Origin of the sequence: Paenibacillus sp. FSL R10-2736 (assembly GCF_038000245.1) — a bacterium.
GTDB classification, from domain to species: Bacteria; Bacillota; Bacilli; order Paenibacillales; family Paenibacillaceae; genus Paenibacillus_AQ; species Paenibacillus_AQ phytohabitans.
The window spans coordinates 4,265,656-4,322,623 of sequence record NZ_JBBOBN010000001.1 but is presented as its reverse complement, the minus strand read 5'-3'; the positions used below and the strand labels follow the sequence as shown (position 1 = coordinate 4,322,623).

At 51.3% G+C, this 56,968-nt stretch carries 57 protein-coding genes (1 of these 57 cut by a window edge); 40 read left to right on the top strand and 17 right to left on the bottom strand.

Annotated elements, in window-relative coordinates; translation table 11 throughout:
• Nucleotides 1–184 precede the first annotated feature (184 nt).
• From NSQ73_RS18855 to NSQ73_RS18845, 3 genes are all read left to right on the top strand, one after another.
• Nucleotides 185–4,114, top strand: coding sequence for a galactose-binding domain-containing protein (locus NSQ73_RS18855; RefSeq protein ID WP_340987647.1), 3,930 nt, complete (start codon nucleotides 185–187; stop codon nucleotides 4,112–4,114).
• Nucleotides 4,115–5,056: 942 nt separating this feature from the next.
• Nucleotides 5,057–5,980 (top strand): cysteine synthase A, encoded by a 924-nt coding sequence (gene cysK, locus NSQ73_RS18850; protein WP_042136199.1) that lies wholly within the window; start codon nucleotides 5,057–5,059, stop codon nucleotides 5,978–5,980.
• A 19-nt stretch (nucleotides 5,981–5,999) separates the two neighbouring features.
• Nucleotides 6,000–7,022: a hypothetical protein gene (locus tag NSQ73_RS18845; RefSeq protein WP_340987646.1), complete on the top strand. Its 1,023-nt coding sequence runs from the start codon at nucleotides 6,000–6,002 to the stop codon at nucleotides 7,020–7,022.
• A 39-nt stretch (nucleotides 7,023–7,061) separates the two neighbouring features.
• Here NSQ73_RS18845 and NSQ73_RS18840 read toward each other — a convergent pair whose 3' ends face one another.
• The 4 genes from NSQ73_RS18840 to NSQ73_RS18825 form a co-directional block, all read right to left on the bottom strand.
• A complete protein-coding gene (locus NSQ73_RS18840; RefSeq protein ID WP_052421819.1) occupies nucleotides 7,062–7,670 on the bottom strand; it encodes a VanZ family protein in 609 nt (202 codons plus the stop codon).
• Nucleotides 7,671–7,717: 47 nt separating this feature from the next.
• Nucleotides 7,718–8,575, bottom strand: coding sequence for a D-Ala-D-Ala carboxypeptidase VanY (locus NSQ73_RS18835; RefSeq protein ID WP_042136200.1), 858 nt, complete (start codon nucleotides 8,573–8,575; stop codon nucleotides 7,718–7,720).
• Nucleotides 8,576–8,708: 133 nt separating this feature from the next.
• Entirely contained in the window at nucleotides 8,709–9,806 is a 1,098-nt protein-coding gene (locus tag NSQ73_RS18830; RefSeq protein ID WP_042136201.1) for a sensor histidine kinase, read from the bottom strand.
• Nucleotides 9,799–10,494: a response regulator transcription factor gene (locus tag NSQ73_RS18825; protein WP_340946503.1), complete on the bottom strand. Its 696-nt coding sequence runs from the start codon at nucleotides 10,492–10,494 to the stop codon at nucleotides 9,799–9,801. Before NSQ73_RS18825 ends, NSQ73_RS18830 begins: the two co-directional genes overlap by 8 nt.
• Before the next feature lie 308 nt (nucleotides 10,495–10,802).
• Between NSQ73_RS18825 and NSQ73_RS18820 the strand changes: the two genes are divergently transcribed.
• The 3 genes from NSQ73_RS18820 to NSQ73_RS18810 are packed head-to-tail and all read left to right on the top strand — an operon-like array spanning nucleotide 10,803 to nucleotide 12,943.
• Nucleotides 10,803–11,606, top strand: coding sequence for a sensor histidine kinase (locus NSQ73_RS18820; protein ID WP_340987645.1), 804 nt, complete (start codon nucleotides 10,803–10,805; stop codon nucleotides 11,604–11,606).
• Nucleotides 11,575–12,240, top strand: coding sequence for a response regulator (locus NSQ73_RS18815; protein ID WP_039297122.1), 666 nt, complete (start codon nucleotides 11,575–11,577; stop codon nucleotides 12,238–12,240). Before NSQ73_RS18820 ends, NSQ73_RS18815 begins: the two co-directional genes overlap by 32 nt.
• 49 nt (nucleotides 12,241–12,289) lie before the next feature.
• Entirely contained in the window at nucleotides 12,290–12,943 is a 654-nt protein-coding gene (locus NSQ73_RS18810; protein ID WP_340987643.1) for a YcnI family copper-binding membrane protein, read from the top strand.
• A gap of 679 nt (nucleotides 12,944–13,622) precedes the next feature.
• Here the strand turns inward: NSQ73_RS18810 and NSQ73_RS18805 are convergent.
• Together NSQ73_RS18805 and NSQ73_RS18800 are read right to left on the bottom strand one after the other, a co-directional pair.
• Nucleotides 13,623–14,255 (bottom strand): serine hydrolase domain-containing protein, encoded by a 633-nt coding sequence (locus NSQ73_RS18805; protein WP_340989323.1) that lies wholly within the window; start codon nucleotides 14,253–14,255, stop codon nucleotides 13,623–13,625.
• A 37-nt stretch (nucleotides 14,256–14,292) separates the two neighbouring features.
• Nucleotides 14,293–14,484 (bottom strand): hypothetical protein, encoded by a 192-nt coding sequence (locus NSQ73_RS18800; protein ID WP_340987642.1) that lies wholly within the window; start codon nucleotides 14,482–14,484, stop codon nucleotides 14,293–14,295.
• 151 nt (nucleotides 14,485–14,635) lie between these two features.
• On the opposite strand from NSQ73_RS18800, the gene NSQ73_RS18795 reads away from it, so the two are divergent.
• From NSQ73_RS18795 to NSQ73_RS18770, 6 genes are all read left to right on the top strand, one after another.
• Nucleotides 14,636–15,220: a hypothetical protein gene (locus NSQ73_RS18795; RefSeq protein ID WP_340987641.1), complete on the top strand. Its 585-nt coding sequence runs from the start codon at nucleotides 14,636–14,638 to the stop codon at nucleotides 15,218–15,220.
• Nucleotides 15,221–15,464: 244 nt separating this feature from the next.
• On the top strand, nucleotides 15,465–15,716 hold the full coding sequence (locus NSQ73_RS18790) for a CPCC family cysteine-rich protein (protein ID WP_340987640.1): 252 nt from the start codon (nucleotides 15,465–15,467) through the stop codon (nucleotides 15,714–15,716).
• 61 nt (nucleotides 15,717–15,777) lie between these two features.
• Nucleotides 15,778–16,155, top strand: coding sequence for a hypothetical protein (locus tag NSQ73_RS18785; protein WP_340987639.1), 378 nt, complete (start codon nucleotides 15,778–15,780; stop codon nucleotides 16,153–16,155).
• A gap of 196 nt (nucleotides 16,156–16,351) precedes the next feature.
• Entirely contained in the window at nucleotides 16,352–16,762 is a 411-nt protein-coding gene (locus NSQ73_RS18780) for a DUF4279 domain-containing protein (RefSeq protein WP_340989320.1), read from the top strand.
• Nucleotides 16,755–17,087: a hypothetical protein gene (locus tag NSQ73_RS18775; RefSeq protein ID WP_340987638.1), complete on the top strand. Its 333-nt coding sequence runs from the start codon at nucleotides 16,755–16,757 to the stop codon at nucleotides 17,085–17,087. Before NSQ73_RS18780 ends, NSQ73_RS18775 begins: the two co-directional genes overlap by 8 nt.
• A 161-nt stretch (nucleotides 17,088–17,248) precedes the next feature.
• Nucleotides 17,249–17,707, top strand: coding sequence for a contact-dependent growth inhibition system immunity protein (locus tag NSQ73_RS18770; protein WP_340987637.1), 459 nt, complete (start codon nucleotides 17,249–17,251; stop codon nucleotides 17,705–17,707).
• A 714-nt stretch (nucleotides 17,708–18,421) separates the two neighbouring features.
• Here the strand turns inward: NSQ73_RS18770 and NSQ73_RS18765 are convergent.
• The 3 genes from NSQ73_RS18765 to NSQ73_RS18755 are packed head-to-tail and all read right to left on the bottom strand — an operon-like array spanning nucleotide 18,422 to nucleotide 21,959.
• Nucleotides 18,422–20,458: a CotH kinase family protein gene (locus tag NSQ73_RS18765; RefSeq protein ID WP_340987636.1), complete on the bottom strand. Its 2,037-nt coding sequence runs from the start codon at nucleotides 20,456–20,458 to the stop codon at nucleotides 18,422–18,424.
• Between the two features lie 54 nt (nucleotides 20,459–20,512).
• Nucleotides 20,513–21,244, bottom strand: a complete 732-nt coding sequence (locus tag NSQ73_RS18760) for a DUF4956 domain-containing protein (protein ID WP_340987635.1) — start codon at nucleotides 21,242–21,244, stop codon at nucleotides 20,513–20,515.
• A gap of 1 nt (nucleotide 21,245) precedes the next feature.
• Nucleotides 21,246–21,959 (bottom strand): polyphosphate polymerase domain-containing protein, encoded by a 714-nt coding sequence (locus NSQ73_RS18755; protein ID WP_340987634.1) that lies wholly within the window; start codon nucleotides 21,957–21,959, stop codon nucleotides 21,246–21,248.
• 272 nt (nucleotides 21,960–22,231) lie between these two features.
• On the opposite strand from NSQ73_RS18755, the gene NSQ73_RS18750 reads away from it, so the two are divergent.
• Both NSQ73_RS18750 and NSQ73_RS18745 read left to right on the top strand, forming a co-directional pair.
• Nucleotides 22,232–23,488 carry a purple acid phosphatase family protein gene (locus tag NSQ73_RS18750; RefSeq protein WP_340987633.1) on the top strand — a complete coding sequence of 419 codons (1,257 nt, stop codon included), beginning with the start codon at nucleotides 22,232–22,234 and terminating at the stop codon, nucleotides 23,486–23,488.
• 192 nt (nucleotides 23,489–23,680) lie between these two features.
• Nucleotides 23,681–27,058 (top strand): X2-like carbohydrate binding domain-containing protein, encoded by a 3,378-nt coding sequence (locus NSQ73_RS18745; protein ID WP_445669678.1) that lies wholly within the window; start codon nucleotides 23,681–23,683, stop codon nucleotides 27,056–27,058.
• Nucleotides 27,059–27,183: 125 nt separating this feature from the next.
• Here the strand turns inward: NSQ73_RS18745 and NSQ73_RS18740 are convergent, their stop codons facing one another.
• A complete protein-coding gene (locus NSQ73_RS18740; protein WP_340987632.1) occupies nucleotides 27,184–27,924 on the bottom strand; it encodes an SDR family NAD(P)-dependent oxidoreductase in 741 nt (246 codons plus the stop codon).
• Between the two features lie 401 nt (nucleotides 27,925–28,325).
• Here NSQ73_RS18740 and NSQ73_RS18735 point away from each other — a divergent pair, with 401 nt between their 5' ends.
• From NSQ73_RS18735 to NSQ73_RS18720, 4 genes are all read left to right on the top strand, one after another.
• On the top strand, nucleotides 28,326–29,222 hold the full coding sequence (locus NSQ73_RS18735) for a LysR family transcriptional regulator (protein ID WP_340987631.1): 897 nt from the start codon (nucleotides 28,326–28,328) through the stop codon (nucleotides 29,220–29,222).
• A 194-nt stretch (nucleotides 29,223–29,416) separates the two neighbouring features.
• Nucleotides 29,417–30,010 carry a sigma-70 family RNA polymerase sigma factor gene (locus NSQ73_RS18730; protein WP_340987630.1) on the top strand — a complete coding sequence of 198 codons (594 nt, stop codon included), beginning with the start codon at nucleotides 29,417–29,419 and terminating at the stop codon, nucleotides 30,008–30,010.
• Complete coding sequence (locus tag NSQ73_RS18725; protein WP_340987629.1) at nucleotides 29,989–30,966, top strand: hypothetical protein; 978 nt, start codon at nucleotides 29,989–29,991, stop codon at nucleotides 30,964–30,966. The genes NSQ73_RS18730 and NSQ73_RS18725 overlap by 22 nt, the downstream gene beginning before the upstream one ends.
• Nucleotides 30,967–31,958: 992 nt before the next feature.
• Entirely contained in the window at nucleotides 31,959–32,612 is a 654-nt protein-coding gene (locus NSQ73_RS18720) for a hypothetical protein (RefSeq protein WP_340987628.1), read from the top strand.
• 117 nt (nucleotides 32,613–32,729) lie between these two features.
• Here the strand turns inward: NSQ73_RS18720 and NSQ73_RS18715 are convergent, their stop codons facing one another.
• Nucleotides 32,730–33,347: a nitroreductase family protein gene (locus tag NSQ73_RS18715; RefSeq protein WP_171716522.1), complete on the bottom strand. Its 618-nt coding sequence runs from the start codon at nucleotides 33,345–33,347 to the stop codon at nucleotides 32,730–32,732.
• A 325-nt stretch (nucleotides 33,348–33,672) separates the two neighbouring features.
• On the opposite strand from NSQ73_RS18715, the gene NSQ73_RS18710 reads away from it, so the two are divergent.
• From NSQ73_RS18710 to NSQ73_RS18620, 19 genes are all read left to right on the top strand, one after another.
• Nucleotides 33,673–34,110 (top strand): DUF1641 domain-containing protein, encoded by a 438-nt coding sequence (locus NSQ73_RS18710; RefSeq protein ID WP_042136226.1) that lies wholly within the window; start codon nucleotides 33,673–33,675, stop codon nucleotides 34,108–34,110.
• Nucleotides 34,111–34,150: 40 nt separating this feature from the next.
• Nucleotides 34,151–35,329 carry an NAD(P)/FAD-dependent oxidoreductase gene (locus tag NSQ73_RS18705; RefSeq protein WP_340987626.1) on the top strand — a complete coding sequence of 393 codons (1,179 nt, stop codon included), beginning with the start codon at nucleotides 34,151–34,153 and terminating at the stop codon, nucleotides 35,327–35,329.
• Nucleotides 35,330–35,544: 215 nt separating this feature from the next.
• Complete coding sequence (locus NSQ73_RS18700) at nucleotides 35,545–36,336, top strand: alpha/beta fold hydrolase (RefSeq protein ID WP_340987625.1); 792 nt, start codon at nucleotides 35,545–35,547, stop codon at nucleotides 36,334–36,336.
• Between the two features lie 227 nt (nucleotides 36,337–36,563).
• The gene (locus NSQ73_RS18695) at nucleotides 36,564–37,193 is read left to right on the top strand and encodes an SGNH/GDSL hydrolase family protein (protein WP_340987624.1); all 630 of its coding nucleotides are present in this window, start codon (nucleotides 36,564–36,566) and stop codon (nucleotides 37,191–37,193) included.
• Nucleotides 37,194–37,382: 189 nt separating this feature from the next.
• Nucleotides 37,383–38,423 carry a hypothetical protein gene (locus tag NSQ73_RS18690; protein ID WP_340987623.1) on the top strand — a complete coding sequence of 347 codons (1,041 nt, stop codon included), beginning with the start codon at nucleotides 37,383–37,385 and terminating at the stop codon, nucleotides 38,421–38,423.
• 5 nt (nucleotides 38,424–38,428) lie between these two features.
• Nucleotides 38,429–39,175, top strand: coding sequence for a type I methionyl aminopeptidase (gene map, locus NSQ73_RS18685; protein WP_039297084.1), 747 nt, complete (start codon nucleotides 38,429–38,431; stop codon nucleotides 39,173–39,175).
• A 94-nt stretch (nucleotides 39,176–39,269) separates the two neighbouring features.
• A complete protein-coding gene (locus NSQ73_RS18680) occupies nucleotides 39,270–39,590 on the top strand; it encodes a carboxymuconolactone decarboxylase family protein (protein ID WP_340987622.1) in 321 nt (106 codons plus the stop codon).
• A 37-nt stretch (nucleotides 39,591–39,627) separates the two neighbouring features.
• On the top strand, nucleotides 39,628–40,218 hold the full coding sequence (locus NSQ73_RS18675; RefSeq protein ID WP_340987621.1) for a DJ-1/PfpI family protein: 591 nt from the start codon (nucleotides 39,628–39,630) through the stop codon (nucleotides 40,216–40,218).
• 218 nt (nucleotides 40,219–40,436) lie between these two features.
• Nucleotides 40,437–40,859, top strand: coding sequence for an Rrf2 family transcriptional regulator (locus NSQ73_RS18670; protein WP_171716517.1), 423 nt, complete (start codon nucleotides 40,437–40,439; stop codon nucleotides 40,857–40,859).
• A 19-nt stretch (nucleotides 40,860–40,878) separates the two neighbouring features.
• A complete protein-coding gene (locus tag NSQ73_RS18665; RefSeq protein ID WP_340987620.1) occupies nucleotides 40,879–41,175 on the top strand; it encodes a hypothetical protein in 297 nt (98 codons plus the stop codon).
• 385 nt (nucleotides 41,176–41,560) lie between these two features.
• Nucleotides 41,561–41,740 (top strand): hypothetical protein, encoded by a 180-nt coding sequence (locus NSQ73_RS18660; RefSeq protein ID WP_042136244.1) that lies wholly within the window; start codon nucleotides 41,561–41,563, stop codon nucleotides 41,738–41,740.
• A 44-nt stretch (nucleotides 41,741–41,784) separates the two neighbouring features.
• Complete coding sequence (locus NSQ73_RS18655; RefSeq protein ID WP_340987619.1) at nucleotides 41,785–42,333, top strand: GNAT family N-acetyltransferase; 549 nt, start codon at nucleotides 41,785–41,787, stop codon at nucleotides 42,331–42,333.
• Nucleotides 42,334–42,362: 29 nt separating this feature from the next.
• Entirely contained in the window at nucleotides 42,363–42,734 is a 372-nt protein-coding gene (locus NSQ73_RS18650; protein ID WP_171716514.1) for a hypothetical protein, read from the top strand.
• Nucleotides 42,735–42,757: 23 nt separating this feature from the next.
• The gene (locus tag NSQ73_RS18645; RefSeq protein WP_340987618.1) at nucleotides 42,758–43,432 is read left to right on the top strand and encodes a DUF4085 family protein; all 675 of its coding nucleotides are present in this window, start codon (nucleotides 42,758–42,760) and stop codon (nucleotides 43,430–43,432) included.
• A 478-nt stretch (nucleotides 43,433–43,910) separates the two neighbouring features.
• Nucleotides 43,911–44,777: a VOC family protein gene (locus NSQ73_RS18640; protein ID WP_340987617.1), complete on the top strand. Its 867-nt coding sequence runs from the start codon at nucleotides 43,911–43,913 to the stop codon at nucleotides 44,775–44,777.
• Between the two features lie 75 nt (nucleotides 44,778–44,852).
• Nucleotides 44,853–45,728 (top strand): beta-1,6-N-acetylglucosaminyltransferase, encoded by an 876-nt coding sequence (locus NSQ73_RS18635; protein ID WP_171716511.1) that lies wholly within the window; start codon nucleotides 44,853–44,855, stop codon nucleotides 45,726–45,728.
• A 29-nt stretch (nucleotides 45,729–45,757) separates the two neighbouring features.
• The gene (locus NSQ73_RS18630) at nucleotides 45,758–46,393 is read left to right on the top strand and encodes an NAD(P)-dependent oxidoreductase (protein ID WP_340987615.1); all 636 of its coding nucleotides are present in this window, start codon (nucleotides 45,758–45,760) and stop codon (nucleotides 46,391–46,393) included.
• A gap of 171 nt (nucleotides 46,394–46,564) precedes the next feature.
• Nucleotides 46,565–48,589 (top strand): Na+/H+ antiporter, encoded by a 2,025-nt coding sequence (locus NSQ73_RS18625; RefSeq protein ID WP_171716509.1) that lies wholly within the window; start codon nucleotides 46,565–46,567, stop codon nucleotides 48,587–48,589.
• A 5-nt stretch (nucleotides 48,590–48,594) separates the two neighbouring features.
• The gene (locus NSQ73_RS18620; protein WP_340987614.1) at nucleotides 48,595–49,107 is read left to right on the top strand and encodes a GNAT family N-acetyltransferase; all 513 of its coding nucleotides are present in this window, start codon (nucleotides 48,595–48,597) and stop codon (nucleotides 49,105–49,107) included.
• A 365-nt stretch (nucleotides 49,108–49,472) separates the two neighbouring features.
• Here the strand turns inward: NSQ73_RS18620 and NSQ73_RS18615 are convergent, their stop codons facing one another.
• From NSQ73_RS18615 to NSQ73_RS18600, 4 genes are all read right to left on the bottom strand, one after another.
• Complete coding sequence (locus NSQ73_RS18615) at nucleotides 49,473–49,901, bottom strand: threonine/serine exporter family protein (protein WP_042136260.1); 429 nt, start codon at nucleotides 49,899–49,901, stop codon at nucleotides 49,473–49,475.
• Between the two features lie 26 nt (nucleotides 49,902–49,927).
• Nucleotides 49,928–50,695: a threonine/serine exporter family protein gene (locus NSQ73_RS18610; protein ID WP_042235553.1), complete on the bottom strand. Its 768-nt coding sequence runs from the start codon at nucleotides 50,693–50,695 to the stop codon at nucleotides 49,928–49,930.
• A gap of 195 nt (nucleotides 50,696–50,890) precedes the next feature.
• Nucleotides 50,891–51,472, bottom strand: coding sequence for a YitT family protein (locus tag NSQ73_RS18605; protein ID WP_039297036.1), 582 nt, complete (start codon nucleotides 51,470–51,472; stop codon nucleotides 50,891–50,893).
• A 108-nt stretch (nucleotides 51,473–51,580) separates the two neighbouring features.
• Complete coding sequence (locus NSQ73_RS18600; RefSeq protein ID WP_340987612.1) at nucleotides 51,581–52,099, bottom strand: DUF3231 family protein; 519 nt, start codon at nucleotides 52,097–52,099, stop codon at nucleotides 51,581–51,583.
• A 110-nt stretch (nucleotides 52,100–52,209) separates the two neighbouring features.
• Between NSQ73_RS18600 and NSQ73_RS18595 the strand changes: the two genes are divergently transcribed.
• Nucleotides 52,210–52,428 carry a hypothetical protein gene (locus tag NSQ73_RS18595; protein ID WP_042136267.1) on the top strand — a complete coding sequence of 73 codons (219 nt, stop codon included), beginning with the start codon at nucleotides 52,210–52,212 and terminating at the stop codon, nucleotides 52,426–52,428.
• A 39-nt stretch (nucleotides 52,429–52,467) separates the two neighbouring features.
• Here NSQ73_RS18595 and NSQ73_RS18590 read toward each other — a convergent pair whose 3' ends face one another.
• Nucleotides 52,468–53,340 carry a helix-turn-helix transcriptional regulator gene (locus NSQ73_RS18590; protein ID WP_340987610.1) on the bottom strand — a complete coding sequence of 291 codons (873 nt, stop codon included), beginning with the start codon at nucleotides 53,338–53,340 and terminating at the stop codon, nucleotides 52,468–52,470.
• 147 nt (nucleotides 53,341–53,487) lie between these two features.
• Here NSQ73_RS18590 and NSQ73_RS18585 point away from each other — a divergent pair, with 147 nt between their 5' ends.
• Together NSQ73_RS18585 and NSQ73_RS18580 are read left to right on the top strand one after the other, a co-directional pair.
• Nucleotides 53,488–55,473 carry a glycoside hydrolase family 127 protein gene (locus NSQ73_RS18585; RefSeq protein ID WP_340987608.1) on the top strand — a complete coding sequence of 662 codons (1,986 nt, stop codon included), beginning with the start codon at nucleotides 53,488–53,490 and terminating at the stop codon, nucleotides 55,471–55,473.
• A gap of 74 nt (nucleotides 55,474–55,547) precedes the next feature.
• A complete protein-coding gene (locus NSQ73_RS18580) occupies nucleotides 55,548–56,054 on the top strand; it encodes a hypothetical protein (RefSeq protein ID WP_340987606.1) in 507 nt (168 codons plus the stop codon).
• A 110-nt stretch (nucleotides 56,055–56,164) separates the two neighbouring features.
• Here the strand turns inward: NSQ73_RS18580 and NSQ73_RS18575 are convergent, their stop codons facing one another.
• Nucleotides 56,165–56,968: the final stretch of a GH36-type glycosyl hydrolase domain-containing protein gene (locus tag NSQ73_RS18575; protein ID WP_340987604.1), read on the bottom strand. 1,632 nt of this gene lie beyond the right edge of the window; only the last 804 of its 2,436 coding nucleotides appear in the window; its start codon lies beyond the right edge, outside the window; its stop codon occupies nucleotides 56,165–56,167.

Sequence of the window (56,968 nt, the reverse complement as noted above, 5' to 3'; positions counted from 1 at the left end):
GGTCCGGTCCGTTTCACTTGCGCTGGCGGAGAGTGCTGATCTGGCTGATTGCAACATAATCTTCAGGACTGCAGGAAGGCAGGGGGAATTAAGGAGGCGAGGAGTATAAGGATAAGGGGAAGGGGCATTTTTGAAAGCGCATACTTTAAGGCTGCATCATAAAATTATAGGAGGTGGTTGGCAGATGATTACCAGACACAAGGCTTCTGTGAAAAGGACATTCCTGCTGTACAGTCTGATTCTTGCGCTATGTGTGGGCCAGTTGGCGTTATTCCCGGCAGTGGGGGCAGCGGCAGGCAATCTGGCTCAAGGCAAGACGATTACCGCTAGCTCGGTCGGTGATGTGTATGTGGCAGCGAACGCCAATGACAGCAACCAGGGGACGTATTGGGAGAGTGCCAGCAATGCTTTTCCGCAATGGATCAAGGTCGATCTAGGCTCCAGCAGCAGTGTCAATCAGGTTGTACTCAAGCTGCCGTCAGCCTGGGAAGCAAGAACACAGACATTGTCCGTTCAAGGCAGTACGGATGATGCTTCTTACAGCAACCTGGCTGCATCAGCTGCCTACAGCTTCAATCCTTCCAGCGGCTCTAACACAGTCACTGTTAATTTCACTGCTGCAACAGCCCGTTATATTAAAATAACCTTCACGGCCAACACCGGCTGGCCTGCTGCGCAGTTATCCGAACTCGAGGTGTTCGGAACTGCGGTTTCTGCACCGGGAACTTATGAAGCGGAAGCTGCCGCCTTGTCCGGCGGGGCCAAAACCAACACAGATCACACCGGCTATACCGGGTCGGCGTTTGTTGATGGTTATCTTGCCCAAGGAGCAGCGACAACGTTCACCGTTTCGGCTGCATCTGCTGGCAATTACAGCGCAGCGCTGCGGTATGCCAATGCCTCCGGCAGCATCAGGACGCTGAGTGTCTACGTGAACGGTACCAAGATCAAGCAGACCTCACTTGCTAACCTGGCCAACTGGGATACCTGGTCCACACATGCAGAAATCCTGGCGTTAAATGCCGGAAATAACACGATTGCCTACAAATACGATGCGTCCGACTCCGGAAACGTGAATCTGGATCAGCTGGTCCTGACCGTCTCAACGGCACCGACGGCTACAGCAACCCCCGTTCCGACGGTGGCACCAACGGTAGCGCCGACAGCCACACCAGTGCCAACGGCAACAGTAGCACCAACGGCTTCTCCTACTGTAGCCCCGACGGCCACACCAACCCCAACGCCTGCTCCAACCCCAACTGTCACACCATCACCTTCGCCAACTGCCTCGCCGACGGCCTCCCCAAGCGCGGGTCCTGGCTCGAACCTGGCAATCGGCAAAGCGGTTAATGCCTCATCTTCAGTCTTTACGTTTGTCCCCGCCAATGCCAATGACGGAGATGTGACTACGTACTGGGAAGGAGCGGGCGGAAGCTACCCGAACACACTGACTGTGAACCTTGGCGCGAACGCCAATGTGACCTCGGTAGTTGTGAAGCTCAATCCGTCTGCGGCCTGGTCTACCCGTACCCAAACCATTCAGGTACTGGGTCATAATCAGTCTACAGGAACCTTCACGAGTCTGGTGCCAGCCACGGTGTATACCTTTAACCCGGCCAGCGGCAACTCCGTGACCATTCCAGTCACAGCAACGGCCAGCGAGCTGCAGTTGAAATTCACCACGAACTCCGGTTCAAGCGCCGGACAGGTAGCTGAATTTCAGATCATCGGCACACCGGCTGCGAATCCGGATCTGACGGTAACGGCAATGTCCTGGAGCCCTTCCGCTCCGGTAGAGACCGATGTCATCACGCTGAATGCTACCGTCAAGAATACCGGGTCTGCTTCAGCGGCAGCAACAAACGTCAGCTTCTATCTGGGTACCACGCTTGCCGGGGCAGCACCAGTCGGGGCTCTGGCCGCAGGAGCTTCGGCGACAGTGTCGCTGAACATCGGCGCCAAAGATGCCGCAACCTATGCCTTAAGTGCAAAGGTCGACGAGAGCAACACCGTCATTGAGCTGAATGAAGGGAATAACAGCTATTCGAATCCCGCATCGCTTACCGTAAATCCGGTATCCAGCTCGGATCTGACTGCTTCTCCGGTCAGCTGGTCGCCGGGGAATCCGGCTGGCGGGAATACCGTGAGCTTCTCAGTCGCTATTAAGAATCAGGGAACGGCAGCCTCGGCAAGTGGTGCACATAACATCACATTGACTTTGACTGATGCGACCACCGGTGCGGTAATCAAAACGCTGACCGGTACTTATAACGGTGTCATTGCCAGCGGCAGCACTACAGCTCCGGTTACTCTTGGAACCTGGACCGCAGTGAACGGTAAATATAATGTAAAAACAGAAATTGCCGCAGACGCTAATGAACTGGCAGTGAAACGGGCCAACAACATCCAGAATCAGTCGCTGTACATTGGACGCGGGGCCAATATGCCTTACGATATGTATGAAGCGGAGGACGGGGTTGTCGGGGGCGGAGCAGTCAAGCTGAATCCGAACCGCAATATCGGCGATCTTGCAGGTGAAGCCTCGGGCAGAAGAGCAGTTACACTGAACACAACGGGCAGCTATGTTGAATTCACTACCAAAGCCAGCACCAACACGCTCGTTACCCGGTTCTCAATTCCGGACTCGGCAAGCGGTGACGGAACAACCGCTACACTTAATATCTATGTGAACGGCGTATTCAACAAAGCCATCACGCTGAACTCCAAATACGCCTGGCTGTATGGCTCAGAGATCAGCCCGGGCAATTCCCCAAGCGCCGGTTCGCCGCGCCACATCTATGATGAAGCGAATATTATGTTCGACAGCACCATTCCGGCGGGCAGCACAATCAGACTTCAGAAGGACGCAGCCAACACTTCACAGTATGCGATTGACTTCGTCAGCATGGAGCAGGTAGCGCCGATCGCTAATCCGGACCCGGCCAAATATACGGTTCCGCTCGGCTTCACGCACCAGGACGTGCAGAATGCGATTGATAAGGTCCGTATGGATACAACCGGCAACCTTACCGGTGTATATCTTCCAGCCGGATCGTATGAAACCTCGAACAAGTTCCAGGTCTACGGCAAAGCGATTAAAATTGTCGGAGCCGGACCCTGGTATACGCGGTTCTATGCGCCGGTTAACCAGTCCAATACGGATGTTGGCTTCAGGGCTACCGATTCAGCGAATGGATCAACCTTCTCAGGGTTTGCCTATTTCGGCAACTATACCTCACGGATTGACGGTCCCGGCAAAGTGTTCGACTTCTCCAATGTAGCGAACATTACGATCGACAACATCTGGACCGAACATCAGGTATGTATGTACTGGGGTGCGAATACCGACTACATGGTGATCCGAAACTCCCGTATCCGCAACACCTTCGCCGACGGCATTAATATGACCAACGGCAGCACGAACAACCTCGTGTCCAACAATGAAGCCCGGGCGACCGGAGATGACAGCTTCGCGCTGTTCTCGGCAATCGATTCCGGCGGCTCGGACATGAAGGACAATGTATACGAGAACCTGACCTCAATCCTGACCTGGCGTGCAGCCGGTGTAGCCGTCTACGGCGGTTATGCCAACACCTTCCGCAACATCTATATTGCGGATACACTCTGCTATTCGGGGATTACGATCAGCTCACTGGACTTCGGCTATGCGATGAACGGCTTCGGCGCATCGCCAACGACGAATTTCCAGAATATTTCGGTCGTCCGAGCCGGCGGACATTTCTGGGGTTCACAGACCTTCCCGGCCATCTGGGTATTCTCCGCCTCCAAGGTGTTCCAGGGCATCCGCGTCAGCGATGTGGATATCATTGATCCGACCTATCACGGGATTATGTTCCAGACCAACTATGTCGGCAATTCACCGCAATTCCCTGTAGCGGACACGATTTTTACAAATGTTACGATTTCCGGCGCGCAGAAGAGCGGCGATGCCTTCGACGCCAAATCCGGAGTCGGCATCTGGGCCAACGAATCGGCAGAAGCCGGCCAAGGCCCGGCGGTAGGCAACGTTGTCTTCAACAACTTGAAGATCCTGAACACTGTAACGCCTATTAAAAATACCACGTCAACGTTTACGATTACGGTGAATCCGTAGGGCTGAAATTGTATAGCTGATTATTGTATGGCTGAATATTGCTCAGCTGCATTATGCTAAGTTGCATGATATTCAGCGTGCTGCAAAAAACCGCCTCCCGTGTGTCCGGGGGGCGGTTTTTCCCGTTGAAACGGATAACTGTCCTCCTGTGGACAGCATAACCTGTTCATCTTGGAACCGGGTCTAAGACTGTTTGTACAAACAGCCACCTAACTGCGGAAATCCTGCAGGTTATACAACATTTCAGGCTCAAGCTCGCCTAACTGCGGAAATCCTGCATATTTTACAACATTTCAGGCTCTGTCCCGCCTAAAAGCCGGAAATATTGTATGATATACAACAATTAAGGGGTTATATTGCTTATCACAGGGAAATTATTGTATTTTGTACAACAATCCGTAATTTGGCTCGCTCATCTGCTGAAAATCCTGCATAAAGTACAACAATTCCGGTTGTGTCCCACATTACCGGTGTTATCCCTGCTAGTTAGTCCTGTGTCCGCGCTAATCCTTACTATTCTCGCAGCCCTTGCAGCCCCCGCCGCCACACATTCCGCAATCCACCCCCGCCGCCACGCACCCCCGCCGCCACACCTTCCGCAATCCACCCCGACCGCCATGCACCCCCGTCGCCACACCTTCCGCAATCCCCCCACCGCCACCCCCCCCCCGCCGCCACCCCCCCCCGCATCCCCCTGCCGCCACGTACTACACATCCCCCCACAGATCGCCGTTCAGCACTAAGTACACTTATACAAGCCCTCTGACTCCACTATTCAAGCGGGCATAGGCGGTTCAGTATTCTGTCCGTGGATATTAGCAGGGTTTCTGGCTTAAGAGTAGCCCCTCTGAAGCCGCCAAATCGACAAGTGCCACCCGGTAGCGATACAATGGATGTTACATCGTGCATGAAGATTAAGACAGGAATAGGGGAGGTATATATATGACTAAGCTGGTAGTCAATAATATTACAGAGCTGATCGGCGGTACGCCGGTTGTACGCTTGAACCGCATTACCGGGCCGGAGGATGCGGAGCTGTACGTGAAGCTGGAAATGTTCAATCCCAGCGGCAGCGTTAAGGACCGGGCTGCATATAATCTGATCCTGCAGGCGGAGCTGGACGGGCGCCTGCAGCCCGGCGGGACGATCATCGAGCCGACGAGCGGCAATACCGGCATCGGCCTGGCGATGAATGCGGCGGCGAAAGGGTATAAGGCAATCCTGATCATGCCGGATAATATGACGAAGGAACGGATCAATATCCTGAAGGCCTACGGAGCGGAGGTTGTGCTGACACCGGCGGCAGAGCGGATGCCTGGCGCTATTGCCAAGGCAGTAGAGCTGGGCAAAGAGATTGCCGGGAGCTTCATTCCGCAGCAGTTCGAGAATCAGGCGAATCCGGACATTCACCGCATTACCACCGCTCCGGAAATTCTGGAGCAGATGGAAGGCCGGCTGGACGTATTCGTAGCTACGTCCGGAACAGGCGGCACGATTACCGGCACAGGAGAAGCGCTGCGTGAGCAGCTGCCGGAGCTCCGTGTGGTTGTCGTGGAGCCGCAAGGGTCACCGGTGCTCTCCGGCGGCAAACCCGGACCGCATAAGCTGGTGGGCACCAGCCCCGGATTCGTGCCGGCGATTCTAAATACCGGCATCTATAATGAGATTGTGCAGGTATCCGATGAAGATGCACTGGATATGGTAAGGAGGTTGGCCAGTACCGAAGGGATCCTGATTGGTCCTTCCGGCGGAGCCGCAGTATGGACAGCCTTGCAGGAAGCCCGGCGCCTTGGCCGCGGCAAGCGGGTGCTGTGCATTGCTCCCGATACTGGTGAACGCTATCTTAGTATGGGTATATTCGAATAACTCCACTGGAGGGGACCCTATGAATCGCGTGAAGAGAAGTTCCCGGCACCGGTTGAAAGCAGCCGGATTGATTATTCTTACGGCAGCAGTAGTCTTCGCCTTGTCCGGGTGTTCAAGGACAGACGGTAATGACAATGCAGGCGGTGCAGAATCTCCGGCCATGCCATCACCTGTGGCGCAGAGTCCGTCGCCTGTCCCGCAGCAGACCGCTGTCCCGCAAACGGCGGACCCTACAGCAGCCGCCGAGGGTACCGAGTCGCCTGCCCTGGCGGCATTCCTCGATCCCGCCAAGCTGCAGCCTGTCTTCGGCTTCGCCGACGAGACCGGGAGTCATATTCTTGTGACCTCGCAGGAAGAGGGAAGCGGGGAGCAGATGGAATCCCTGAATACCGCTATCGGCAACGGAGGCCAGGTACTGGCCGTGAAGTTCGGGAAGCGGCAAGCGGGGAGTGAGAACAGCAATGGACGGGAGCTGGCGAATAATTTCGCTAATCTGGCCGGATTTGTCTACACGGTAGAGAGTGGCGCAGCGAAACCGGATGAAACCTATTATCTGGCTGATTCCGCCCTCTTCCCGCCGGCTGCCTTGCTGGAGCTTCAACCGGCTGACCCGGCTGCTCCGCAGCTTGCCGCCGGAGATCCCGTGCGCAAGAGCATTGCTGCCGTTAAGCACCGGGAGATTCAGTCCGCCTGGAAGCTGGCTGATCTGGCCCTGAATAGGGAGCTGTATCTGGTCCAGTTCATAAGGGAGGATAAGGATATGCTGTTCAGTCTTGTCCTGAATGAAGACGGTAAGCTCAGCTTCATGGATTATCCTGCGGTTATTGAGAACGATGAATATTCGGTCTGGCGTGTCGATGACGGCGGGGAGATGCGGCCGGAGATGTTCTCGTTATTGTTTGCTGCACAGTCGGCAGACGGATTACTGCTTGGCCTGAACTGGTGGGGAGCGGAGGGCGTGAACTCCTTTTTCCTGCTGCAGCAAAGCAATGCCCTCAAAGAACTGGAGATCCAGTACGGCCGGTACACTTCTCCGATATAAGGCGGGATATAAATCCTTAGCGATGACAAAGGCTCCCCGTCACCTTTTGGTGACAGAGGAGCCTTTGCCGGTTATAACAGGAGGATTAGACTTCGTATCATAGATGATCCTTCTATTATCCGCTGGTGCGGGGTCGTCCTTATTGGCGGCACCGCTTTTTCCGCTTGGATTAAATGCCTTGATCACAGGCCGGAACAGGATATACCCCAGCAGCCCGCCGAAGGTATTCAGAATGAGATCGTCCACATCAAAGGTTCCGATGTAGAATACCGCCTGCGAACATTCAAGCACTGCACTTAACGCCAAAGAACGCAGCAGGACACCAGTGAAAGAGCCGCCGCCTTTCCCGTTCGGGGACAGTAGCACAAGGAATACGCCATAAGGGATAAACAAGGCGATATTTCCCGCGAAATTAACCAGGGTAGTAGCTGTCAGATGATGATACGTATTGGACAGGGTGGCCAGCGGAACGAAGTTTCCTGTATGCAGGCTGCCGGCAATGTTATCCGGGCTCTTCTGCAGCTGCTGCCAGAGAAAGCTGAAGTTAATCGAACCAAACTTGAATAAGATGATTTTGAATAGTACATAGATGTATACGGCGAAAAGTGCCTGCAACCCGTATATTCTCAGTTTGTATGCCGGATTCATTCCGCATCACCGCCTTCTCTAGGTTATATTGTTATATGGCCTGGCTGTTATGGATATACCGTCATAATAACGCCGTCGATATTATTGCCTGAGAACTCCACATGCCGGCCTTCAGGGGTAGGAACCGGAGTATTTCCAGAGACCGCTATATAGGAAATCTGATATTCTGTATCGTTAACGGTAGCGGTAATCGTCTCCTGCTGCTTCAGATAATCCAGGTATTCTTCCAGGGTGAAATGCTTATCCCTCATAATGATGCTGTGCGGCAGGCCGACATAGCGGAAATGCCAAGGCTCATACTGGATGCCGGTAATATCCGTCTTATCTTCAGGATAGCGCAGGATAAATCCGTAATCCCAGGCGTTGTCACGAAGCCATTGCCCTTCCGGAGCCTGGCTCATCGCCATCTGCGAGGAGCCGATATCAAGTGACAAGCCCAGATTATGCTCGCTATGGCCGGGTGGAAGGGCATATTCGGCTCCCTTCTCCTCATAGAGCTGCTTCTGCTCTGAGTTGTTCCGGTATCCGCTGCTGATCAGGAAATTCTGGACACCCTGCCCGGCAGCAGCTCCTATCATAATCGAGAATTGCTCCGCTACCTGCTCGGAGAGCATCGTCTTGTTGTCCAACAGACCATAGCCCTCGGTCAGCTCCTGATGCTCAGACAGATTCACAATATCTTTACTGACTCCCGCTTTATGTACAGGGTATTCTTTGTTGACGAGCAGCAGATTGCCCTGATGAACCCTGCTTTTAGGGATAACCGTCAGATTCTTGGAGCCGTGGTCCGTAAGGACTTGAACGATTGGGATGTCCTGTCCGGGGACAACAGCTTCTCTGCCTTGGTACAGCCCTTCATACCCAAGCAGACCGGCAAGAACAACCCAAAAAACCCACTTCTTCATTTCATCTTCCTCCTTGGACTCTATGTCCATAAGAATAGGGGAGTGAATTTAAAAAGAAGTGGGGTAAAGATAAAGTTTTTCTTAAATATAAAAGCGCAAAGGCATTTCTGCGTAAAATAATAGAATTTAATCTCTACTTGAGCAGACCCGGCAGCCGCACCTCAAAGAGAGTGCGGATCGTGTCACTCTGGACAGAGATCGTGCCGTGGTGCTGCTCGACGATATTTTTGGCAATGAACAGGCCCAGTCCGGTACTGCCTTCCTGATGTGTCCGTGCCCGGTCGCCGGTATAGAACATATCGAAGAGAAAAGGCAGCTCATCTTCGGGGATGCTATCCCCATAGTTGATCACCTGGACAAGCGCATTCTCCCCCTCCGGGTTGCAGCGGATATCGACATACTGGCCGTCTTTGCCATAACGCACGGCATTGGTCAGCAGGTTCTCGAACACCCGGGCCAGCAGCTCGCCGTCCCCGGATATTCTCATCTGCGGAGCCAGCGCAAGGCGGGCAGTCAGCCCGTTGTTCTCCAGCACAGGATATAGCTCTTCGTTCAGCTGGACGAGCAGCTCGCTTAGATCAAGCGGAAGCTTCTGGACGGTCAGCATGCCGTAATTCATCCGGGTAATCTCAAACAGCTCATCAATCAGCTTCTCAAGCCGCTGCGATTTGGTGTAGGCAATCGTTGTGTAATGCTTAACCTGATCGGCGCTTAACTGCCCGTCCTTCAGCACCAGATCCAGATAACCCAGCACGGAGGTCAGCGGTGTCCGCAGATCATGGGCCAGATTGAGCACTAGCTTGTCCTTGCTGTTCTCGGCGAAATCCCCGCGTTCTACCGCCTGCTGCAGCTTATCCTTGGCCAGATTCAAATCGGCGGCAATATCCTCGAATTCATCGCTGGAAGTGATGCTGATGCGGCTTTTGAAATCCCCGTTCGCCAGAAGGCGGATATGGTGGGAGATCTCTTTGAAATAACGGGCATACGGCTTGGTGAACAGGAAGAAGAACAGCAGAGCCAGCGGGATGAAAAAGATCAGGAAGAAATTGAGGTCGCCGAAATTGGCGATCATCCAGCGGAAGCGGGCCAGCGGGTCCTCCAGCTTAACCTGTGAGGTATAGTACATCTGCAGACCTTTATAGAGGGCAAAAGTAATGGCGCCGGAGCAGATCATGCTCAGAACGAGCAGGGAGATCATTTTGAAGCGGAAGCTGCGGAACAGATTAGCCATTGAATGTGTACCCTACCCCCCAGATCGTTTTGATCCACATATTTTTGGTCTGTTCTTCGCCAAGCTTCTTCCGCAGGGTGCGGATATGAACCATGACAGTGTTTCCGCCTTCATAATAAGCTTCGCCCCAGACCTGCCGGAAGAGATGCTCTGCACTGAACACCTTCTTGGGGTAGCTGGCCAGCAGATAGAGGATATCGAACTCCTTCGGCGTCAGCTCAACCGATTGTCCATACAGCGTGACCGACCGGCGGTCCGGATCGATGATCAGACCTCCCGTTTCCAGCACTGCCTTGTGCTCCGTAACCGGCTGATTCAGCTGTGTGGACCGGCGAAGCTGCGCATTCACTCTGGCGACCAGCTCCATAGGGTTGAACGGCTTGGTCATATAATCGTCGGCGCCGATTACAAGCCCGGTGATTTTATCCAGATCCGAAGTCTTCGCGCTCAAAAAAATAATCGGCAGCCCGTGCTTCTCCCGGATTTGCCGGGTCACCTCATACCCGTCCATGCCGGGCATCATAATATCCAATACGGCCAGATCAATATGCTGAGATTGGACCGCCTGCACAGCCGCTGTGCCGCTTGTAACCTTGATGGGGTGATAGCCCTCTTTTTCCAGATGCAGTCCGATCAGCTCAGCAATTTCCGCATCGTCATCGGCGATAAGAATCGTAATACGTTTCATTTCAATGTCTCTCCTGTATAGTCAGCATGAAAGAATACTTGATTGTGCTTTGTTCCTAGTGTACCCTATCGGATATGGTTTCGCGACCTGCTATTATTGTAAGTATGGAGTCCGGACGAGATAAGATTATTTTTAAAATACTTATATTTGTAACATTTATTGCCGGGCATAGCCCGAAAGAGTCATGCCGGGGAAGTCGCGGTAATGATAAAGTTATTTTCAGTATTAGGGAGGCGACAGCGACGTATACCCGAATTAAAGTGCTCATCCTGCTCATCCCAACGCTTATGGTCGGCATCTGGGAGTTTGTGCGGCATCAGTTCCTGATGCAGTACATCTCCATGGACATGGGAAACTACTTAACTCCGGTGCTTGTCTTTCTGTTCAGTATTATTCTGCTGCTGCCGCTCTTCCGGATGCTTGAACGGAGCCAGCGGGAGCTGGAACGGGAGCGGGCGGCAACTACGGCGATGGAAGCGCGTGAGCTGCTGGCCAAGGAGCTGCATGACGGGATGGCACAGTCGCTGTTTCTGCTCTCCGTGCGGATTGACCGCCTGGAACAGAACCGCAAAGACGGTGAGATCAGTGCAGAGAGCGTAGACCAGATCAAGAAAACAGTTCACGAAGTCAACCGTTATGTGCGTCAGGCCATTGCCAATCTGAAGGTGCCGGTCAGCGGCAAAGAAAGCTTCTCCCTGGAGAGGTCCATTCAAGAGCAGCTTGCCGGAATAGCCGGGGAAGTGATGATTGAGGTGTCGCTGGACTGGCATCTGGACGAGCAGGCGCTAACGTCAGCCGAACAGGCTGAGCTGTTGTCCTGCATCCGCGAAGCCATTATTAACGTGCGCAAGCATACGCGCGCAGGTAAGGTGTCCGTCTCCGGACAAGGCGATAGGCTGAATTGGAACGTGGCTGTTACCGATAACGGTGCCGGATTTGTGCATGCCGATCCTTTTGCGGTGAGCGGGAGCTATGGTCTGCAGATTATGAGAGAACGGGCACGCAGCATGGGCTGGAAGCTTAACTTACAATCCGGTTCTGCCGGAACAGTGGTAGAGATTGCGAAAGGGGGGACGCCGGATGGAACGCTGCCGGGTGCTGATCGTAGATGACCATGCGCATGCGCGTGAAGCCATGAGTGAAATCGTGGCGCTGGATGAACGGTTCGAAGTGATCGGCGCTGTTGCGAGCGGGGCAGAGGCGATCGTCTGGACCGGACAATGGATGCCGGACCTGATTCTGATTGACATCGAGATGCCAGGAATGGACGGCCTGGAGACTACGCGGCGCATTAAGCTGGAGTACCCGTATGTCAAGATCGTCATCGTCACCGTATCGGATGAGATCTCCTATCTGTTCGAAGCGCTCAAGCAGGGGGCGCAGGGGTATCTCCTGAAGAACCTGGCTCCGTCGACCTGGATTGAGTATTTGCTGGCGATTGTAAGTGAGGAGGTTCCGCTAAGCAGGGAGCTGGCTTTTCAGATTCTGAAAGAGTTCGCCGTGACCTCCGTCAAGGAGGAGCGGGAGGCATTAACGGCGCGGGAGAAGGAAATACTGGGCTGTGTATCTTCCGGGTCAACGAATAAGGAGATTGCGGCCACCCTCGGGATCTCTGAGCACACCGTCAAGAACCACCTCAAGAACATTCTCCAGAAGCTCCAGCTTCAGAACCGCACGCAGCTCACCCGGTATGCCATGGAGCAGGGACTGGCTTCGCGGGAGCGGGATTTTCCGGGGAAAAGATAGAGCCTGCAGAAGGATGATTAGCCTACATAAGAGAGAAGGGGAGATCGAATTGAACAGACTTTTCCGTAAAATAGCAGCCCTGGCCGTACCAGCGGCCGCAGCACTATTGGTATTCGCAGCCGTAGCTAGTGCACATGTAACCGTCAGCCCTACACAATCGAGTGCGGGTGCCTGGGAGACTTACACGCTCAAAGTACCATCTGAGAAAGATATTGCTACGGTGCAGATCGATCTGCGCATCCCGGCAGGAGCTGCATTCAAGCAATATGAGGCTTCTCCCGGCTGGGACGTAACGGTGGATGGCGACAAGGTCAGCTGGACCGCGAACGGAGACGGCATTCAGGCCGGACAGTTCCAGCGCTTCTACTTCACCGTCCAGAACCCGGCCGCCGCTGGCGACATCGCCTGGAATGCCTACCAGCATTATGCCGACGGCAGCGTGGTCCAGTGGTCCGGCGAAGAAGGCTCGGAATCCCCGCATTCCATCACGGCGATCGCCGAAGCTTCCGGCGGAGGCACCCATTCCCACGGCTCCATGGACATGGCGGATAACGGCACCATGACCATGGACGAGCATGAAGCGATTATGGAGGAAGAGGGTAATAGCTCCAGCGTGTCACCGATGCTGTACATTGCGCTCGGCATCTCGCTGCTGTCCTTCCTGCTGGCGGCGATTGCTTTGCTGCGGGGGAAGAAGGAGTAGGGCTGGAACCAGGGTACTGCCTGGAGCTCAGGCAAGTGAATTGAAGCAGGTATTTGTACGAGGAATATAGTAAGCATATCTGTTAGACTAGCCCAATTGGCTGTTCTGGCGAATAGGAACCCCCGTGCTTGAGGTGAGTATCACCCTCTGGCGCGGGGTTCTTTGTGGTTTGAGGGAATGCTGGAATGAGGGGATGTGTAGTATGCTGGGATGCTAGGGATGTGGGAATGCGTGGGATGCTGGGATGTGGGGTGTCAGGATGTGCTGATGTGCTTATGCGATGATCGGTAGCACTCCCGCTGACTGGTGCCCAGCGCTTTTGTAAACTAACTTTATCTATGGATGCTCACGCACGCCGGTTGGGAACAACAGTTGGAAAAACAACACTTAATTCCGGGAAATTCCCTAACATACCGGGCGTAGTTGGAAAAACAACACTTAATTTTGCGGGATCAGGCAATTACCCGGTGTAGGGGCAGAATTAAGTGACATAAATCCAACTGTTCTTGCTGAAGCTCCAGAGCCGGGAGCAATAAGTGTTATAAATCCATCTGTTATCCGGGTGCGGCGGTTCTACGAGCGAAGCGGCTGCTAAATGACAGGTCACGTGAGAATAATCTTTACGGATAAGTTACTGAAACCTATTCCGGGTGTGTTCCACGAATTTCCACATGCAGCCTTACAGCTTATCCACTAACGTATCCCAGGCCAGCTCAATGATCGCAGTCATATTATCCCGTTCATCGGAAACATAGGTAACTACTGCGTTCTTATCCGGAATGACGATAACATATTGCCCGTACAATCCGTCGAGCCGGTATGAGTTAGGATAGGAGTTCATCCACAGCTGATATCCGTAACCCTGGTGATAATCTGCGGTTGCGAAGTCTGGAGTGAAATCATCTGTCTTTATCTGGACGGAAGTTGCTTGTTCCACATAACCGGATGGAATGAGCTGTTGTCCGTTCCACGCGCCTTTATTCAGGAGCAGCTGTCCGAATCTGGATAAATGCTCTGCGGTTAAGTGTAATCCCGAGAACCCTTGGGGGAATCCCAATGGACATCTGTTCCACTTCGGCTTGGGAATATCAAGCGGGTGGAATATTTTCTCATACAGATAGTCGTCCAGGTTAGTTCCGGTAGCGCTGCTAATGATTCTGGAGAGCATATAGGTGGCTGAATTATCATAGGTGAAATAAGTCCCAGGCTCAAAGACAACCGGCTCCTCAAAAAACAGCTCAGCAATATCCCACTTCTGTCCGCTTCTCCAATCCGCTTTATTCACCGGACATTCCGCATGCCCGGCTCCCATACACAGCAAATCATGGATCGTGATCCTTTTCAGAAATTTAGTATTGAACGGCAATCCCCACAGCCATGGAAGTAAAGGTTTTGCTTGCAGAATATAATAAGTGAGGCTGTTCTTTCTCGAAATCATGCCTGGCCATCAGCTCACCGTTCTGTCTGACCACAACATTCAAAACATGCAGATTCTGCTTGTTCACCAATGCTACCAATTCGTCTAATAGTACAGTGTTCATTGATTCGCCTCCGTAAGCCACAAAGTTAAGTGTATTTGGAATTTGCTTAGTCTTACTATAGCTGGATATGTATTATACTGTAAGTGATATTGGTATGAGTGTTATAACTAACAAGACCCGATGTATTGTGGACGCTTGCGGAGGTAGATATATGGCTGCGAACTTCAATGTAATAACTTTTACCAAAAGCATAATTGATTTAAGTTGGCTATTCGAAGCCGTTCAAGAAAGAGGGTATAACGCTAATATTAATCAGATTGAATCTATCGGAAATTGGGAGTTCAACGACTTAATAAACCACCCGCATGATGTTGAGATAGCAGAAGTTCTAGAGCTTCTTGAGATGGGCAGAATTATCTTAATATTTGGTGAAGTCCAATCCATTAAGATTGTGATGAGGTTAAGTAAGACCGGAACCACCTATGAAACAGGACTGTCTCTAGATACCAAATACATAGATTACTTAGACAGCGATACGCTTAACGATGTTACTCGTCCTATCTATGATGAAATTTCGAACCTATTGTTATCTTCTGAAATGGTGAATAATTTACTTGTTTCTGCATTAGGCGTCGAGGTGGTTGTGGACTACGATGAGGATTTTTATAAAATGCATCTTGATAGTCATAATGTGGTGAGATGGGTTCTTGGAACCGAAGAGGGTGTAGGTGAGCGTGATCTTATGGGTTACACGCGGGTAGCTGCTGGTATTTGGGATAGAATTATTCTAGCATGACCACAAGTGATGAAGAAGTTATATGGCGGGGAGAAATCAAATGTCAGTATACTTTATGAACAATATTTTTCAGGAAAATGATATTAATAGATATTCTATTTAAATTCCCTTTAAAAGATGAGTTCTTATACTTTGAGTTCGGTTATTCTTATAATGACGAATTTACCTGCGAAGACATAAATTCATTCCATTACATACATAAGATTATTATGCTTGATGCTGTAAAAATGAGGAGAAAAGTCTAATGAAAAGACTAAAATGTCCTTGTTGTGGTTATTTCACAGTCGAAAGTGATGACGAGGTAATTGTTAATATTTGTGATGTGTGTTTTTGGCAGTATGATTTTGTTGCTCACAATTATCCCGATCGTAAAATAGGCGCGAACCATGTTTCATTAAATCAAGCAAGGGAGAACTATACACAGATTGGTGCATGTAAAGAAGGGTTTGAAAATATGGTTAGGAAGCCCTTATTAATTGAAAATAATATTAGTTAAAGAGCTTATCGAATGAAAGATAATGCAAGCATCTGCTGAATATTTAAGTAGGAGGTTCATTGTGAAAATAGTTAATATCACATTTCCAACTTATCTTTCAAGTATAGAAAACATAGAAAACGACAATATTGATGTCTTCGTAGAGCTAGAGGATGGCGTTACATACACGATGGTTGTGGCTACACCCCGAAATTATTATTGGTATATGGACAAGGAAGGGCTTGATTATATGCCACCGTCTCCCCCAGATATTATTGTAAGAAGCCTAACGGAAGATAATATCCGGCAAGCTATTGAGGCCTTTGCAGAGGATGATGCTTATTGGATGAAACTTTATTTTCTATCAGGTAAAAGAACAGGTGCTTTTGACATGGATAGAATGAATAAGATGTTAGCAGAAATTAAGGGAATAAATGATGAGATTTTAAATGCTGAATAAGGCGAGGTGAAATGAATTGTCTGTTTATTTTTTAGAAAACATTTTTCAGGGTAGTAGTGATGATATGGACAATTTGTTAGAGTAAGTTTTTAGTACAGTTTATCCGGAATCAATGGGTCTTTAAGAACCAATAAAATGATCTCTATAGAGATTATGAGAAATTATCGGATTTTAAAAGGAGTTCCTTATTTTGAAGATGAACGGTAGTTGTTCTTTCATAATACGTAATGAAGCTTTAGATTTTGATTACATTACTAGAAGGTTAGCAATTAGACCAACCTCAATCCTGAAAAAGGGACAGGATATCAGAAAAGGAGCAGTGACTCAGGCTCCCTTTGATATTTGGCGATATGATGTAATAATATCTGAAGAATTTGAACCGGACGAAGCACTACAGCTTTTACTGAATGATTTAACTCCTAACTTTAAAGAAATTAATGAGTTAACAGGTCTTTATAAAGATGTTGGAATTGATTGTTACTTGAGATCGGATTATGGCCAAATGGGCTTGCAGCTTACGACTGAAATGATAAAGGAAATATCGATTTTAGGATTAGGAGTTAATATACATATTCTTTCCTTTGGTGGGGTTGAAGAGGATGACTAGTACAAATAGTATTAGGGTGTTTTATTTGGAGGATACGGAACTTGCAGAATTTGAGGCTTATAACAAAGGTTATCGAAATGATGTTTATGTTAAGATATCGAACGATTTATTTAATATAAAGGTTTATGATATCGTGCGTCTTAAACAGGATTTTGAATTGGAGTCAGAGAGTTCCGGGTATTACTTAGTCGAACCTAACTTGATTATAGTAAAGGAAGTAACTAAAGAAGCCATAGATTTTGTTGTGAAGAAGTTATATGAGCAGAAGTATTTTGAGTCTATTAAGACTGTTGATGGTGATAAGCTTATAGAATATTTTCAATAATGAAACACTCAGGTTATTCCTGCTTGTGGTTTCTTTTTAACACCCCAACCCGTAACCCTAGGAGGTACCTCTACTCTCTTACACAAACTTCTGACACAACCAAATTCTTAATTGAAGTAAAGAAAATAAGAGATTCGGTTAATCTATAGGAGAGTGATATTATGAATGGAAACTTAGGTGAATTAACGATTGATGATATATCAAAATTAGAAGGCCATACTAAGGTTTTTGAGGTTGATGAAGATGTACCACTTTCTGTTTGGTATAATAGTACTCGGAAGATAATGCTAAAGGACTTAAATCATGGAGACGTAGCAAAATTAATAAGACAAACAATGCATCTTGAATACGTTATTCCAGAAGCATTAAATAGGTTAAGAATAAACCCTCTTGCTGGTTATTTGGGAGATGGAGAAATTATGGAAGCAATTGCCCAAGTTAACGAGGAAGAATGGGATAAAAATTTTATTGTTAAAAGTATGGTTAGTTCTTTTATTGAGGATTTCTTGTATTTAATAAAGACTAATAAATTGAACTTTCCAGAAGATAAAGAGATATATTCCGATCAAGAAAGAGAAGAATACTATCAATTATTATTAAGAATAAAGAAAGCACTTTAAAAATCTAGATACTAATTTCAAAAACTATTCACGTTACTATGCTCACAGAAACAGACATTCCCTTGTTCTTTGAACGATTTTTGAAATGTCTGATAAGAACAATGGGACTGCGACTTATTGGAACACCTATACTGGACTGGGTTATGAACAACCAAAAGCGAAATGGAAACGATTACAGTAGAAAGTGGTAAACAGTCTCAAAAGAAAATGACTAATGGTGTAGGGGGATTGTATCTAGATATACAGGTAGCTGAAGATACATCGAATGAGTTGATTGGACGAATAAACTTAAGTACGGTGCAGAACGGAACGGTGATGCTAAGGGTTGATTACTATAATGTTCAGGCAATTTAATCAGTGGAGAGACTCGTGCAGAAATAGGTACAGAACTTATGGACAACTATCGGAGGAGTAATGAAAACTCCAAAGGGAACGAATAGTTGGGGCTGTACAGCGAGAGTTCATTTCCACATGGTCTCTTCATCTGAGTAGATAAGATCACTCTTAAAAAGAGTTGAGATGGGTTTGGTATTAGCAGGAATGAATACTAATTAAATAGACGATTCCAAATTATTATTCCCGATTTGCAATGTGTTTCAAGTACTTTCGATGTAAAGACAATAAAAGCATAGTTATGAGTGTTAAATAAAAAACTGGCCCGGGTGCTAATAATCCGGGCCAGTTTATGTGTGTAATGCAATATATTATGAAGGGTTATAAACGCTTCCGCTTATAGAAAGTAACGAATGCTGCGGCCAGCAAAAGCAATACAATAGCTACGCCGGTAGTAACAGCTTCGCTGGTACTACCTTGCTGCTGCGGTGTATTGCCTTGGCCGCCGAAGTCGCCGCCCATACCGCCACCGCCGAAACCACCGCCGCCGCCTATACCGCCGGCGAAGCCTATACCACCGCCACCCGGGCCGTAGCCGCCCTCGGGGAAGCTCGGACCGCCCATAGCGCCCGGCTCACCGCCGGGAACGCCTTGGCCGGTCTGCCCACCTTGCGCCGCTTGACCTTGCGGCGCACCGCCATTGCCGCCTTGCGGCTGCTGCCCGGCGGCCGCACTGGCACTGCCCTGCGCCGCTGCGCCCGCCTGCTCTTGCGCCGCGCCGCCAGCCGCTGCGCCTGCCTGCCCTTGCGCGGCTTCACCGGCCGCCGCGCCCGCCTGCCCTTGCGCGGCGCTACCAGCCGCCGCGCCCGCCTGCCCTTGCGCCGCGTCACCAGCCGCCGCGCCCGCCTGCCCTTGCGCCGCGCCATCGGCCGCCGCGCCTGCCAGCCCTTGCGCCGCGCCACCCGCCGCCGCACCGGCACCGCCCTGCGCGGCTTCGCCAGCCGTCGCGCCCGCCTGCCCTTGCGCCGCGCCACCCGCTGCGTCATCACCCTGTGCCGCCTGCCCGCCAGGCGCAGCACCAAACCCGCCGCCGCGCCCGCCGCCAGCGCCGCCCATCCCGCCACCACTGCCGTTGCCGTCATTGGTAGCGGGAATCGTGCCGTCGAGCTGCTGCGTGACGGTGCCCGCCATGGTCGACATGAAGGTCTTCACGGACTCGAGGCCGCTCTCATACTGCTCAAAGGTATAGAAGGCAGAAGGGTCGGCCTTCACATAGCTTGCGATCATGGTGTCCATCTCGCTGATCCGGGCCTGGAAGGTCTCATCCTTCAGGTAGCCGCTCAGCATGCTGCGGACGATCTCGTGATATTTCGCTAAGTAAGTCTCATTCGCCAGCAGCTTCGCTACCAGCGGGCGTTCGGCGAGTGTGCCCTGGGTGGGCTCGTCAATCAGCACATCCGAGCCGCCCATGCCGCCGAAGGCCATGTTGTAATCCCACGGCAGGATGGAGAAGATGCCGTCGTCTTCATACAGGTAGTAATTCTGCTTATTGCTGCCGAGATAACTGTCCATATTGCCGGTCACGGCGTTCAGGGCAATATAGCCGAGAGCGTCATCGACATCGATGTATTTTTCATAGTCGGTGCCGTTGTTCAGCTCATCCAGCATATCGACGAGAATGTCATCGTTTGATTTCTTCGATTTCATCTCAAGGCCAGTGTAGAGTGAAGCGTCATCTCCGAGCCAGGTCAGATCGCTGCCCTGTCCGGTCATCTGGCCTTTATAGAGTGCGCCGTAGGCGTTGCCGAAATGGCGTTCCAGATAGGCATCACCGATCTGCTCTACTGCCAGATAGAAGCCCTTAAGCTCCCCGTTGACATAGATATTGACGAACGAGTATTTTGGCACGGGCAGTCCCATGCTCTCCGCGAGCTCATAGGTCAGGAATTCCCGCATGTATGAGGCGTCGCTGTAGTTGTTGTTGAGATTGATTTTGGTAATCCCGAACAGGTTCTGATTCACATACTCGTCAAAAGACAGCTTGAAGCTGTACCGGTCCGAATCGCTCATCTGCACCACACTGCGCAGACTTAAGTTTCCTTTGGTCCGCACCCCGACATTATCCATTTGGATGCCGTTATATTCGACGGAGGCGGTTTTGTATTCCTCGGCGCTGGCATTGTCCAGCATATCCTGGAAATCATCCGGCTCCAGCGTGATTTTGACATCTACAACCTTGTCCTTCGGAAAAACCTCTGTATCGAGACTCTGTTCCTCGCTTGATACCGCCTTGTTCTGCGTGTCCGTCATAGTGCCGCTGTTATCCGCAGAAGGATTTGAAATCTGACAACCAGCTATAGCGGTAACCAGCAGCAGGCAACTAAGAATGAGCAGAATCTGCTTACCTCGTGCTATCATCTTGGGCACCGCCTTTCATGAATATAGATCTACCAGCCTGCAGCAGGCCCGTGATCATGAGACATAGTCGCCGCTATAGCTGATCAGCAGGGCATTCTTGACACCGGTAAGGCCGGAGACCGTGTTCACGAATCCGCCTTCCTTGTCGTCTAGCCGCAGCTCAAGCGTAAGCTCAATGTTGCCGGCCGTTACCGTTTTTTGCTTCATATTATACCGTTTCACCGATTTGTTCAGATGGCTGTGAATTTCGCGCTCACTGTCGTCGCCGTCGCAGTTAATCACCAGCAGGTACGGAGTTTCGATAGAAGAACGTTTTATGAACAGGAACAGGATCAGGCCGATGATGATGGAGCCGATAATAGCCAGTGTGAAGAACCCGGCGCCCGTTACGATTCCGGCAACAGCTGCCCAGAACAGGAAGATCAGGTCGGTTGGATCTTTGATAGGCGTTCTGAAACGGACGATAGACAGCGCACCGACCATACCGAGTGACAGCACGAGGTTCGAGTTGATCGCGATAATGACGGTTGCCGTGATCATCGTCATGCCCATCAGGGAGACGTTGAAGCTTTTGGAGTAGAGGACACCGCTGAAGACCCGTTTGTACAGAATGTAAATGAAGAATCCGATCAGAAAAGCCACACCGAGCGTAATCAGTATTTTGGAAATGCGGATGTCGGAAACGAAGTTGTCGGTCACCGAGCTTTTGATCATATCGGAAAAGGTAGTTGCGGTGTCGTTCGCTCCCTGTGCTGCGGCTGCAGCCAGACTTGCTGTGATGCTCATATCAATAATCCTCCCAAGTGTTGGTTTTTAGAAATTTCCGGCAAATGACGTATTTAGAAGCGGACTGCCGGTTCAGGCCTTCAAGCTGCAAGGCAATCCGGATATAATCGGGCAGGTATTCATCGAATTTGACCTCGAAAATAATTAAGCTCCCGTCAAGCGCCCGGACCGGCTGCAGCTCCTTGCTGAATATATCCACCGCATGCAGTCCCGTACGAAGCTCTTTGTCAAAAGTAATCCGCACGTTGCCGTTATGGCATACATAAGGCTCGCGGACATAATCGACGATCACCTTCGGGCGCAGCAGGTTATGCCGCATCTGATTGTAGAGCTCCATAAACAGCGGCTTATCCGGTACATTCAGCACCTCATAGTTGCCGGTCATAATCTCATCGTACATGTCCCGCGTCAGCGGTTCTTTGATTTTGGCGATATAATCGTCCATCTTGATTTTTTTCTCAAAATGAATGACATCATCCTGCACATTGTAGATCCGTATGCGGTATTTGGCACGTTCACGCAGGCCACCGAGCTTATCGGACAACGCTGTATTGTTCATATCATCGAAATACAGGCTGCGGATATGGTAATCCCCGCTCTCGTCAGCATTCTGGTCTGTATCCATTAGGCTCTGGAGCCGCTGCCGGATGATAAGATATTGATGATAGCTAATGAAGAATTTCAGCTCGTGCCGGAATTGCAGCCTCTTGTTCATCTCACACCTCATTTCTCTCTCTAAGTTCTTGCGTGATCTGGCCGCTGACCCTATTCTAAGGGACCGACCTTATGATTTTCTTAAATTGAACTGAACGTCAGCTGAATGTTTTTACACTGCGTTTACAAATGTCACGAAATGTAAGGTTATTCCGGGGACGGGGATTTGACTTCCTGATGCCACTGGGGCTACCCTAGAATACAGAAACAGAACGGATCGAGCGGCGGGCTCAGAGAGATTGCAAGAATTGAAGCTGCAGGCGGAGGGAGCACATGAAAGACTTGAAAACATTCATTATCATCGGAATTATAGTCGTTGTGTTGATCATACTGGCGCTTGGCGTGGAGCGGCTCAAATCGGAGCGGGCCGCAGGGGGAGGATCTGAATTCTCGGGTGTACTCTACGATTTGGTCAGTACGTTTAAGGGTGATGCGGCCACCAGCCGCGCCTTTACCTGGTACACCGGGGACCCCGGAGCAGACGGCTGGCTTGAGGCAGTGAAAGGCGGGGCGGCTGATTTTACCGGAGATGGGGTCATTAGGGTTCAGGCAGCCAATACTGTGATCAAGACGGATCAGGGTACAGCAGGCGTGCACAAAGCCGAGATTACCGGACTGGAGCCGGGAACACGCTTTACTTACCGGGTTGGCAGCGGGGAGGAACAGGAGTGGAGCCTTGCGTATGAGTTCAGCACTGCGGAAGCGGACAGCGGTCAGGTGACCTTTATCAATGTTACGGACTCCCAGGGAGTAACAGATGCGGATTTCGCAATCTGGGGCAACACCCTGGAACAGGCATTCAAGACCTTCCCGGCAGCAGAGTTTATTGTGCATAATGGTGATTTTACTGAAGATCCGGAGGATAGTGCGGCATGGAACAGCTTTTTTGGCTATGTTCAGAACAGGGTGGCCAGTGTGCCCCTCATGCCTGTGACCGGTAACCATGACGAGATTGATGAAGAGGCGGAGCTGTTTACCTCACATTTCAATCTGCCGGATAACGGGGCCAAGGGTTCGATCGCCGGCACTTCCTATTCCTTCGATTACGGCCCGGTTCATGTGACTGTGCTGAATACAGAGAGTAATCTGAAGAAGCAGGCTGAATGGCTGAAGAAGGACCTTGCAGGTACGGATAAGCCGTGGACAATTGTAGCGATGCACCGTCCGGCGTATGGCGGGAACATGTACAGTAAGGTGGAGGACTGGACGGGGATTTTTGACAAATACAAGGTGGATCTTGTGCTGCAGGGACATAATCATGAGTATTCCCGTTCTTATCCGCTGCGCGCCGGTGAAATCGTGCCTGAGAGTGATGGTGGCAATGTTACAACAGGCGGAACGGTCTATGTGGTGACTAACGCCTCCGGGGCCAAATTCAACGGGAAGAAGGAAGACCAGTTCTACCATAAGGTTCATTTCCAGAATAATAAGCCGATGTTCGCCGGAATCACGGTTAGCGGGGATACCCTGATCTATCAGGCATATGATACCTCTGGCAACAAGCTGGATGAGTTTGTTCTGAAGCATTAGAAATAGGGGTTCTTTTGGATGACATTCCATTAGAGCCTTTTATTGTTAAAATAGTAATAAAAAGTGTGAAAATGGTACGATGATTGCTGACAGTTTTCTTATGGATTCGACCGTTTTCCCTCACTGTACAGGTTGTCAGCGCTCTATAATGAAAGCGTTATCAAAGAAAGAACCTGGGAGGTTAGAACCGTGATTCGAAAACGTATCCGAAGAATGGGAATGGTTGTCCTGCTGGCTGCAATGCCCTGCTCATTGTTTACCGTTTCTCCCGCAGTAACTCATGCCGCAGCAAGTGAAGCCTACAACTGGAACAGTGTGGTTACCGGTGCAGGCGGAGGGTTTGTTCCGGGTATTATTTTTAACCAGACTGAGCCGAATCTGATCTATGCGCGGACGGATATCGGCGGTGCCTACCGCTGGAATCAGACATCCGGCAGCTGGACATCGATCAGCGATTCTGTCGGCTGGGTGGACTGGAACAAGAATGGCGTAGATGCGCTGGCAACCGATCCGGTGAATCCGGACAAGGTGTATATGGCTACCGGCACCTATACGAACTCATGGGACGATAATGGACAAATCATGCGCTCCAGCGACCGGGGGAATACGTGGCAGACAACGCCGCTGCCGTTCAAGGTTGGCGGTAACATGCCCGGACGTTCGGCAGGCGAACGGCTTGTGATTGACCCGAATAAGAACAGCATCCTGTTCTTCGGGGCGCGGAGCGGGAACGGTCTGTGGAAGAGCACCGACTCCGGGGTCACTTGGTCCAAGGTCAGCTCCTTCCCTAATGTGGGGACGTACATTCAGAATCCGACGCTTGATTACGGCAATGATCTTGTAGGATTATCCTGGATTACTTTTGATAAAAGCACAGGCACCTCCGGGAATGCCACCCAGACGATTTATGTGGGAGTAGCGGATACGGCAAGCAGTGTCTACCGCAGCACGGACGGGGGAGCAACCTGGAGTGCACTGCCCGGCCAGCCTGTAGGTTATCTGCCGCATCATGGTGTTCTGTCTTCTACAGGTGATCTGTATATTACCTACAGCAATGGCGTTGGGCCGTATGACGGCAGTAAAGGCGAGGTCTGGAAATGGAACAAAACAAGCGGGGTGTGGACGAATATCAGTCCGTCTACGGGAACCGATAACTGGTACGGATTCGGCGGACTTGCCGTTGATGCGCAGCATCCTGACACCGTGATGGTCTCCAGTCTGAATGCCTGGTGGCCGGATGAAGTCATCTTCCGCAGCACTAACGGCGGGGCAACCTGGAGCCGGATTTGGGATTGGGGCAATTATCCGGAACGGACCTATAAATTTGCGATGGATATCACGGCTGCCCCATGGCTTGACCATGGAGTAACGTCCACCTCCCTTGATCCTTCGCCCAAGCTGGGCTGGATGATGGGGGATCTGGAGATTGATCCGTTCAACTCCAACCGGATGATGTACGGTACGGGTGCTACTATCTATGGTTCAAACAATTTAGGCGCTTGGGATACCGGCGGGAAAGTCAATATTTCCGTGATGGCGAAGGGAGTGGAAGAGACTGCAGTGCTGGGGCTGATCAGCCCTCCAGCAGGAGCACACCTGATTACTGCACTTGGGGATGTGTCCGGCTTCCGGTATGATGATGTCACTGCAGCACCGGTGAAGTTCCAGACAAGTCCTTCCTGGGCAACCACAACCGGCATCGATTATGCTGAGTTAAGCCCAGCCTATGTAGTACGTGTTGGCGGTGCGGACAAGGAGAAGTCCCCAAGCATGAAGTCAATCGGGATCTCCAATGACGGCGGCACGAACTGGTATATGCCGAATGCAGAGCCCTCGAACGGGACTAAGACGACTGCCGGGCAAGGCCAGGTAGCTGTATCCGCCAGCGGCAACTCTATTCTGTGGAGTACCTCAGATATTGGTGTGTATTATTCCAAGTCGACCGGCAATTCCTGGACAGCCAGCAGTGGTGTGCCTGCAGGTGCCAAGATTGCTTCGGACCGGGTGAATGCGAATAAGTTCTATGCCTTCTATGCGGGAACCTTCTACGTCAGTACGGATGGCGGAGCAACGTTCACGGCTACGGGAGCAACAGGCTTCCCGACCAATAATGTCGGCAATCTTCAGCCGAATCAGGCCCAGATCAGCATCAAAGCCATGCCGGGCATCGAAGGCGATATCTGGTTCGCCGGCGGCAATACGGTGGAGAACAAATATGGCTTATGGCACTCTGTCAATTCAGGCGCAAGCTTCACCAAGCTGGCCAATGTTGATGAAGCTGACCTCATCGGGTTCGGCAAGGCAGCGCCGGGCCAGAGCTACATGGCACTCTATACAGTAGCTCAGATCGATGGTGTAAGAGGGGTCTTCCGCTCCGATAATGCCGGGGCCAGCTGGGTACGGATCAATGACAATGCCCATCAGTATGCCAAAATCAACATGGCCATCACTGGAGATCCGCGCATCTACGGACGCGTATATCTGGGCACCAATGGCCGGGGCACCTTATACGCCGATCCGGTGAACCCGCCGGCGGCAGGCTCAACGATTACGCCGGTCAGCGCCAGCTTCGATAAGAAGACGGCGAATCAGGCGGATATCGCCGTGACGATGACGCTGAACGGGAACACGTTAAGCAGCATTAAGAACGGCGCGGCAACGTTGACCGCCGGAACAGATTACACTGTGAGCGGTTCGGCAGTCACGATCAGCAAGGCGTATCTGGCAGCGCAGGCTGTGGGTACAACAACGCTGAGCTTCAATTTCAGCGCCGGAGCGGCGCAGACCTTGGCTGTTACGGTAGTGGATACGACAACACCGGCCAGCAATTCTGCGATCACGCCGGTTAGTGCCAGCTTCGATAAGAAGACGGCGAATCAGGCGGATATCGCCGTGACGGTGACGCTGAACGGGAACACGTTAAGCACGATCAAGAATGGCGCGGCAACGTTGACCGCGGGAACGGATTATAGTGTAAGCGGCTCAGTTGTCACGATCAGCAAGGCATATCTGGCAGCGCAGGCGGTGGGTACGACAACGCTGAGCTTCAATTTCAGCGCCGGAGCGGCGCAGACCTTGGCTGTTGCGGTAGTGGATACAACAGCACCGGCTGCTGCCGGTCTTAAAGTTCAGATGTACAACAGCAGCACAGCGGCTGCGGCTAATACGCTGAGCCCGAAGATTAAACTGATGAATACCGGCACGGCTGCTGTCTCACTGGCCGATGTCAAAATCAGATATTATTACACCATTGACGGCGAGCAGACCCAGAGCTTCTTCTGCGACTGGTCACAGGTTGGCAGCGCGAATGTGACCGGGACATTTGTCAAACTTCCGGCGGCCAAGACCGGAGCCGATTATTACTTGGAGCTGGGCTTTACAGGGGATGCAGGTTCCCTTGCAGCCGGAGCAAGCATAGATATTCAGCTGCGGGCGTCCAAGTCGGATTGGAGCAATTACACCCAGACCGGAGATTATTCCTTTAACGCAGCGGGCACAGCTTATGCCGATTGGGCCAATATTCCGGCCTATATCTCCGGCAGCCTGGTATGGGGAAATGAACCTTCTTAATTGGGAGTTCAAGTGAGTAGAGTAGCAGAGTCTTGAACAGCTTCGAACAGACAGCCCCCTTCCGCAATATTGCGGAGAGGGGGCTGCTTGCTGTGTGTAGAATGAATCTGCCAGCGCTGTAGCGGCTATAAAGTCTGCCCGCTGTCGACGGTGATAATCTGCCCGGTCATGGCTTCCTGAGCGAGCGCGGAGCAGATGAAACGGGCGATATCTTCCGGCGCGGCAATGCTCTGCAGCAGCAGGTTCGGTGCGAGCTTGTGCATCTGCGCTTCCCGGCCCGCCCACCAGCGTGTCGCTACGGCTCCCGGGGCAACGCAGTTGACCCGGATGTCAGGGGCGAGAGCCTTAGCCAGTGAGCGGGTCAAGCCGTGGACAGCCGCTTTGGATACCGCATAAGGAAGTGACGAACCAGCACCTGTATTTCCGGCAATACTGCCGAGGTTGACGATGGCTCCTTGTCCGCTTGACTTCATATACGGGGCGGCTGCCCGGGCACAGAAGAACATACCTTTGACATTTACGCCGTATAATTCATCCCACACCTCGGAGGTGACTGCCTCCAGATCATCCATAGGAATATGCTGCGTGATACTGGCATTATTCACCAGCAGATTTACAGTGCCGTAGGTCTGTACTACTTGTTCTACCATTGCCCGTACCTCGGCATCTGCGGACACATCGGCTTGTACAGCAATGGCCTGCCCGCCCTGCGCTATGATCATGTCAACCGTTTCCCGGGCTTCCGCTTCTGAACGGGAATAATTCACGGCAACCTTTACGCCTTGCCCGGCAAGCTGAAGGCTGGTTGCCCGCCCGATACCTGTTCCTCCGCCTGTCACTATCGCGACTTTACCCTTCAGATCCATCCTTATCCGCTCCCGACTTCTTATTGTTATTGAATATCCTGAGTACAATTGTATTCAGTTTGCCTGGTTTTGTATAATTGAATGAAATGAAGGATTAGTTCAATAATATTGAACTATATCGAGCGAACTAGAGGGACTTCAACAGAAGATGGTCAATGGACTCTGAAATGAAACATCCTCAAGCTCAGGGAGGCTGAATGCTATTCGCCATTCCCTATTACACTCTGTACAGTAGAATTCTGTGAAATCGGTTAATGTGAGCAGAAATCAGAAAATCAATTGTATGAAGTGCAACAGAACTGATTTTCGCGCCAGATTAGGCAAATTCTATTGTAGAAAATGCAATGAAGAACGATAGGACGGCGGAAAACGGGAGTCTTACTCGAAAGAGGTTAGCGCAAATGGATTTCAAAACTTTAAAAACCTTTCAGGCCATTGTGAGCACAGGAAGCTTTAACCGTGCAGCCGAAGAGCTTAGCTATGCCCAGTCTACGGTAACAATGCAGATCCAGAAGCTTGAGGCTCAGCTGGGCGTTCAGCTGCTGGAGCGCGGCAAACAGCAGGTGATCCTGACGGAAGCCGGGAGGCTGTTCCATGAGCAGAGCCTGCAGATTGTGAAAGACATGGAGCGGCTGCAGAGCAGTCTGGCTGATCTGCAGTCGGGCGGAGCAGGGAGCGTCCGGATCGGTGTAACCGATCCGACTGCGAGTTACCGGCTGCCGCAGCTTTTGCGCATATTCATGGAACAGTTTCCCCGGATCGTACTTTCAGTAGAGATTGCCGGAACAGCGGCTCTCAGCGGGCGGCTCCTCCGGGGAGAACTCGACATGATTCTGTGCTCCGCCCCGCAGCTTGGGACGGAGCTGTATTTCGAGCCGCTTTTCACCGAGCAATTCGTGCTGCTGCTGCCCGAAGGTCATCCTCTGGAGACGGAGAAGGAGATTACTGCGGACCTGCTTCGCGGACACCGTCTGCTCATTACGGCTGCGGATTGTCCTTACCGTAAGAAGCTGGAGAGTATTTTGCAGGAAGCAGCCGGTCCCCCGCTGAACACCATGGAAATCGGCAGTATGTCCGCCTTGAAATTCTATGTGGAGAACGGTATTGGGATGGCTTTTGTACCTGAGATTACCTTACAGACTCTTCCGTCTGGTACAGTGGTCAGGAGACTATCAGGGCCGGGAGTTGATATGAGCTGCGGAATCGCCTGCAGAATAGCTGATTACCCGCTGAGGGGGGCCAGCTTACAAGTCTATCAATTCCTGAAGCGGGAGCTGGGGATACCTGTGCATATGTAGAATAGAGCTGATAAGAGATGATAAGACCGGTTTGAGACAACTATACTTTACTTCCACATCCGGCAATTCATGACGAAACTCATGGGCGGCCGGTTTTTTTTGTGTAAGGATTGAATTTATTGTACTCAAAGGGAACCTTTGTCCCGCAGCGGACCAATATAGAGTGAAAACCAACACAGAAAGGAGAGAGACGGATGACTGAGGAAGAGCTGCATGGCTGTCTGCAAAGGCTGAAAGAAGGAGACAAGGATGCTTTCACTGCGCTGCATGACAGCATCAGGCACCAGGTGTACGGGACAGTCTGTCTGCTTGTTGACCGGCAAGGCGATGTGGCTGATGTAGTGAATGAAATCTACATTGAATTGTTCCGTAGTCTGCCGCAGTATGACAGGAATCGGCCCTTTGGGGCATGGCTGAATGGAATAATTGTACGGCAATGCAGCAACTGGAGCCGGAGAAGCTGGCGCAGGCTGCGCATCCAGATCCGCAGCAGGGAGAATGCGTCAGAGTTGTTGCTGCCGGGGGCGGATACACCGCTCCTTGAGCAGGAACAGCGGGGAGAGCTGCTTCAGCTGGTGGCTGGGCTTCCCCCTAAACTGCGCAGCGTTGTTGTCCTTCGCTACTATGGGGAATGCAGCTTTGACGAGATAGCCTCTGCCCTGGAGATACCGCTGGGTACCGCTAAATCCAGGCATCACAAGGCAATGCGCAAGCTGCGGCAGCATGCCGTATTCACAGAGGAAGATGAGATGAAGGGGGACTACACATGCCTGTCGAAAGTCAATTGAAACGGGAGTTTGCCAGCTTTAAGCAGAATACAGTAATACCGGAACAGCTGGAGACACAGATTTCCGCAAGCTTTGATCAGTACTTCAAATTCCAAAACGAACGGAAAACCAAAAGACATATGCGCGGCACTGCAAGGATAGCGGTTGTTCTCTGCGGCCTGATGCTGTTCGGAGGCGTGGTTTATGGTGCGGAAAGGTTATGGGCCGTTACATATGGTTCTACTGGAATAAAGGTGATCGTTCATTCGGACTATACTGAATCCGATGAACACGGTGAGCACGTGAAGCTGCTTGTTGAAGACATTCAGACTAAACTGGCTGTGAATGAATCCGCCTTCCTGTATGTGTCACTGCCCAATGGGGGATATGACCTGCTTAAGGTGAACCGTCCGCAGCTGTTCTCCGATATAGAGAGCTGGAAGGAGGTCATCGAGCCAATTACCGGAAAGCTGGTTGTGCCAAGCAGTCTGCCGGAAGGATATTATTTTGCCGAAGCGAGGTCTGACAGTCAGCTTGGGATTATAGACGAATCCTGGGTAAAGAAATACACCAATGTCCTCTCGAAAAGGGTCAAGCCCGGTGAGGATTATGCCTGGATCAAGAGCTTCAACACTCCTAATAGAATAGCTAAGACTGTAAGCCCGCAGCTCATATATGAGGGTCCAAGAGGGAAAAGTGATGCAATTGTGGTTAAGTATACGCCTAGCGGACTGGAAGCGCAGCTCACAGCAAATTTTGCAGCGGCTACTACGGTTGAGGAGATGAAGGTTGGAGCTTTAGATGCTTTATATATTGTGAATAAAGAAGCTTATGGGAACCAAAACAACTATTATGCTTATATCCAGTGGATCGAGCTAGGGGAGAATAACGAATGGAACATTTTGCATGAAGTAAGCACAGAATCACCGGATGTATCCAAAGAGACTCTGCTTAAAGTTGCCGAAGGCCTGCGCTAAAGCGGCCTATGCCAAGGTCAGCTGCATGCTTGTCCCGCTATAACTAAAATAAATCCCCCTATAACACATATAAACCTCTATTATTGATAGCTTCATCAACAATAGAGGTTTATATTATAACCACTATACCCATGTTCTTCTCAGACTCCTTATCCTATCCTTTGTACTCAGCCGGGTAGAAATCGTCCGAGGCGGCAGTAAATTTGCCTATCCTGCCCGTTAAATCTTCTCTAATTCATCCGCTGACCACGATAGGATTGATTGTGGGCTTTTGAGCTTTAAGAAGCTCATACCATTTCGTGTAGGGATGGATTGAAAGCTGTAACGCCAGGATCAAAGATATAGTCTCAAGCTCAGGGAGTACAGCTGCTTAAGAGGACTGCCGGAGATTCTGCCCCCGCATGCGTTCTTACCGCAGTGTATGGTTCCTTGAGTTGATACCTGTATTATACCGTGATATGCCGCAGCCGTAAAAAGGCGAATACTTTAAATTTGCGGTTATTTTTCACTGTAAGATCATGTAAGCGCTATTATGCTTCCTTATCCTTAGTTTTTTAGGAGGATTCCGAACAATAGTTATTCCCTCTAAACTTGATCCAACGTAACCCAGTCGCTGCAAGGAGGGATAAATACTCTAACGGAATCTCAGTCCGAATGTCCTGCGAATTCGCCATTTCTTCGCAAATAACGGAATCTCAGTCCTCTTCACGAGCTGATGCGTTCATGAGCCCGTGATGCTTCAGCCAATCTCCCGCTAATCTCCAGCCAAGCTCAGGTGAGGAACAGTGCAATTGCCAAGCTTCTTAGCTCAGCATGATTTGTCCGCAGGTAGCTTCACAATCTCTAGCTTGATTCACCTGCAGGCAAATTTGGTGCCCTGGAACAGTGCTGTCTTATAAAATGGACGGCAAAAGCGTTGCCGTTTGCTGTATAATTTACTGATTGTTATGTTGCGGTTCAGCTATCCGGGCATTTGAAGGAGGAAGAAAAGGATGAGTTTGTTTGGAGTGAGGCTTGACGGAACCCGCAGCAGGTTAATCAAGTCTTTTCTGGAGGATAATTATGTATGTGCGGGAGATCCCGTTATTGCAAATCTGGAGTCCAGCGGGAGAGAGGATATCCGCAGCGCGCTGGTTGCATCCGGAGCTTATCAGGAGCAGGAGCAGGAGCAGGAGCAGGAGCAGGAGCTGGAGCTGGAAGAAGCTCTCAGCAGTTTAGACACGTTCGTCAACGTGATGCAGGACGGGGATTATGTGCTGATTGCGGATGAGGAATGGGTATACCTTGGCGATCTGGGTGATTATTTCTATGATGCCCGGCAGGAGAGTGTGGAGGGCGGAACTGCGCACCGGCGCGGGGTAACCTGGCTGAAGAGTCTGCCCCGTACAGCTGTAAATTCTGCAGTACAAGCACTGCTTGCTTCGGATCAGGAGGTTACCCGCTATTCAGGGGTGCTGCCTGTAGCAAGAATGGATTTGTGGCTTGCAGATTCTTCGGCTGGCGATATGGAGACTGCTCATTCCCCGGCCCGTGTGGATGAAGCCACAATAGCTGAGGCGCTGGCTGTTCTGAAGACTGCCCTGCACAGTCCCGATGCGGAGCGGCGGGAACGCGCGGCAGCGGCTATATTGCATTATGCCAAATAATCATCAGGCTGAAGTTTTATCTTATAAAATCACAGCAAAAAGGTCTTCCGGTTAAGTGCCGGAAGACCTTTTTGCTGTCAACTATTAAACAGGGACTTCGCTTGACCGGGGGTAGGCTCAGATAAATTCAACGAACTCATTAACCGGCTTGCGGTAGCCGCGCGGTCTAATTTTGTGCTTGTTGTCTTTGCCGATCGTAATCAGCATTACCGGAACGAAGTTGTCGCTGAGCCCGAGGGTAGCTTTCACCGCTTCCGGATCAAAACCGATCATCGGGCAGGTATCCCAGCCCTTGTCTTTGGCAATCAGCATGAACTGCATAGCTGACAAGGAAGCATTGCGGATTGCTTCATCCCGCTGGAAAGCGTCTTTTCCAGTATAAGAATCATTAATAGACTGAATGGTGCGGTCGTAATCCTCTTCGCTCATGGCTCCCAGCATTTTAAGTCCGCTATAGATTTCTGGAGCCTGCTGGTAGGCGTTTTTGTCACCCAGCACGACGATGACAGCCGAGGCGGTGTGGATTTTGTATTGGCCGTACGCACCTTTACGGATTTCTTCCTTCACAGTGTCATCGCTGATGACTTTGTAGTGGGCATGCTGCAGGTTGAAGGCCGATGGAGCCAGGCGGGCCAGTGAGAACATCTCCTCCAGCTCATTTTGTGGGATTTTTACCCCTTCAACGAAATTCATAGCCGATCTGCGGGACTGAACCAATTCTGAAAAAGTACTCATAAATAATGACCTCCATTGTGATATGTATGTTGGTTAGTAATAATCAATAGCTGATATTAATAAATAAGCTTACAATAAGTTACTTGCTTAAAATATCACAACTACAAGCGTACGTCAATGGTTAACCGACTGTGAATTGTGAATTTTAGTTCAAATAGTCGATAAATTTTGAAAAAGCGAGAAAAGAAGTGATTATAATCACAAAATAAGGCTATAAAGCCAAAAACATTGTGACATTTATTACAACCGGAATGTTATAATAGTCACATAGTTTCAGTGGATGAATACTTTTAAGCAGCAATGCCATTGTAAAGGAGACTTCAATATGTCAGAAACCATTACCCAAACCCCTTTGGAACAAGAAATACCCGCAGCAGGCCTTCCACAAGAGGATTTGCTGAATCAGCTTCTGAAGCCGGAAGTTCAGGAATCCCTGATTCTTCTGGTGGAGCAGCTGCCGCAGATTACCCAACTGGTGAATGTATTAACCAAATCGGTCGATTTCGTACAGTCGGTTGCAACGGATGAAGTATTGAAAAATGATACAGTAGGCGCAATCAAGGAGATGGCAGGTCCTGTGGTAGGCTCTGTCAAGAATCTGGCGGCTACAGTTATTGAAGCGAAAGACCGCGCGGATGCAAGCAGTGAAACCATCAGCCTGTTTGGCATGATGAAAATGATCAAGGACCCGCAGGTACAAAACGTGCTCCGTTTCATGAATGCATACCTGCAGGTCAGCGGCGAACGCCAATCCGGTAAGTAATTATTGTTCAATTCTTAATCGTAGGGATGGAGGAAATATGATGTCAAAACACATAGTTATTCTAGGTGCAGGTTACGGCGGCTTATTGAGTGCGCTAACCGTGCGCAAATATATGAGCAAAGCTGAAGCCAGAGTTACAGTGGTTAATCAGTATCCGACACACCAGATCATTACCGAACTACACCGCCTTGCAGCAGGAAGTGCTTCTGAACAGGCGGTTGCCATGCCGCTTGCCAAGCTGTTCGCCGGTAAGGATATCGATCTGAAGATTGCCAAGGTTAATTCGTTCTCGGTGGAGAACAAGCAAATCATCCTCTCGGATGGTGTAATGCTGACTTATGATGCTCTTGTTGTCGGTCTGGGCAGCACGACGGCTTATTTCGGCATTCCGGGACTTGAACAGTACAGCATGGTGCTGAAATCGGCGGCGGATGCACTGCGGATTCACGGACATATTGAAGAACGGATTCGTGAATATGCCAAAAGCGGCAATGCGGCCGATGCAACCATCCTGATCGGCGGGGGCGGCTTGACAGGTGTTGAGCTTGTAGGTGAAATTGCCGATGTACTGCCCAAGCTGACTAAGAAATATGGAGTGAATCCGGCTGAGATCCAGCTGATGCTCGTAGAAGCCGGACCGAAGATTCTTCCGGTTCTGCCGGATCATCTGATTGAGCGCGCTACAACCAGCCTCGAGAAACGGGGAGTTCAGTTCCTGACAGGTCTTCCTGTTACTAATGTAGCAGGCAATACCATTGATCTGAAGGACGGCCGCCAGATTGTGGCGAATACCTTCGTCTGGACCGGCGGCGTGCAGGGCAACCCGCTGATCGGTGAGTCCGGGCTTGAAGTGAACCGCGGCCGCGCAACCGTGAATGAGTTCCTGCAATCCACTTCACACCAGAATGTATTTGTAGCCGGTGACAGTGCGGTTGTGTTCGCACCGGACGGCCGTCCGTATCCGCCAACGGCACAAATCGCCTGGCAGATGGGTGAACTGATCGGTTATAACCTTTACGCTTACCTGAATGATAAAGCCTCCGAGACCTTCAGTCCGGTGAATTCCGGGACACTTGCCAGTCTGGGACGCAGAGACGGAGTAGCGATTGTCGGCGGCAATTCCACACCGCTGAAGGGTCTGCCGGCAACGCTGATGAAGGAAGCAAGCAATATCCGGTATTTGACCCATATTCACGGGTTGTTCAGTCTGGCCTATTAATTCTCTCCTAACCATCTATACCTATAGCAAGCCGCTTCCATGCGGCAGATCATCCCCTTTAAGCGCCGGCAGGCAGTTGAAGGGGATTTTTCATGAATTCAGACTGTAAAAGGAGAGCTGTGTGAAATTACATAGTAAATTACTGGAAGGACCTTTATCCTGAATGAGGCATACATCCTTTATATGAGCTTTTTGCGCAGCACTAGGAGGAGAAGATGATTCAGAACGGATTTACATGCAATTGGATGGAGGTTCAAACGGACGGGCAGGGCCGCGGATTGTATTATAAATATTCTGCATACCGTGCGCCTGCTGTCATCTTTATTTCCGGATTAGGGGATGGTTGCGATTCCTGGAGCGGTGTCCAGGAGAATATTGCGCAGCATGCCTCAACCCTCGCTTATGACAGACCCGGTACCGGGACCAGCCCGGGAGTGCCGGGGCCGCGCTCCTGCCATGATCTGGTGGAGGAGCTGTACCGGCTGCTTGCACTGCTGGATATTAAAGCCCCTTACATTCTGGTCGGTCATTCCTTTGGCGGTCTGGTAGCCAGACTCTTCGCTTGCTGCTATCCTGAGCGGACTGCGGGAATTGTACTGATAGATGCTGCAGGCGAATATAAGGAGCTTACTTATGAGCAGGTGCTGCCCCGTCAGCATATCGCTGCGAACCGGGCGTACCTGCTGAACCCTTCGCTCAATAGGGAGCGGATCGATAAGATGCAGAGCTATAAGCAGATCTCTGCTGCCCGGGGTTCCATGCCAAGCCAGGTTCCGCTGTCGGTAATAACCAGGGGGCTTGCGGATGAGGATGGATCAGACTGGCCGGCACACGCGATACTGGAGATTGAGCAGAAGAACCAGGCGGAGTTCCTGGAATTATCTGCGGCCAGCAGGCAGGTGATCGCCGGAAGCAGCGGGCATTATATCCATCATGACCAGCCCGGGCTCGTCATTGAAGAAATTATAGGGATGATACAAGCTCAATCCAACGAGCTTAATCACTGATATCAGCGTCTTCACAAGAACCTTCACAGTACTGGTGATTAGCTTGATTGCACAGCGCCACAAGGAGCAGCAGAAGGCAACCTGAATACTGCCCTGCATGAAGCGCTTAGAGCCGTGAACAGATTTACTCCGTAAATGTGTAATGAAAACGTATTCGCAGGAAAATCTATTTGTTATAATGTTGATGTTTATACCATTACAGATGTTTTCATAGGAGGATTTCAGGCATGCCATTTCAAAAGAACGATATCATCCTGTTCCAGGGTGATAGTATCACGGATTGCGGCCGCAATTACGCAGACGCTTCATCGCTAGGTGTAGGTTACGCGCTGATGGCGGGCGCTCGTCTTGGGCTGCAGTATCCGGAGAAGAACCTTAGCTTCATCAACCGCGGCATCAGCGGCAACCGCGCCGTGGATCTGCAGGAGCGCTGGGACCGGGATTGTCTGGAGCTGAAGCCGACCTGGGTGTCGATTTATATCGGTGTTAATGATACCTGGCGCTGGTTCGATTCCGGGCAGGAGACGACAGCGGCTGAGTTCGAGGCTTCCTACCGTGATCTGATTGAACGCACCAAGCAGAGCCTGGATGCCAAGCTGGTACTGGTTGAGCCGTTCGTACTGCCGGTGCCGGAAGACCGCAAGGGCTGGCGTAAGGATCTGGACCCGAAAATTCATGTGGTCCGTGAGCTGGCCCGTGAATATGGCGCTGCATTGGTCCCGCTGGATGGACTGTTCGCCGCCGCATCGGTTAAGGCCGAGCCTGCCTTCTGGGCCGGGGATGGCGTACATCCTTCACCTGCCGGCCATGCGCTGATTGCAGAGGCCTGGATGAAGGCTGTAGGGGCTATAAGCTAAAACAGAGTATAGCGGGAAATTCCCTACATATTGAATTTGCTGCACAGACCGGTTCCTGCGTATGCAGCGGACCGGTTTTTGGCATATACCTGAGCAGACCGTTGCCTTCAGGGTGACACGCGGCAGATACGTGAATTTCACTCTGCTTAAGAAGGCTGTTATACTTGTATCATACATAAGGATGTGGAGGTGGAACCCATAAGGCGGTTACTGCTGATTCTGCCTGTTATTCTGGTTGTTCTATTAAGCGGATGCCAGAATGCTTTCGGCTACATTAATTCAAGATGGATTTCTGAAATTGATTTGACCTATAACTCTATAGAGAGCCAAGCGGAGACGGCTCCCTTTGAGTCCAGGATTTTCAAAGACGGCGAGTTCATTAAGACGATGGCTTCTGCCATGAATACAAGCAAGCGTATTGCGGGAGAACTGGATTACGATGCGGATTTCCGCATGAAGCTGGTCTACGGAGATGGTTATACAGAAGACTTTATTCTGGGCTTGGGCCAGGAAGAAGGGAATAGCGGACTGCTGCTATCTGCTGAGCGGAGCGGGACGGGCTATACAGTCTCTGCCAAGAATGCCGATAAGCTGCGCAAGCTGATCTTCAGCGGCGGAAGTCCAGCAGCGGCGAAGTCCGAAGCGGATGAGGCATCGGTGGTAACTCAAGGTCCGGTAACGGTCTCACGCAATGATTTATACCCGGTCACAGGAAACAAGGGATTTCTGAACCTGCAGCTGCTGAAAGGCAGCTACAGCGAGGATTGGTCGACCCCTTCCCCGCTGGCAGGACGGAGCTGGAGCGGTCAATTCCGGCTGGCCATTACGGATGAACAGGGCGCAGCAATGGGCACGTTCGCGCTGAGCCGGCATTTCACCGAAGAATTGAGCTTCGGCGATTTGTTCCAGATTCAGTTCGCTGATTATAACGGGGACGGTAATCCCGATTTTACGGTTGGCCAATATGGTTCTTCGAACGGATCATTGTTCAAGCTGTTTACAGTGAAGCCGGATCATTCGATCCAGGAACTGCAGATTAAAGGAGCGGCTTCCGGGCTGTTCATCAGCAGTCCTGACCGGTATTCGGTTAAGCTGGACGTGATCGAAGGCGGTTTCCGGGCGGATCATTATGACAACGCTCTTGGCAGGCAGGTTGAGACTTCATACCGCTGGGACGGAGCCGCTTTTCAGGAGGTAGCCGGAGAATCAACAGATAAGAGAGGAATGTGAACAGGATGACGAGCGAGACACTGCAGGATTTGCAAGGACTGAAGGCAGCCGGTAAAGTGGTGGGCCACACCATCGCCGAGATGAAGAAAAGTGTAGTTCCCGGAATGACGACTGCAGAGCTGGACGAAGTGGGCGCGAGGATTCTGAACCATTTTGGCGCGAAATCTGCCCCTAAGGTAACCTATAACTTTCCCGGAACCACCTGCATCAGCGTCAATGAAGAGGTGGCACACGGAATCCCGGGTCAACGGGTAATCCAGGCCGGTGATTTAATCAATATTGATGTTTCGGCCGAGTTGAACGGGTACTACGGGGACGCCGGGGTATCTTTTCAACTGCCTCCTTATAATGAGAAGCTGGTCCATCTCTGCCGGAGTACGGAGGAAACCATGATGAGCGTGATTAATCATCTTAGAGCGGGAATGAAGGTGAATGAGATCGGCCGGGTCATGGAGTCGGAGGCGCACAAGCGCGGCTACAAGGTTGTGCGTAATCTCTGCAGCCACGGCATCGGCAAATCGTTGCATGAGAAGCCCTACGAAATCCTGCCGTTCTATAATCCGCGGGTAACGACTGTGCTGAAGGAAGGTCAGGTCATCACGATAGAGCCATTCCTGTCTACGGGTGCTGATTTTGTAGAGCAGCAGTCGGATGGATGGACACTCAGTGTGGCGGACAACAGCCGTGTTGCCCAGTATGAACATACGATTGTGGTCACCAAAGGCAAACCGATTATTCTGACAAGCGCCTAAGAGCTTAGCATCCATGAACATACAGATTCGGTCTGCCCTCATAAGGGTGGACTTTCTTTGTTATTCCAAACCTACAAATAGAGGGACAATGAAAATGAATAATGTACCGCAAGTCAGCAACGCTTTTATGACATTTATGAAGGAAGCACCAGAGCAGCATCGAGCCTGGGTGGAAGCGGTGCAGAAGCTGGATGCAGCAAGTGCGCTTGATGCCCTAACAGAAGAGATTGCCTATATCTCCGTACTCGCGGCGGTCAGGCTGGAAAGCGGGCTGGCCTTTCATGTCAAGCATGCCAAATCACTCGGCGCTACCCGTGAGGAGATTATCAGCGCAGTCCTGCTGCCTCTTCCGGCTGTAGGCAATGTGGTCATTCAGGCCTTGCCCGTTGCTTTGCAGGCTTACGACAGCGAGTAATACTTGCAGAACGACGGATATCGAAGGAGCGGGTAGCGTGAAAATTGCTTTTATTCTGTTTGACGGCATTACGTTTCTGGATTTCGCGGGTTTTTATGATGTAATCTACAGGCTGCGCCAGTTCCCTGCAGGGGAAGGGCTGGAATGGGATATCTGCGGTCCGGCCGGGGAAATCACAGATGAAATGGGGCTTACGGTCAAAACCGGTAAAGTGCTGCCGGATTTATCAGTATATGATCTGGTATTTGTACCCGGCGGGTTCGGGACGAGGGCATTACGTCATGACGGGAGCTTTATCTCCTGGCTTCAGGGAGCAAGCGGGGTTCCATATCTGGTTTCGGTATGCACCGGTGCCCTGCTGCTGGGTGCTGCCGGATTGCTGGAGGGACGCAGGGCCACAACACATGCATCCGCTTATGAGCTGCTTGAGCCGTATTGCCGGGAAGTGGTTCAGGCCCGGATTGTGCAGGACGGGAATGTTATTACCGGAGGCGGGGTCTCAACCTCAATTGATCTGGGATTATATCTGGTATCCTTATTTGCCGGCCGGGAGGCTATGGCTGCCGTGAAGCAGCAGATCGACTATCCGTATGATGCACAAGGCATTGTAATGTATTCCAATGAGTAAAACATCGAAACCGGAGGGATGAAGGTGAATAGTTAGCCGGGAGCGGCGATAAGCAGATGATCCGGATCGTGAAGAGTAATCTGGGGAAGAAACGGCTGAGTCAGAAGTACCCCGAGGAGGTCAGGGAACTCCTTGCAGGATTGACAATTGTCTAGAATGTAACTATTATTGTTACATCTGCCGGGAGACATTCTGGTCAGTATGAAGGAGAGATTCCCATGAACATCAGCACCCGGTTTGCGGTCGCTATTCATATTCTAACTTTAATAGACAGCAACAAAGACGGTAAAAGCACCTCGGAGTGGATCGCCGGCAGCGTCAATACGAATCCGGTTGTCATCCGCCGCCTTACAGGCATGCTGAACAAGGCCGGTCTGGTGGAGGTCCGCCCCGGGGTAGCCGGTGCGAAGCTTACCCGAAGTAGCGCGGATATCACGCTTCTGCAGATTTACAAGGCGGTCAATGCAGTGGAAGAGGATTCACTCTTCTCTGTCCACGAGCATCCGAACCCGGAGTGCCCGGTCGGCAAGAACATTGCCGGGGCAATTATTCCCGTGTTCTCACTTGCGCAGAAAGCGATGGAGAATGTGCTGCAGGAGGTTACACTGGATCAGATCGTACATCAAATTCCTGTTACGTGAGGCAGAGGAGGAATGTGCTATGCGAAACTCTATGCCAAAGCGAAAAGGCGCTGCTTTATATATAACGGTGTTGCTCGGGCTCGGATTGTTGTATCTGCTCATTTTTCCTTCTCCTACCCCTGAGCTCGCTGTACGCAAGAGCCTGCTGATCCGTGATCCGGCGGCTGCATTGGCGGGCAGGGTTACAGAAGGACGGATTAAGGATGATCCAAGGTACGGTAATCTGTACTACGCTGAACAAACAGAGCGAAGCTACATCTATGTGAAGAAAAGCAGGCTGGGCTGGCATGTAACCTCAAGCGGCACCGGCCCGTGATGTAAGATTTTGTAGACTGCCACAGAAACTTAAGGAAACTTTCAGCAGAGATTTATGTACTTTTAAGGTTCGGGGAGTATATTAAAGATCTCCACCCCCCAGTGGATACATTTATGCTAGACCCCGCCGTGCCTCGGCAGGGTCTATCTCTTTGTTTAGGACTTATAAATTCATCAAACCTTTATGTGATTTTCATCAGGCATTAAGCTTCAGCCTGTATATTAATCACATGACCCCCTTATAATAGACTTTGGCCCTGCCGGTTCCCGGCAGGGCCCCTTTTTTGCGGCTACACAAATCGCTGCTGCTGTCTTTACACATTATTCCAGATGGTTTAGACTGACACCATGTGTGGCTTACTGGAATAAGGGGGAAGAGCATTGATATGATGGTATTTTTGGCACTGATTATATGGTTCCTGTCGTTGCTGGTCTTTATGCTGATTATCCGCAAGGCCATTGATGGATCTAGGGCTACCTACAAACTGGATGAATTGATTCAGGAAATCCGGCTGCTCCGCAAGGAGATCAAGGAGAACAAGCATATTATAGACAAGCGGCTGTAGCGGACGGTGCTGCCGGCAACTCATCTCTAAGGAGTGATTACCTAATGATTCTGTTCCACAGCGGGGACCTGAGCGTCCGTAGGCTGGAAAGGGAAGATGCGCCCCTGCTGGTACGGTGGCTCTCCGATCCCGCAGTGCTGGAGTATTACGAAGGCCGGGACCGTCCGCATGATCAGACGCTGGTGCAGGCACATTTCTATGAGGATGAAGAGGATGGGGTAAACCGCGGGATTGTGCAGTTCAAAGACCAGCCCATAGGTTATATCCAGTACTATCCTGTCGGCAGGGAAGAGAAAGAAGAGTATGGTTACGCGGATTATACAGACAGGATCTACGGGATGGATCAGTTCATCGGCGAGCCGCAGATGTGGAATCGGGGCATCGGATCGACGTTGGTAGGCGGAATGGTGAAGTATCTGCTTGAAGCGGAGCAGGCCGACCTCATTGTTATGGACCCGCAATGCCGGAACCACAGGGCGCTTAGAGTGTACGAGAAAAATGGTTTTGTACGCGGCAAGCTTTTGCCGGAGCACGAGTGGCATGAAGGTGAATGGAGGGACTGCTGGCTCATATCCTATAATTCTAAATCTTAATTGTACATATAAATAAGGGGATGTTGTATATGAAGAACCGATTCACAATTCTGGGAGCCGCACTGATTCTGGGCCTTTCGTTTGTGGCGGGTTGCCTGCTTATCAGCAAAGAACGGACAACCGGCTTGGAGCAGGCAGCTGTGAGCCAGACCACAGTCCACCCGCTTCTGACGCTTGCCGAGACGGCGGAGCTTCTGCGGATCAGTGAAGATCAGGTGATCAATATAATCAAGGCGGAGAATGCGATTTTGAGCAATAACGGGCCTTTCGAGGGAATGATGCTGCCTTATATCAAGGTAGATGATAAGTTCCTGTTCAACGTTTTGGAAATACAGAACTGGGTTCAGCAGGCGACACTTGAAAAAAGGGTATATATGGGCACGAAGATTACCAATAGATGAGACTTGGGGAGTAAAGGAGCCAAATGAAATTTTATACATATTCATGGTATGAAGAAATGCAGGTGCGCGGCTTTATGGTGTTCCCTGAGACGGAGCAGGATTGGCTGGAGGATGTTGCGTGGCATGCTGCGGAGGGGCTCAGCTATAAGGAGAGGACGAAAGATTTCCTGGAATACCTCAAAGCGGATTTGCTGAAGTACCTTCCGGAATACTTCCATCCCTCCATTCATGACGGAACGATTAATTCTACTTATCCTGAACCTGAGTTCAAAGAACAGGCGCAGCAGTGGCGTAGTGAATACGAAGCCAGGATGAAGGTGCTGGATGATGAATACTACAGAAGGTATCTGTCTATTAAGGACAGCTTACCTGTACATGCTGTTCAGCTAGTTGAGAAGTCCCTTCATGATTCAAGGGTGATTTCATATGCTGTGCCGGCGGAGGAGGTTGTGGAGATCATTCTGGACTGCAGCGGAGCCATGCATTATCAATGTGATATCAGACTAACCTTTACCGGGGTGACCGGGTTGGAGCTGCCTGAACGCCTGAACAGAATGGTCTGGTTGTATACCGAGATCTATGCGGTGGAACGAGGGTTTGAGTTACGGGTTCTGCTGGATTCGCCGCTGAGTGAGCTTAGAATTACTGCACAGGATGTATCATTTGAAATGCTTAGTGAACCCAAATACAACGGATGACTGCTTCGGAGCCTGGCCAATTGGCCGGGTTTTTTTATAGGAAGTTATGATATTCGTCAGTTGTAGATAAGTTTCATTGATATTTGTAGTTTATCCGTAGAGATGAGCCGAATGTATGCGAAAAATCGAATACAATGTGCCGCGGATAGGGTAGACCAACCAAATGAGGTATGAATCCCTCTGATTCCGCCGGAAGTCGGCTGCATGGGGGATTTAATGGATATATCCCTTTGATCTCACCGGATAGTAATTTAACTATTGGATTACCGCCTGATTCGCCCCTCCGGACGATTTTGAAAAGTAATTGACAAACATATAGAGCGCTACTATACTAAAGTTAGTTAATGTGTAACGGAAACAGTTACAAGCTTGAATGATGCTTCTATAAACAGTCAAGACTAAGCAGCACTGAGCACGAACGTACCGGAGGGGTTAGCTTTTTATATGATCCATATGCTTTTATTCAGGAGGGGTTTATATGACGACAACAGCAGCACTGCCGCAAGAACTGGAAATTGGACTTGTACAGATTAGAGTAAGCAATTTAGAGCGTTCGCTCACCTTTTATCAGAATGTAATCGGACTGAAGATCCTGCACCAGCAGGGGCGTGAAGTGGAAATGACTGCGGATGGTGTGCATGTGCTGCTGGTTCTGCGGGAGATTGAACAGGCTCAGATTCTGCGCCGTAATTCGGCAGCCGGACTGTATCATTTCGCGATTCTGGTGCCCGACCGTCCAAGTCTCGGATTGGTGCTGCGTAATCTGATTGATGCGGGCATAGAGATCGGCCAGGGCGATCATCTGGTCAGCGAAGCGCTGTATCTTCAGGACCCTGACAATAACGGCATTGAGATATACCGCGACCGGCCGCGCGACACCTGGAAGTATGAGCCTACTGGCAATGTGGTGATGACTACAGACCCGGTTGATGTGGACGGCTTGCTGGCGGCTTCCGAAGGGCTGAACTGGACCGGACTGCCTGCGGGCACGGTGATCGGGCATGTGCACTTTCATGTAGGCGATTTGGCGGAGGCCAAGAAATTCTATGTGGATGCGCTTGGTTTTGCAATCACGGCTCATTACGGGGACGCTGCACTATTCATCTCGGCGGGCGGATATCATCACCATATGGGGCTTAATGTCTGGGCGGGACAAGGAGCTAAAGCGGCTCCGGCCAATGCGGCGGGCATCGATTATTTCACACTGCTGCTTCCGGGCAGCGGGGATGTATCTGAAGTGGCGGAACGTGTGAAGCAAGCGGGGTACCGTGTAGAAGTAGAAGGCGGCACCACTACCTTGAGAGACCCGTGGAATATTGGAATCCGGCTGCTTGTCAAAGGCTGAGAGGAATGAAAACTTGTCCATCTTCGCTCATTCCCCTATAATATGTGGAAATAAATGAGCGAAAGGATGAATCTTTTGCACAATTTCAAAATGGCTTATGTTGTCCTCTGTCACAAGAGCCCTCAGCAGATTAATTTGCTGATCGATCGTTTAACGGATGAGCATGTGGAGTTTTTCCTGCATGTGGATAAGAAAAGCGGCATCGAAGAGCAAATTATCCATCGCGAAGATATTCATTTCGTAGAGCAGCCGGTAGACGTACAGTGGGGCCATTACGGCCAGATTGAATGCATCCTGAAGTGCTTCGAACTGATCCGGGCAAGCGGGAATTATAACTATGTTCATATCATCAGCGGACAGGATTTGCCTCTTGCCTCCAATAAGGTGATTGCTGATTTCTTCAAAGAGCATGAAGGGCAGGAGTTCGTCAAGCATCTGCAGCTTCCGAATGAGGCGGAAATGTGGGGCTGCCTGTACCGGGTGTCTGTGTATTATCCGCGGTTCCTGGTCTCCCGGGCCAAAGCTGTCTCAGAGATCCGCAACCGTTATATCAATCTGGTGATGTCGGTACCCTGGCTTAAGCGCAGCCTGAAGGATCTGCCGGAGGCGCTGTATAAGGGCTCGAACTGGATGTCACTTACCGGGGGATGCATGCAGTATATCCTCGAATTCATCGCGGAGCATCCCGGATACGTCCGGTTGTTCCGGAATTCGTTCTGCGGCGATGAGATCTTCTTCCATTCAATTATTTTGAACAGTAAATATAAGGATAATGTAATCAATGAGATCAAACGCTATACCGATTGGGACACCGGACCGGAATTCCCCAGAACGCTGCGGGCCGGGGATTACGAACGGATTCGCGAGCAAGGTGCAGGCTGCTTCTGGGGCCGGAAGTTCGATCTGGATGTCGACAAGGAGATCATCAGCGATATTCTGCGGCTGGCTTGAGGCTCTAACTATCTTAGGAGGCATATATCATGAAAATAGCAGTCATTGGAGCAGGCGGCAAAGCAGGCAGTGAGATTGTGAAGGAAGCGCTGGACAGGGGACATGAGGTTACCGCTATAGTGCGGAACCCTGCGAAGGTAACGGACAGTAGAGCATCGGTGCTGGAAAAGGATATCCTATCCTTGACGGCTGAAGATTTGCGGAGTTATGATGCCGTCATAAATGCGTTCGGAGCGCCGTTTGGACAGGAGCATCTGCATGTGGAGGCCGGATATGTTCTGATTGAGGCTCTTAAGAATGTGCCGGATACCCGGCTGATTGTCGTCGGCGGTGCAGGAAGCTTATACGTGGATGAAGCCCGGACGGTGAAGGTTGTGGACACACCGGGGTTCCCGGATTTTGTGAAGCCGACAGCCCTGAACCAAGGTAAGAATCTGGAGATTCTTCAAACCACGGAGGGACTCCGCTGGACGTTCGTCAGTCCGTCAGCCAATTTTGCTGTCGGGGAGAGAACAGGTGCATATGTGAAGGGCAAGGATCATCTGCTCGTTAATTCCAAAGGCGAGAGCTACGTAAGTTATGCCGACTATGCAATTGCAATTGTGGATGAGCTTGAACAGCCGCAGCATATCGGCGAACGGTTCACGGTGGTGTCCGAATCCTGATCCTGAAGCTGCTGCTTCTGCAGTGAGGCGGCAGGATGGACGCTGGATAGAGAATATAGCGGGAGGCACAAGCGGAAATTCCGCTGTGTCTTCCGTTTATTGGCGTTTATGCAGTTACTGCAAATATAGGATATAATATTTTGAAAAAAGATATTCGGGAGATGATGGGGCTTGGAGACTTTTCTTGCTGTGCTGCTGATGCTCGGGCTAATCGCGGTATCGAATATCGTGAACCGTTTCATTCCGTTTGTGCCGGTTCCTCTGATTCAGATCGGACTCGGGATCATCGCCGCACTTGTGCCGACCGGAATACATATGTCTTTTGAGCCAGAACTGTTTTTTGTGTTGTTCATTGCCCCCCTGCTGTTCAATGACGGGAGACGGACACCGCGTGATGAGCTGTGGAACCTTAGAGCACCGATCTTGCTGCTGGCGCTGGGGCTTGTATTTGTAACGGTTTTTGTCGCAGGGTATGCCATTAACTGGATGATTCCTTCAATTCCTCTGGCGGCATCTTTTGCACTGGCGGCGATTCTGTCCCCTACGGATGCTGTAGCGGTCGGTGCGCTGGCCGGAAGGGTGCATCTGCCGAAAAGTATACACCGTATCCTTGAAGGTGAATCGCTGATGAATGACGCCTCCGGTCTGGTTGCCTTCAAATTTGCGATCGCGGCCATGGTTACGGGAGTTTTCTCGCTTCCTAAGGCATCGCTCAGCTTTGTAATGATTGCCGCAGGCGGTCTGCTGCTGGGTGCGGCGCTATCCTTTCTGCTCATCCGCCTAAGTGTATTCATCCGCAGATTCGGTATGGAGGATGTGACGATCCATGTGCTGCTGCAGATTCTTACGCCGTTTATCATTTATCTGATCAGTGAAGAGATTGGCGTATCCGGCATCCTCGCTGTTGTGGCCGGTGGTGTAATGTACGCCATTGAGAAGGACCGGGCCGTATCGCCGCAGTATAAGCTGCAGCTTGTATCAGCCAGTACCTGGTCGGTGCTGCTGCTGGTGTTGAACGGTCTGGTATTCCTGATCCTCGGAGTGTCCGTACCGGATGTGGTAGAGGTCATCTACCGTGATCAGACGCTGAACAACTTCATGGTTGCAGGGTATGTGATGGCGATTACCGCGCTGCTCATAGTGCTGCGGTTCCTATGGGTCTATGCCTATTCCCTATGGGAGAGCCGGTTCCGCCGTGTAGAGAAGGCGCCGCTTAAGTCACAGGTCATTACTTCAATCTCCGGCGTGCGCGGAGCTGTAACGCTTGCAGGTGCCTTCTCCATTCCGCTCGTGCTTGGGGACGGTATCACGCCGTTCCCTGAACGGGATCTGATTATTGCGCTGGCCGCAGGTGTCATTCTGATGTCGCTGGTCATTGCAAGTATCTTCCTGCCGCTGCTGGCCGACAAAGAGGAGACCGTGGTCCAGACGATTGGCTACGGAAATACAGAGCTGGCAGCCAGAAATGTAGTAATTGACGCCGGGATGTCGATGCTGCGCAGCCTGGTTACGGAGAGCCCGGAGCGGGCGACGCAGCCTGTCTTACTGGAGTTCACAGACAAGATCGACCGGCTGTGCACGGCCAAGCCGGACAGTGACCCGGCCACGGAGCAGTTCCGGCGTCTGGGCGTTGAAGCCAGGCTGAGCGGCCTGGAGGCAGAGCGCACAGCACTGCGGCGGATGCTGGAGAACGGGGCGGTGCCCGCCCCTGTCGCCGTGAAGATGGAGGAACTGCTGGACCATACGGAATCACTGCTCTGCAGACGGCTGGATACGCAAATTAAGTTCACGGTAACTGAAATTCAGCGCCTGTTCTCCGGCCTGTTCTCGGGCCGCTTCAACGGGGAAGAGGGCCGGCGGGCGGTGCAGAATGCCGAAAGTGCCCGGACAGCGAAGATTGCGATGTGCCAGGCGGCCGTGTCGGCCGTCAGCGCCGGGATAAGCGACGAGAACCGGCTTGCCTCGCAGAAGGTCATCGACAAGTATGAGCGGCTGGAATCCCGGCTGGTGCAGGGCGAAGGCTGGAGCAAAGACGGTGTCGTCGATGACGAGAAGCTGGAGCTGAAGCTGCAGGCCATTCAGGAGCAGCGGAATACCGTGCAGGAGATGTATCAGAACGGGGCTATTAATCTCAAGATCGCGGGTAAGCTGCGGCGGTTCGTAGATCAGCTGGAAACATCCATTTGGGAGGATTAATGATTATGGGGGAATTGCTTGCTAGCGGGTTGCACTTTGCAGAAATTACTGAGGAACATCTGGCGGGTGTGCTGGATATCTATAACTATTATGTACTTAACACTACCGTATCGTTTCATACCGAGCCGCAGACCTTGACGCAAATGCGCCAGTCTGTGCTGAACGGGGACCCGCGATTTAAGTCATATGTCCTTCTGCAGGACGGCGATCTGCAGGGCTACGTGCTGATTACCCGGCACAAGAACAAAGAAGCCTACGATACCTCCGGTGAAGTCAGCATTTACCTGAAGCCCGGCAGCGGAGGACAAGGTCTGGGCGGGCAATCGCTGCGGTTCATTGAAGAGAGGGCTAATGAGCTTGGGTTCCATGTACTGGTAGCTACCGTATGTGCAGACAATGAGCCCAGCCGCCGCCTGTTCACGAAGCACGGCTACGAGCAGAGCGCTTTATTCAAGGAGATCGGCCGCAAGTTCGGCCGGTGGCTGGATATTGTCAGCTATCAGAAAATTATCGGCTAATCGTTGGCCGTTGCCAGAAGCCGCTAACTAAATTCCTGCACGAAAACCAACAATCTCTTCGTGATATCGGGAGTAATCAAGAATTGTTGTAGGAAATGCAGCATTTCCCCCTTATCTGAGCGGTTACGCGGGGCAATTATTGTATTTCATACAACAATCCTTAAGAATCACCCAGTTTCTATTAGGTACAAGTTGCAATACGTACAACAATTAGGCTTGTGTATGTAACTTAATAGGGAAGCAGACATCGGTGTGCCCCCATACAACGCAATAAGCCCGCTTGCCTTGCAAGGACCATGTCCCTGCAGGCAAGCGGGCTTTATGTACGTTAAGGTGGACCGGTGGGCGGAGCCACGGGGGAACAACTATCCGGATACGTGCTTCCTCCGGAACATCTGTCCCAGTACCTCGCTCAGCACAAGGCCGGCGGCGATGGCCCCGGACAGCAGCAGCGCCTGTACCGCAAACTGAATCCCCTGGTTGTTGTCACTCTCCACGAACTGGCGCATGGCATCATAAGCCAGGCCGCCCGGAACCAGCGGGATAATTCCGCCGACGCTGAATATAATCACCGGCATTTTGAAGGAACGCGCAAAAAATTGGCTGATCACTCCGACAACCACGGTGGCTCCAAAGGTGGCAACAACGGTATCCCATCTGTCATCCAGCTGCAGATACAGTATCCAGCCGATCATTCCGGCGAAACCGCATTGAAGCAGTGCGCGCACCGGCGCATTAAACAGAACGCAGAAGGCTGAGGCAGCGATGAAACTGGTTATGAGTTGCAAAATCATGTAGGACTACCTCTTTCAAGTGGTAATTAGAAAAGGGACAGCACGAGTCCGATGCCGGTTCCAATGGCAAAGGCGGTCAGGAAGGCATCGGCTCCCTTAGACAGGCCGGAGACCAGATGGCCGGCCATAAGGTCACGGACGGCATTCGTGATGAGCAGCCCCGGTACAAGCGGCATTACGCAGCCGATGATGATCTTGTCCATCTCTTGTCCGATGCCAAGCCTGACGGAGAAGAAAGCCAGCAGGCCGATGATAAAGGAGGCGATGAACTCCGCGAAGAAACGGATCTGGACCAGGCGGTGCAGATAGGTGACGGCGGCGAAGCCGACCCCGGAGATCAGCAGCGACGGCAGGGCATCCCACAGGCTGCCCTTGAACATTACGGTGAAGCAGGCGCCGGTCAGGGCGGCAGCTACAGTCTGCAGCCAGACCGGATAAGCATGCGCCGCGTCGTCGACAATACCCAGGCGCTCGCGGGCTTCGGCGGCGGTAAGCTGGCGTTCGCTCAACCGCCGTGAGATGTCATTGACCTCGGACACTTTTTGCAGATCGGTCGTCCGTTCAGCTATCCGGAACAGCTTCACCGGTTCGGTTCGGCTGGTGGTGAACATAATGACTGTCGGCGTAACGTAGCTATGCGCTCCAGGGAAGCCGAGCGATGCGGCCATGCGGCTCATGGTATCCTCCACGCGGTAGGTTTCGGCGCCGCTTTGCAGCATGATTTTGCCGGCCAGCAGGCATAGGTCTATAATATCATGCGCGGTAGTATTGCTATTGTTGCTTGTGCTATCCAACTTCGTCGATCCTCCCCGGGAATGTTATCTATTCGATTGTCGCCGCAATGTGTGAAAATTTCAACCTTTATTCCATATATTCTGACGAATAATAAAATTTTATCAAGAAGGTAAAAGGAAAATACATTTTTTAACACAGAAGCATAGAAGCACTGGCAACCGGACAGCCTAAGGACGCGTTCTTTGCAGTCCATTCTAGTCTTCCAGCGTACATAGACCGGTGGCAACACCGCCGGAGACAATAGTCAGTATGGAATGAAAAAAAGTCTCTTTGGAGATCAGTACACCGCCGGCACCGATAATTACGAAATCCGTCAGGAAAATAATCACTCCGACATTGAGCGGAATGTAACGTTTCATGAACTTGGCCAGCAGATCTGTTCCGCCCGTACTTGCTTTGAACCGCAGCATCAGGCCGAGCCCGCTTCCCATCAGGAAGCCGCCGATTATAGCGCTGGAGATGGAACCGAGTTCGATATAATACAGAAAGTAATATTGCAGCGGCCCGAGCAGTTCGATCAGGAAGGATGAGGTCATCAGCCCCAGAATGCTGTTATAGAAGATATCCCGCTCCCGGAACCAGGCCAGCAGGAAGATCGGAAGACTGCAGACAATGATGGCCAGTCCGATTTTGATGCCGGAGATGTAATTAATGATGAGGGCAATGCCGATAATTCCCCCATCGAGTATTTTATAGGGCACCAGAAAAAAGTTGGTTCCCGCTGCAATCAGCAGGCTGGCCAGCAGAATAATGACATACTTGGGATATGAGCGCATCTTCAGCATCTCCAGACTTAAGGCATGTCTTAATAAATATGCACCGGTCTGGAAAAAAATAGCTATAAAACAAAAAATCCTGCTTGCGCAGGATTAGAGGTGAATTGCTCAGACGTGAACCGGCTCTGGTTTCTTTAGCTGCAGCGGAGGCGGGATCAGCCAGCCTTTCTGCTTGTTCATTTTGAGCAGTGCCATGCCGAAGGCGGCCATTTGGGCGTGGATCTTCATGAACATTGCGCCGATATCCTCGCGGACCGACATGCCCATGATCTGGCTGCAGACCACTAGACTTAGCGATACTGCCCCGGAGAGGGCCGCAGCAATCTCAGGGTCGGAGAACCTTGCGCCTGCCGGGATATCCTCGAGCTTGACGGAGGGACGGTCTGGCAGTGCAGGCGGAGGCGCGAAGCCGTTCAGCTTGAGGATTTTGTCACAGTCCTTAATTTCCTGCTGTGCCTGATCCATAAGATCATCGATAATCTTCTTCAAATCCTGGTCCCCGGCATGAAAGTGAAATGCCTGATAGGTAGATAAGGACATTTTGGCTGTTGCCGAGACCTGCCACAGATTGAAGATTTCACCATAGTGAAGCGGTTCATCTTTGGGGTTGCCGTTTAGAACTCCCATAATTACAGAACTCCTCTACAAATAGGTTATGAACGTAAATTAGGTTGTCCAGTGCAATCAGCGTTATTCAAGTGCACTAAATAAAGTCACAGTAAAGCAGGTGTAGCCCGATGGATTATATCTATAAAGTGCTGGAGAGCGACATGGAGCTGCTGGCTGCGGCACTATCGGAGGTTCAGGTAACGGTTGTGCTGAAGGAGGGTACAGAGGAGGTGCTGGAACCGGGGGGACAGATCAGAGCATACACCGCGAAATCTGTCCGGATCCGGGGATTATCGTATTGCCGCGAGGTACATGAATTCCGAATTCTTCCGGCAGAGCCTATGTAGACTCCCCGCTCCTTGCATAGAAGCGCTTCTGCTGCAGATTCAGCGGGAGTAACGCTTGCGGAAGCGCAGCGGAGAGATGCCAACCTTCCGGCTGAAGCGCCGGGAGAAGTAGGCGGTGCTCTCGAAGCCGGTACGTTCTGCAATCCCGGAAATAGGGATTTCTGTCTTGAGCAGCAGCAGCTTGGCCTGCTCCAGCCGGTAATCCGTCAAGTATTCCATAGGGGTCAGCCCATAGACACGTTTCATGCAGCGGGCCAGATAATTGTAGTGAAAATGCAGCGCATCCGCCAGGGATGCATTCGTGAGATCCTCCGTAAAATGATTGCGCAGGTAGGCTTCCGTCTGTTCAGCGATCTCTGCAGCCTGACTGCCCGCAGTATCCTGCTGGGCCAGATCCATCATCCGCAGCATCTCCTCAAAGATGCGCTGCTGCTGCCATACGGAGCTGGAGCGCCGTCCCTGACTAAGCTGCAGCAATTGCTCTGCCTGCCCGCTCCGTGCGAAGGGGTCCGGGAGAGGTCCGAACTGGGGTATGCGGATCGTATAAGGATGAATCAGGAATTGCCGGAAATGCTTCTCCCGCTCTGCATATACAGGATCACCTTCCGCTTCCATCCACTCACCGACCGTGTGAAAATGAACCCACGTGAAGGAGGTGATCTCCTCGCAGGGTTTAACTGAATAATGATAGCGGTCCGGCAGCAGAAGGAGGGTGTGCCCGGAGGTTACCGCCCACTCCTTATCATCCTCACCGATGAACAGACAGCCCTGTTCTACAATAATAAGATCGAATTTCCCCATACGGCTGCGGTTTGGATGCTGCTCGCCGGGCAAATATACGGTATGGCCGCATTCGAGGAAATAGGGGAACGGCGGTGCTGACAGATGAATATAGGCAGGACTGGGTGACATATCTGCTCCTTTCGCAAGCTCTTTTCTATTAGCCGGACTTCCATGGAAGGTTAATAATCCAAGTGTGAAATAGTACAAAAACAGGGTTGCTTATGATTCTGTTTTTTATTCATTTTACCGTCTATAATTGCAAATAGCGAGGATGAAATGAAAAGGGGAGAAAACACATTGAGTAAATTTGCAGATATTCAGCAAGCCGCTGAGACAAGCCGGCAGGTAGCTATTCAGGATGAATTCTGGGGGCGTTATATCCGGCTGGTTCAGGATACCGTTATTCCGTACCAGTATGAGGCACTGCATGACCGGGTGGCCGGAGCAGAACCCAGTCATGCCATTGCCAATTTTGAAATTGCTGCCGGCAGGAGGGAAGGCGAGTTTAACGGCTGGGTCTTTCAGGACAGTGATGTAGCTAAATGGCTGGAGGCAGTGGGGTATTCGCTTAGCATCAAGCGTGATCCTGAACTGGAGCGTCAGGCGGATCAGATGATAGAGCTGGTCGGCGAAGCACAGCATGAAGACGGATACCTGAATACCTATTTTACACTCAAAGAGCCGGGCAAACGGTGGACGAATCTGCTGGACTGCCATGAGCTGTATTGTGCGGGACATTTCATTGAAGCGGCAGTGGCCTATTATGAAGCGACCGGCAAAGACAAGCTGCTGGTCATTGTGCGGCGGTTCGTTGACCACATTGAAACCGTCTTCGGACCGGAAGAGGGGAAGCTGAAGGGCTACGACGGTCACCAGGAAATTGAGCTGGCCCTTGTGAAGCTGTACCGGCTGACCGGTGAAGAGAAATATCTGAAGCTCAGCAGCTTTTTCATCGATCAGCGTGGACAGGAACCGAATTTCCTGCATCAGGAGTGGGAACAAAGAGGACGGGTTACGCACTGGACAGGTACGGCTACAAGCAGTGTGGATGTCAGTTATAATCAGGCCCATATCCCGGTCCGTGAGCAGAGCGTGGCCCTGGGACATTCCGTCCGTGCAGTCTATATGTATACAGCCATGGCCGATCTGGCCCGGCTTACCGGAGATGAAGCGCTGCGCGAAGCCTGCGTGCGCCTGTGGAACAATATGACGGAGAAACAGATGTATATCACTGGCGGAATCGGGTCAACACATCATGGTGAAGCGTTCACCTTTGATTATGATCTGCCGAATGATACGGTCTATGCGGAGACCTGCGCTTCGATCGGGCTGATCTTTTTTGCCAAGCGGATGCTGGAATTGACCCCGGACGCCCGGTATGCCGACGTGATGGAGCGGGCGCTCTATAATAATGTGCTCGGCTCCATGGCACAGGACGGCAAACACTATTTCTACGTGAATCCGCTTGAAGTATGGCCGCAAGCCTGCAGCTGCAACCCCGGCAAACATCATGTCAAAGCAGAGCGCCAGGGCTGGTTCGGCTGCGCCTGCTGTCCGCCGAACGTGGCACGCCTGCTGACCTCACTGAATCAGTATATCTACACTGAGCATGGCGACACACTTTACACTAACCTGTATATCGGCAGTGAGCTGAAGACCACACTGGGCGGCACAGAGGTAGCAATCCGCCAGCAGAGCCGTTTCCCTTGGGATGGAACCGTGACCCTGAAGGTTGATCCTGCGGAAGCCAGAGAGTTCGGTATGGCGCTGCGTATTCCTTCCTGGAGCGAGAACGTGGAGATCAGAGTGAACGGAGAGGCGTTAGGCGATGCTGCTGCAAGCCTGCAGCAGGGCTATGCTGTGATCCGCAGGGAATGGAAGGCTGGCGACGTGATTGAGCTGAAGCTTCCAATGGAAGCGCACCGCGTATACGCCCACCCGAATCTGCGTGCCGATGCCGGGAAGACTGCCATTCAGCGCGGCCCGCTGGTCTACTGCCTGGAAGCGGCTGATAACAGTGAACCGCTAAGCTCGATTTCCTTGAGTGAAGCAGCTTCATTCACCGAGACGTATGATGAAATGCTGCTTGGCGGTGCTGTAGTGGTAGAAGGCGACGGCTTCCGTGTAGCACAGGCGGCCTGGACCGGAGGGCTGTACAGCAGAGAGAAGGCAACGCTGGAAGCGGTGAAGGTAACTGCAGTCCCTTACTATCTGTGGGGCAACCGCGGTAGCGGCGAGATGAAGGTGTGGATTTGGGAGTGAGCCGCAAGCGTAACAGACAGCAACTTTGGAGCGAGTTCGGCGTCTAACAAGCATTTGATACAGGGAGGATGCGTATGAACCGGACATGGTTTTGGCTGCCGGTCCTGGCAGTACCACTGCTGCTTGCCGCCTGCGGCGGACTCGTGAATCCGGCTACCGACAGCGGGTCTGCGGATGCCGAAACTACCAGCAGGCCGGAATCAACTCTTAAGTCTGGAGAAGTCTCTCCGGATAATCCGAGCAGGATTGCTTTTGACATCGATGGCATTCATGATCCGCTCGTTAATGAAGAGATGAAGGCAAGCCTGAGAGATGCGCTTGAGGGAATTGTGAATGAGGACCATGAACAGTTTAACCGGGCTTTTGCCAGTGTAAGTCTGGCAAAGGCAAATGAATTCGCCTTCACTCCCGGCAGCATCACTTTCACCGGAGTCGATGAGATTTCGGAGCAAAGCGGCGGCAGAGTTGTCATAAACGTGCATGATGTCCGTACAACAGCGGATGGGGAAGTGAAGCACAGCTGGAATTACTGGTTCATGCCGGATAAGGACGGCAACTGGAAGCTGGTCACGATTGACTGAGGACCTGCTCGTTTAGACGTTTTACCTGCATCACAAAAAAGGAACCCGGTCGCACCGCCTAGGCGGACAACCGGGTTCCTTTTTTATACTCAAAGTTTAAAACTTGCTAACTAACCCAATACAACTACAACCTGGTGAACCGCACCGTCGCCCACAGGAGCGATGATGTTGCCTTCAACAGCAACGCCGTCGAGAGTCAGGCTGGCCACGCCTTTGGAGACATGGTTCGGGTTCTGGATCGAGATGACATAAGTGTCGCCGCGGAAGACGCGGGTAATCTCGAAGCTGTCCCACTCCGTAGGAATACAAGGATCAACCTTCAGACCGGCAAAGTCAGCCTGGATACCGAGGATGGACTGTGTAATCGCTACATAGTTCCATGCCGCTGTACCTGTCAGCCAGGAGTTTTTCGCTTCACCGTGACGTACAGCATCTTTACCGGCGATCATCTGCGAGTACACGTAAGGTTCCATACGGTGAACTTCGCTGATGTCCTCCAGGTAAGCCGGAGCGATTTTTTTGTAGATATCAAAGGCTCTGTCGCCGTGTCCAAGCACCGTTTCAGCGATCATGATCCATGGGTTGTTGTGGCAGAAAATACCGGCATTTTCTTTGTAGCCCGGAGGATACGTAGAAATTTCACCCAGGTTCACATAGTACTTGGAGTAAGGAGGCTGCTGCAATACGATACCATAGTCCGTATCCAGACGTTCCTGAACGGAAGTCAGCGCACGGGCTGCTTCGCCGTTCTCCACACCGATACCCGCCATTACACACATCCCCTGCGGCTCGATGAAGATCTGGCCTTCTTCGTTCTCCTTGCTGCCGATCTTGTCGCCGTAGTGGTCATAAGCGCGCAGGAACCAGTCGCCGTCGAAGCCGTGGGACAGGGTAATGGCACTCATGTTCTCGAT

Bases quoted from the DNA above. Each gene is read 5' to 3' on its own strand.
- NSQ73_RS18855 (WP_340987647.1), top strand. From the start codon at position 185: ATGATTACCAGACACAAGGCTTCTGTGAAAAGGACATTCCTGCTGTAC.
- cysK (WP_042136199.1), top strand. From the start codon at position 5,057: ATGACTAAGCTGGTAGTCAATAATATTACAGAGCTGATCGGCGGTACG.
- NSQ73_RS18845 (WP_340987646.1), top strand. From the start codon at position 6,000: ATGAATCGCGTGAAGAGAAGTTCCCGGCACCGGTTGAAAGCAGCCGGA.
- NSQ73_RS18840 (WP_052421819.1), bottom strand. From the start codon at position 7,670: ATGAATCCGGCATACAAACTGAGAATATACGGGTTGCAGGCACTTTTC.
- NSQ73_RS18835 (WP_042136200.1), bottom strand. From the start codon at position 8,575: ATGAAGAAGTGGGTTTTTTGGGTTGTTCTTGCCGGTCTGCTTGGGTAT.
- NSQ73_RS18830 (WP_042136201.1), bottom strand. From the start codon at position 9,806: ATGGCTAATCTGTTCCGCAGCTTCCGCTTCAAAATGATCTCCCTGCTC.
- NSQ73_RS18825 (WP_340946503.1), bottom strand. From the start codon at position 10,494: ATGAAACGTATTACGATTCTTATCGCCGATGACGATGCGGAAATTGCT.
- NSQ73_RS18815 (WP_039297122.1), top strand. From the start codon at position 11,575: ATGGAACGCTGCCGGGTGCTGATCGTAGATGACCATGCGCATGCGCGT.
- NSQ73_RS18805 (WP_340989323.1), bottom strand. From the start codon at position 14,255: ATGGGAGCCGGGCATGCGGAATGTCCGGTGAATAAAGCGGATTGGAGA.
- NSQ73_RS18800 (WP_340987642.1), bottom strand. From the start codon at position 14,484: ATGAACACTGTACTATTAGACGAATTGGTAGCATTGGTGAACAAGCAG.
- NSQ73_RS18795 (WP_340987641.1), top strand. From the start codon at position 14,636: ATGGCTGCGAACTTCAATGTAATAACTTTTACCAAAAGCATAATTGAT.
- NSQ73_RS18790 (WP_340987640.1), top strand. From the start codon at position 15,465: ATGAAAAGACTAAAATGTCCTTGTTGTGGTTATTTCACAGTCGAAAGT.
- NSQ73_RS18780 (WP_340989320.1), top strand. From the start codon at position 16,352: ATGAACGGTAGTTGTTCTTTCATAATACGTAATGAAGCTTTAGATTTT.
- NSQ73_RS18775 (WP_340987638.1), top strand. From the start codon at position 16,755: ATGACTAGTACAAATAGTATTAGGGTGTTTTATTTGGAGGATACGGAA.
- NSQ73_RS18770 (WP_340987637.1), top strand. From the start codon at position 17,249: ATGAATGGAAACTTAGGTGAATTAACGATTGATGATATATCAAAATTA.
- NSQ73_RS18765 (WP_340987636.1), bottom strand. From the start codon at position 20,458: ATGATAGCACGAGGTAAGCAGATTCTGCTCATTCTTAGTTGCCTGCTG.
- NSQ73_RS18760 (WP_340987635.1), bottom strand. From the start codon at position 21,244: ATGAGCATCACAGCAAGTCTGGCTGCAGCCGCAGCACAGGGAGCGAAC.
- NSQ73_RS18755 (WP_340987634.1), bottom strand. From the start codon at position 21,959: ATGAACAAGAGGCTGCAATTCCGGCACGAGCTGAAATTCTTCATTAGC.
- NSQ73_RS18750 (WP_340987633.1), top strand. From the start codon at position 22,232: ATGAAAGACTTGAAAACATTCATTATCATCGGAATTATAGTCGTTGTG.
- NSQ73_RS18740 (WP_340987632.1), bottom strand. From the start codon at position 27,924: ATGGATCTGAAGGGTAAAGTCGCGATAGTGACAGGCGGAGGAACAGGT.
- NSQ73_RS18735 (WP_340987631.1), top strand. From the start codon at position 28,326: ATGGATTTCAAAACTTTAAAAACCTTTCAGGCCATTGTGAGCACAGGA.
- NSQ73_RS18730 (WP_340987630.1), top strand. From the start codon at position 29,417: ATGACTGAGGAAGAGCTGCATGGCTGTCTGCAAAGGCTGAAAGAAGGA.
- NSQ73_RS18725 (WP_340987629.1), top strand. From the start codon at position 29,989: ATGCCTGTCGAAAGTCAATTGAAACGGGAGTTTGCCAGCTTTAAGCAG.
- NSQ73_RS18720 (WP_340987628.1), top strand. From the start codon at position 31,959: ATGAGTTTGTTTGGAGTGAGGCTTGACGGAACCCGCAGCAGGTTAATC.
- NSQ73_RS18715 (WP_171716522.1), bottom strand. From the start codon at position 33,347: ATGAGTACTTTTTCAGAATTGGTTCAGTCCCGCAGATCGGCTATGAAT.
- NSQ73_RS18710 (WP_042136226.1), top strand. From the start codon at position 33,673: ATGTCAGAAACCATTACCCAAACCCCTTTGGAACAAGAAATACCCGCA.
- NSQ73_RS18705 (WP_340987626.1), top strand. From the start codon at position 34,151: ATGTCAAAACACATAGTTATTCTAGGTGCAGGTTACGGCGGCTTATTG.
- NSQ73_RS18700 (WP_340987625.1), top strand. From the start codon at position 35,545: ATGATTCAGAACGGATTTACATGCAATTGGATGGAGGTTCAAACGGAC.
- NSQ73_RS18695 (WP_340987624.1), top strand. From the start codon at position 36,564: ATGCCATTTCAAAAGAACGATATCATCCTGTTCCAGGGTGATAGTATC.
- map (WP_039297084.1), top strand. From the start codon at position 38,429: ATGACGAGCGAGACACTGCAGGATTTGCAAGGACTGAAGGCAGCCGGT.
- NSQ73_RS18680 (WP_340987622.1), top strand. From the start codon at position 39,270: ATGAATAATGTACCGCAAGTCAGCAACGCTTTTATGACATTTATGAAG.
- NSQ73_RS18670 (WP_171716517.1), top strand. From the start codon at position 40,437: ATGAACATCAGCACCCGGTTTGCGGTCGCTATTCATATTCTAACTTTA.
- NSQ73_RS18665 (WP_340987620.1), top strand. From the start codon at position 40,879: ATGCGAAACTCTATGCCAAAGCGAAAAGGCGCTGCTTTATATATAACG.
- NSQ73_RS18660 (WP_042136244.1), top strand. From the start codon at position 41,561: ATGATGGTATTTTTGGCACTGATTATATGGTTCCTGTCGTTGCTGGTC.
- NSQ73_RS18655 (WP_340987619.1), top strand. From the start codon at position 41,785: ATGATTCTGTTCCACAGCGGGGACCTGAGCGTCCGTAGGCTGGAAAGG.
- NSQ73_RS18650 (WP_171716514.1), top strand. From the start codon at position 42,363: ATGAAGAACCGATTCACAATTCTGGGAGCCGCACTGATTCTGGGCCTT.
- NSQ73_RS18645 (WP_340987618.1), top strand. From the start codon at position 42,758: ATGAAATTTTATACATATTCATGGTATGAAGAAATGCAGGTGCGCGGC.
- NSQ73_RS18640 (WP_340987617.1), top strand. From the start codon at position 43,911: ATGACGACAACAGCAGCACTGCCGCAAGAACTGGAAATTGGACTTGTA.
- NSQ73_RS18630 (WP_340987615.1), top strand. From the start codon at position 45,758: ATGAAAATAGCAGTCATTGGAGCAGGCGGCAAAGCAGGCAGTGAGATT.
- NSQ73_RS18620 (WP_340987614.1), top strand. From the start codon at position 48,595: ATGGGGGAATTGCTTGCTAGCGGGTTGCACTTTGCAGAAATTACTGAG.
- NSQ73_RS18615 (WP_042136260.1), bottom strand. From the start codon at position 49,901: ATGATTTTGCAACTCATAACCAGTTTCATCGCTGCCTCAGCCTTCTGC.
- NSQ73_RS18605 (WP_039297036.1), bottom strand. From the start codon at position 51,472: ATGCGCTCATATCCCAAGTATGTCATTATTCTGCTGGCCAGCCTGCTG.
- NSQ73_RS18600 (WP_340987612.1), bottom strand. From the start codon at position 52,099: ATGGGAGTTCTAAACGGCAACCCCAAAGATGAACCGCTTCACTATGGT.
- NSQ73_RS18595 (WP_042136267.1), top strand. From the start codon at position 52,210: ATGGATTATATCTATAAAGTGCTGGAGAGCGACATGGAGCTGCTGGCT.
- NSQ73_RS18590 (WP_340987610.1), bottom strand. From the start codon at position 53,340: ATGTCACCCAGTCCTGCCTATATTCATCTGTCAGCACCGCCGTTCCCC.
- NSQ73_RS18585 (WP_340987608.1), top strand. From the start codon at position 53,488: ATGAAAAGGGGAGAAAACACATTGAGTAAATTTGCAGATATTCAGCAA.
- NSQ73_RS18580 (WP_340987606.1), top strand. From the start codon at position 55,548: ATGAACCGGACATGGTTTTGGCTGCCGGTCCTGGCAGTACCACTGCTG.